The organism is Leifsonia sp. NPDC080035, assembly GCF_040050925.1.
Classification (GTDB): domain Bacteria; phylum Actinomycetota; class Actinomycetes; order Actinomycetales; family Microbacteriaceae; genus Leifsonia.
The window spans coordinates 2,974,793-3,032,463 of the sequence record NZ_CP157390.1 but is presented as its reverse complement, the minus strand read 5'-3'; the positions used below and the strand labels follow the sequence as shown (position 1 = coordinate 3,032,463).

Annotated in this window: 48 protein-coding genes and 1 tRNA gene (2 of these 49 running past the window's edge); 18 read left to right on the top strand and 31 right to left on the bottom strand. The window is 72.3% G+C overall.

All coding sequences use genetic code 11. The features are described from left to right. On the bottom strand, positions 1–882 hold the 5' portion of the coding sequence (locus AAME72_RS14650) for a glycosyltransferase (protein ID WP_348787287.1). Its footprint begins 162 nt before the window's first position; only the first 882 of its 1,044 coding nucleotides appear in the window; it begins with the start codon at positions 880–882; its stop codon lies beyond the left edge, outside the window. 119 nt (positions 883–1,001) lie between these two features. Next, complete coding sequence (locus AAME72_RS14645) at positions 1,002–2,756, bottom strand: trypsin-like peptidase domain-containing protein (protein WP_348787286.1); 1,755 nt, start codon at positions 2,754–2,756, stop codon at positions 1,002–1,004. A 169-nt stretch (positions 2,757–2,925) separates the two neighbouring features. Between AAME72_RS14645 and AAME72_RS14640 the strand changes: the two genes are divergently transcribed. Then, a complete protein-coding gene (locus AAME72_RS14640; RefSeq protein WP_348787285.1) occupies positions 2,926–4,122 on the top strand; it encodes a pyridoxal phosphate-dependent aminotransferase in 1,197 nt (398 codons plus the stop codon). 22 nt (positions 4,123–4,144) lie between these two features. On the opposite strand, the gene AAME72_RS14635 is transcribed toward AAME72_RS14640, so the two are convergent. The 7 genes from AAME72_RS14635 to AAME72_RS14605 are packed head-to-tail and all read right to left on the bottom strand — an operon-like array spanning position 4,145 to position 10,096. After that, entirely contained in the window at positions 4,145–4,948 is an 804-nt protein-coding gene (locus AAME72_RS14635; protein WP_348787284.1) for a carbon-nitrogen hydrolase family protein, read from the bottom strand. Continuing rightward, a complete protein-coding gene (locus AAME72_RS14630) occupies positions 4,945–6,723 on the bottom strand; it encodes an ATP-binding protein (protein WP_348787283.1) in 1,779 nt (592 codons plus the stop codon). The genes AAME72_RS14635 and AAME72_RS14630 overlap by 4 nt, the downstream gene beginning before the upstream one ends. Then, a complete protein-coding gene (locus AAME72_RS14625; RefSeq protein ID WP_348787282.1) occupies positions 6,720–7,112 on the bottom strand; it encodes a response regulator in 393 nt (130 codons plus the stop codon). The genes AAME72_RS14630 and AAME72_RS14625 overlap by 4 nt, the downstream gene beginning before the upstream one ends. Continuing rightward, positions 7,109–7,264, bottom strand: a complete 156-nt coding sequence (locus AAME72_RS14620; protein WP_348787281.1) for a hypothetical protein — start codon at positions 7,262–7,264, stop codon at positions 7,109–7,111. Before AAME72_RS14620 ends, AAME72_RS14625 begins: the two co-directional genes overlap by 4 nt. Further along, positions 7,261–8,007, bottom strand: coding sequence for a PHP domain-containing protein (locus tag AAME72_RS14615; protein ID WP_348790143.1), 747 nt, complete (start codon positions 8,005–8,007; stop codon positions 7,261–7,263). Before AAME72_RS14615 ends, AAME72_RS14620 begins: the two co-directional genes overlap by 4 nt. 14 nt (positions 8,008–8,021) lie before the next feature. After that, positions 8,022–9,032, bottom strand: coding sequence for an ATP-grasp domain-containing protein (locus tag AAME72_RS14610; protein WP_348787280.1), 1,011 nt, complete (start codon positions 9,030–9,032; stop codon positions 8,022–8,024). Then, the gene (locus AAME72_RS14605; protein WP_348787279.1) at positions 9,029–10,096 is read right to left on the bottom strand and encodes a response regulator; all 1,068 of its coding nucleotides are present in this window, start codon (positions 10,094–10,096) and stop codon (positions 9,029–9,031) included. Before AAME72_RS14605 ends, AAME72_RS14610 begins: the two co-directional genes overlap by 4 nt. Before the next feature lie 133 nt (positions 10,097–10,229). On the opposite strand from AAME72_RS14605, the gene AAME72_RS14600 reads away from it, so the two are divergent. The 4 genes from AAME72_RS14600 (at position 10,230) to AAME72_RS14585 (ending at position 15,952) form a co-directional block, all read left to right on the top strand. Continuing rightward, positions 10,230–10,306, top strand: a tRNA-Met gene (locus AAME72_RS14600). A 62-nt stretch (positions 10,307–10,368) separates the two neighbouring features. Next, the gene (locus AAME72_RS14595; RefSeq protein ID WP_348787278.1) at positions 10,369–11,871 is read left to right on the top strand and encodes a DUF3375 family protein; all 1,503 of its coding nucleotides are present in this window, start codon (positions 10,369–10,371) and stop codon (positions 11,869–11,871) included. Continuing rightward, the gene (locus tag AAME72_RS14590) at positions 11,868–12,548 is read left to right on the top strand and encodes a DUF4194 domain-containing protein (RefSeq protein ID WP_348787277.1); all 681 of its coding nucleotides are present in this window, start codon (positions 11,868–11,870) and stop codon (positions 12,546–12,548) included. Before AAME72_RS14595 ends, AAME72_RS14590 begins: the two co-directional genes overlap by 4 nt. Beyond that, positions 12,545–15,952, top strand: a complete 3,408-nt coding sequence (locus AAME72_RS14585; protein WP_348787276.1) for an SbcC/MukB-like Walker B domain-containing protein — start codon at positions 12,545–12,547, stop codon at positions 15,950–15,952. Before AAME72_RS14590 ends, AAME72_RS14585 begins: the two co-directional genes overlap by 4 nt. Positions 15,953–15,973: 21 nt before the next feature. Here the strand turns inward: AAME72_RS14585 and AAME72_RS14580 are convergent, their stop codons facing one another. Next, entirely contained in the window at positions 15,974–16,504 is a 531-nt protein-coding gene (locus AAME72_RS14580; RefSeq protein ID WP_348787275.1) for an isochorismatase family protein, read from the bottom strand. Between the two features lie 41 nt (positions 16,505–16,545). Between AAME72_RS14580 and AAME72_RS14575 the strand changes: the two genes are divergently transcribed. Then, positions 16,546–17,685, top strand: coding sequence for an ROK family transcriptional regulator (locus AAME72_RS14575; protein ID WP_348787274.1), 1,140 nt, complete (start codon positions 16,546–16,548; stop codon positions 17,683–17,685). Here AAME72_RS14575 and AAME72_RS14570 read toward each other — a convergent pair. The 5 genes from AAME72_RS14570 to AAME72_RS14550 all read right to left on the bottom strand — a co-directional run bounded on the left by AAME72_RS14570 (position 17,669) and on the right by AAME72_RS14550 (position 24,609). After that, entirely contained in the window at positions 17,669–18,154 is a 486-nt protein-coding gene (locus AAME72_RS14570; protein ID WP_348787273.1) for a hypothetical protein, read from the bottom strand. The genes AAME72_RS14575 and AAME72_RS14570 overlap by 17 nt on opposite strands. Continuing rightward, positions 18,154–19,350 (bottom strand): ROK family transcriptional regulator, encoded by a 1,197-nt coding sequence (locus AAME72_RS14565; RefSeq protein WP_348787272.1) that lies wholly within the window; start codon positions 19,348–19,350, stop codon positions 18,154–18,156. Before AAME72_RS14565 ends, AAME72_RS14570 begins: the two co-directional genes overlap by 1 nt. Positions 19,351–19,510: 160 nt before the next feature. Beyond that, on the bottom strand, positions 19,511–22,468 hold the full coding sequence (locus AAME72_RS14560; RefSeq protein ID WP_348787271.1) for a UPF0182 family protein: 2,958 nt from the start codon (positions 22,466–22,468) through the stop codon (positions 19,511–19,513). 28 nt (positions 22,469–22,496) lie between these two features. Then, positions 22,497–23,450: a glycerophosphodiester phosphodiesterase family protein gene (locus tag AAME72_RS14555; protein WP_348787270.1), complete on the bottom strand. Its 954-nt coding sequence runs from the start codon at positions 23,448–23,450 to the stop codon at positions 22,497–22,499. A 16-nt stretch (positions 23,451–23,466) separates the two neighbouring features. Then, positions 23,467–24,609: a PDZ domain-containing protein gene (locus AAME72_RS14550; RefSeq protein WP_348787269.1), complete on the bottom strand. Its 1,143-nt coding sequence runs from the start codon at positions 24,607–24,609 to the stop codon at positions 23,467–23,469. A gap of 168 nt (positions 24,610–24,777) precedes the next feature. On the opposite strand from AAME72_RS14550, the gene AAME72_RS14545 reads away from it, so the two are divergent. Both AAME72_RS14545 and AAME72_RS14540 read left to right on the top strand, forming a co-directional pair. Next, positions 24,778–26,121 (top strand): zinc-dependent metalloprotease, encoded by a 1,344-nt coding sequence (locus tag AAME72_RS14545; protein WP_348787268.1) that lies wholly within the window; start codon positions 24,778–24,780, stop codon positions 26,119–26,121. Between the two features lie 77 nt (positions 26,122–26,198). Then, on the top strand, positions 26,199–27,083 hold the full coding sequence (locus AAME72_RS14540) for a hypothetical protein (RefSeq protein WP_348787267.1): 885 nt from the start codon (positions 26,199–26,201) through the stop codon (positions 27,081–27,083). Here the strand turns inward: AAME72_RS14540 and AAME72_RS14535 are convergent. Together AAME72_RS14535 and nudC are read right to left on the bottom strand one after the other, a co-directional pair. Then, positions 26,977–28,689, bottom strand: coding sequence for an ATP-dependent helicase (locus AAME72_RS14535; protein WP_348787266.1), 1,713 nt, complete (start codon positions 28,687–28,689; stop codon positions 26,977–26,979). The two genes, AAME72_RS14540 and AAME72_RS14535, sit on opposite strands and share 107 nt — an antisense overlap. After that, on the bottom strand, positions 28,686–29,708 hold the full coding sequence (nudC, locus tag AAME72_RS14530; protein ID WP_348787265.1) for an NAD(+) diphosphatase: 1,023 nt from the start codon (positions 29,706–29,708) through the stop codon (positions 28,686–28,688). The genes AAME72_RS14535 and nudC overlap by 4 nt, the downstream gene beginning before the upstream one ends. A gap of 62 nt (positions 29,709–29,770) precedes the next feature. Between nudC and AAME72_RS14525 the strand changes: the two genes are divergently transcribed. Beyond that, positions 29,771–30,826: a phosphotransferase gene (locus AAME72_RS14525; RefSeq protein ID WP_348787264.1), complete on the top strand. Its 1,056-nt coding sequence runs from the start codon at positions 29,771–29,773 to the stop codon at positions 30,824–30,826. Positions 30,827–30,926: 100 nt separating this feature from the next. Here the strand turns inward: AAME72_RS14525 and AAME72_RS14520 are convergent, their stop codons facing one another. Further along, positions 30,927–34,250 (bottom strand): ATP-dependent DNA helicase, encoded by a 3,324-nt coding sequence (locus tag AAME72_RS14520; RefSeq protein WP_348787263.1) that lies wholly within the window; start codon positions 34,248–34,250, stop codon positions 30,927–30,929. 31 nt (positions 34,251–34,281) lie between these two features. Further along, positions 34,282–37,416, bottom strand: a complete 3,135-nt coding sequence (locus tag AAME72_RS14515; RefSeq protein WP_348787262.1) for an ATP-dependent DNA helicase — start codon at positions 37,414–37,416, stop codon at positions 34,282–34,284. Positions 37,417–37,522: 106 nt separating this feature from the next. On the opposite strand from AAME72_RS14515, the gene AAME72_RS14510 reads away from it, so the two are divergent. Beyond that, positions 37,523–37,747: a DUF3107 domain-containing protein gene (locus AAME72_RS14510; protein ID WP_348787261.1), complete on the top strand. Its 225-nt coding sequence runs from the start codon at positions 37,523–37,525 to the stop codon at positions 37,745–37,747. Positions 37,748–37,758: 11 nt separating this feature from the next. Next, a complete protein-coding gene (locus AAME72_RS14505) occupies positions 37,759–38,061 on the top strand; it encodes a hypothetical protein (RefSeq protein WP_348787260.1) in 303 nt (100 codons plus the stop codon). 101 nt (positions 38,062–38,162) lie between these two features. On the opposite strand, the gene AAME72_RS14500 is transcribed toward AAME72_RS14505, so the two are convergent. Beyond that, positions 38,163–38,879, bottom strand: coding sequence for a ferritin-like fold-containing protein (locus AAME72_RS14500; protein ID WP_348787259.1), 717 nt, complete (start codon positions 38,877–38,879; stop codon positions 38,163–38,165). 123 nt (positions 38,880–39,002) lie between these two features. On the opposite strand from AAME72_RS14500, the gene AAME72_RS14495 reads away from it, so the two are divergent. Then, positions 39,003–40,487 (top strand): DEAD/DEAH box helicase, encoded by a 1,485-nt coding sequence (locus AAME72_RS14495; RefSeq protein ID WP_348787258.1) that lies wholly within the window; start codon positions 39,003–39,005, stop codon positions 40,485–40,487. Positions 40,488–40,566: 79 nt separating this feature from the next. Here the strand turns inward: AAME72_RS14495 and AAME72_RS14490 are convergent, their stop codons facing one another. Together AAME72_RS14490 and AAME72_RS14485 are read right to left on the bottom strand one after the other, a co-directional pair. Then, positions 40,567–41,694, bottom strand: coding sequence for a hypothetical protein (locus tag AAME72_RS14490; protein WP_348787257.1), 1,128 nt, complete (start codon positions 41,692–41,694; stop codon positions 40,567–40,569). Between the two features lie 66 nt (positions 41,695–41,760). After that, positions 41,761–42,630, bottom strand: coding sequence for a PHP domain-containing protein (locus AAME72_RS14485; protein WP_348787256.1), 870 nt, complete (start codon positions 42,628–42,630; stop codon positions 41,761–41,763). A gap of 33 nt (positions 42,631–42,663) precedes the next feature. Between AAME72_RS14485 and AAME72_RS14480 the strand changes: the two genes are divergently transcribed. Further along, the gene (locus tag AAME72_RS14480; protein WP_348787255.1) at positions 42,664–44,190 is read left to right on the top strand and encodes an aminopeptidase P family protein; all 1,527 of its coding nucleotides are present in this window, start codon (positions 42,664–42,666) and stop codon (positions 44,188–44,190) included. Between the two features lie 34 nt (positions 44,191–44,224). Here the strand turns inward: AAME72_RS14480 and AAME72_RS14475 are convergent, their stop codons facing one another. Then, on the bottom strand, positions 44,225–44,833 hold the full coding sequence (locus tag AAME72_RS14475; RefSeq protein WP_348787254.1) for a general stress protein: 609 nt from the start codon (positions 44,831–44,833) through the stop codon (positions 44,225–44,227). A 57-nt stretch (positions 44,834–44,890) separates the two neighbouring features. On the opposite strand from AAME72_RS14475, the gene AAME72_RS14470 reads away from it, so the two are divergent. From AAME72_RS14470 to AAME72_RS14460, 3 genes are read left to right on the top strand one after another with little or no spacing between them, the layout of a single operon-like run. After that, the gene (locus AAME72_RS14470; protein ID WP_348787253.1) at positions 44,891–46,213 is read left to right on the top strand and encodes a CBS domain-containing protein; all 1,323 of its coding nucleotides are present in this window, start codon (positions 44,891–44,893) and stop codon (positions 46,211–46,213) included. Then, a complete protein-coding gene (locus AAME72_RS14465; RefSeq protein ID WP_348787252.1) occupies positions 46,200–46,718 on the top strand; it encodes a DUF1003 domain-containing protein in 519 nt (172 codons plus the stop codon). The genes AAME72_RS14470 and AAME72_RS14465 overlap by 14 nt, the downstream gene beginning before the upstream one ends. Then, a complete protein-coding gene (locus AAME72_RS14460) occupies positions 46,711–47,853 on the top strand; it encodes an Mrp/NBP35 family ATP-binding protein (protein WP_348787251.1) in 1,143 nt (380 codons plus the stop codon). Before AAME72_RS14465 ends, AAME72_RS14460 begins: the two co-directional genes overlap by 8 nt. A gap of 91 nt (positions 47,854–47,944) precedes the next feature. Here the strand turns inward: AAME72_RS14460 and AAME72_RS14455 are convergent, their stop codons facing one another. Genes AAME72_RS14455 through AAME72_RS14445 form a run of 3 tightly spaced genes read right to left on the bottom strand, consistent with a single transcriptional unit; the run spans position 47,945 to position 51,187 of the window. Beyond that, positions 47,945–49,411 carry an aspartate aminotransferase family protein gene (locus AAME72_RS14455; RefSeq protein WP_348787250.1) on the bottom strand — a complete coding sequence of 489 codons (1,467 nt, stop codon included), beginning with the start codon at positions 49,409–49,411 and terminating at the stop codon, positions 47,945–47,947. Beyond that, on the bottom strand, positions 49,398–50,777 hold the full coding sequence (locus AAME72_RS14450; protein WP_348787249.1) for an MFS transporter: 1,380 nt from the start codon (positions 50,775–50,777) through the stop codon (positions 49,398–49,400). The genes AAME72_RS14455 and AAME72_RS14450 overlap by 14 nt, the downstream gene beginning before the upstream one ends. Positions 50,778–50,824: 47 nt before the next feature. Next, the gene (locus AAME72_RS14445) at positions 50,825–51,187 is read right to left on the bottom strand and encodes a Sec-independent protein translocase TatB (protein ID WP_348787248.1); all 363 of its coding nucleotides are present in this window, start codon (positions 51,185–51,187) and stop codon (positions 50,825–50,827) included. An 80-nt stretch (positions 51,188–51,267) separates the two neighbouring features. On the opposite strand from AAME72_RS14445, the gene AAME72_RS14440 reads away from it, so the two are divergent. Next, entirely contained in the window at positions 51,268–51,900 is a 633-nt protein-coding gene (locus tag AAME72_RS14440; protein WP_348787247.1) for a class I SAM-dependent methyltransferase, read from the top strand. 58 nt (positions 51,901–51,958) lie between these two features. Here the strand turns inward: AAME72_RS14440 and AAME72_RS14435 are convergent, their stop codons facing one another. The 3 genes from AAME72_RS14435 to dapE form a co-directional block, all read right to left on the bottom strand. Beyond that, complete coding sequence (locus AAME72_RS14435) at positions 51,959–52,132, bottom strand: DUF3117 domain-containing protein (RefSeq protein WP_021764147.1); 174 nt, start codon at positions 52,130–52,132, stop codon at positions 51,959–51,961. 68 nt (positions 52,133–52,200) lie between these two features. Further along, positions 52,201–53,448 carry a hypothetical protein gene (locus AAME72_RS14430; protein WP_348787246.1) on the bottom strand — a complete coding sequence of 416 codons (1,248 nt, stop codon included), beginning with the start codon at positions 53,446–53,448 and terminating at the stop codon, positions 52,201–52,203. Continuing rightward, a complete protein-coding gene (gene dapE, locus AAME72_RS14425; RefSeq protein ID WP_348787245.1) occupies positions 53,417–54,499 on the bottom strand; it encodes a succinyl-diaminopimelate desuccinylase in 1,083 nt (360 codons plus the stop codon). The genes AAME72_RS14430 and dapE overlap by 32 nt, the downstream gene beginning before the upstream one ends. Before the next feature lie 17 nt (positions 54,500–54,516). On the opposite strand from dapE, the gene dapD reads away from it, so the two are divergent. After that, positions 54,517–55,518 (top strand): 2,3,4,5-tetrahydropyridine-2,6-dicarboxylate N-succinyltransferase, encoded by a 1,002-nt coding sequence (dapD, locus tag AAME72_RS14420; protein WP_348787244.1) that lies wholly within the window; start codon positions 54,517–54,519, stop codon positions 55,516–55,518. Between the two features lie 48 nt (positions 55,519–55,566). On the opposite strand, the gene AAME72_RS14415 is transcribed toward dapD, so the two are convergent. Then, the gene (locus AAME72_RS14415) at positions 55,567–56,871 is read right to left on the bottom strand and encodes a dihydrolipoamide acetyltransferase family protein (protein ID WP_348787243.1); all 1,305 of its coding nucleotides are present in this window, start codon (positions 56,869–56,871) and stop codon (positions 55,567–55,569) included. After that, on the bottom strand, positions 56,871–57,671 hold the 3' portion of the coding sequence (locus AAME72_RS14410) for an alpha-ketoacid dehydrogenase subunit beta (protein WP_348787242.1). It continues 210 nt past the right edge of the window; only the last 801 of its 1,011 coding nucleotides appear in the window; its start codon lies beyond the right edge, outside the window; it ends in the stop codon at positions 56,871–56,873. Before AAME72_RS14410 ends, AAME72_RS14415 begins: the two co-directional genes overlap by 1 nt.

The following is a 57,671-nucleotide window of genomic DNA, read 5'->3' as shown; positions in this document are numbered from 1 at the left end:
CAGCAGGTACGCCACCGGGATCGCGAAGCCCCACAGCAGCCAGGGCGCGGCGCCCAGCACCGCCTGGACGATGCCGCCGATGCCGAGCAGGATGCCCACCGCGACCCCGACCACCATCACCGGGGGTGCGAAGTAGCGCAGGCCGTTGGAGGCGGGGAAGCGCCGCGCGAGCTCGCCACGCCACACTCCGGTCGAGACGAACTGCCTGGCCAGGCGATAGAGGTTGGGGCGCGGGCGGTAGGTCACCTTGAGACGCGGAGTGAACCAGACGGTCCCGCCGGTGTGGCGCAGGCGGCGGTTCAGCTCCCAGTCCTGGCCGCGCTTGATCTCCTCGTCGAACAGCCCCACCTCGAGCAGGCGGTCACGACGGAACACCCCGAGGTAGACGGTCTCCGCGGGGCCCGCCTCGCCTCCGACGTGCAGCTTGGTGCCGCCGAGCCCGACGCGGCTGCCGTAGGCGCGCGCGACGGCCTTCTCGAACGGGGTCGTGCCCTGCGCATCCATCAGACCGCCGACATTGTCCGCGCCGGTCTCGAGGATGGTCTCCACGGCGATGCGCGCGTAGTCCGGCGGCAGGACGCTGTGCGCATCCACCCGGATCACGATGGGGAACCGGGACTGGCGGATCGCGAGGTTCAGCCCGGCCGGCGTCGACCCGATCTCGTTGTCGACGACGCGGATGCGCGCGTCGACCGCCGCGAGCTCCTCGACCAGCTCCGTCGTGCCGTCGATGCTCGGGCCGAGCGCGATCGTCACCTCGAACGGACCGGTGTAGTCCTGCCCGAGGAGGCTGTCGACGGCCGCCCTGACATGGGTCGCCTCGTTGAGGACGGGCATCACGTAGGAGACACCAGGGAGGGTGTCTGCACTGTGGTCCGGCATCTGATCCATTCGTCGTCTCGGGTCGCCCCGAGCTTACCAGTCGCCCTCTCACGCCCGCCGTGAGAACGGCGGAAGGCCGCCCCGCGCGCTGCGCGGGACGGCCTTCGGCGGGGCGGAGATCAGTTCGTGGTGAGCGAGCCGAGGGTCACCGTCGCGGTCTTCGTCTGACCGTCGTGGATGTAGGTGATGTCGGCCTTCGCACCGGCGGCCAGCGCCCGCACCTGGGCGGTGAGGTCGGTGGCGTCGGTGATCGGCAGGTCGTTGAAGTTCACGACGACGTCACCGGCCTTCAGCCCGGCGCCGGCGGCGGCCCCGCCGCTCGTGACGCTCTTGATCAGGGCGCCGACAGTGGTGGCCTTGCTGTCCGAGCTGGCGTCGGCGACGGAGGCGCCGAGCAGGCCGTGAGTGGCGGAGCCATTCTTGATGATCTCGTCCGAGACGCGCTTGGCGAGGTCCGACGGGATGGCGAAGCCGACGCCGATGCTCCCGGACTGGCCGCTCGAGGAGCTGCTGCCACCCGCGCTCGCGATCGCGACGTTCACGCCGATCAGCTCGCCCTTGCTGTTCAGCAGAGCGCCGCCCGAGTTCCCGGGGTTGATCGACGCGTCGGTCTGGATGACAGGGAGCGAGATCGTGCCGGACGAGCTCTGCTGCTGGGTGGATCCGTTGCCCTGACCGGGGAAGTCGAAGTTGAACGGGTTCTGCTGGCCGTTGTTGCCGTTGCCGTTGCCGTCGGTCCCGTCGCTCGACTTCGGCGCCGCGGAGGACGCGATGCTGATGGACCGGTTGAGCGCGCTGACGATGCCGTCGGTGACGGTGCCGGACAGGCCGAGCGGCGCGCCGATCGCGACGGTGGTGTCGCCGACGTTGAGCTTGCTGGAATCGGCCCACGCCATCGGCGTCATGCCGGACGCTCCGTCGAGCTTGATCACCGCGAGGTCGGTGGTCGGGTCGGTGCCGACGATCTTCGCCGAGTAGATCTTGCCGTCGTTGTCGGTGACGGAGACGTTGACGTCGGAGGCCTGGCCGTCGAGGGTGACGACGTGGGTGTTGGTGAGGACGTAGCCGTCCGAGGTGAGCACGATGCCGGAGCCGGTGCCGCCCTCGCTCGAGGCGCTCACGTTGATCGTAACGACGCTCGGCGACGCCTTCGCCGCCACGGCGGTGATGGTGGTCGCGTTGTTGGTGTCGTTCACCGTGATGTTCTGCGGGCCGGAGACGGTCTTGATCGTGGCGTTGTTCGACGTGGCCGAGTACAGGCCGATGCCCGCCCCGGCGCCGGCGACGCCGCCGACGAGTGCGCCGATGGCCAGGGTCGCGATGATCAGACCGGTGTTCGTGCGCTTCTTGGGCTTCGCGGGAGCGGCACCGGGCGCTGTGGCGTAGCCGTGCTGCTGCGCGTAGGGCGCCTGGGCGTAGGGGCCGGGCTGACCGGCCGGCTGGCCGAAGGAGCCGTTGCCGTAGTCGGGAGCGCCCGCGTGGCCGGTGGGAGCGCCGTACGGCTGCGGGTGGACAGGCTGGGTCGGCTGCGTGTGGTGGGCAGCGGGCTGCTGCGCCGTCGGCTGGGGCACCGTCGGCTGCTGCGCGGCGGGCTGGGGCACCGTCGGCTGCTGCGCCGTCGGCTGCTCCGCCGCGGGCTGCTGCGCCGGGACGGTCCAGCCGCCGTCGGCGGCGACGGGCTGCTGCGGGGCCGCGGCGGGAGCCGGGGCTGCCGGGGCGGCATCCGCGGCGGGTGCGGGCGCGGCCGGGGCGGCCTCGGCGGCGCGCTCCTCGGCGGGGGTCTGCGCGGGAGCGGCCGCAGCGTCCACGACCGAGTCGGTGTCGGCGTCGTGCTGGGGCTTCGCGGGCTCCGGAGAGATCGGGGTGTCGGTCATGGTGTGGTGCTCCTTCCAAGCACTGACAGCTTGGGATCCAAACCTGGGTGTTCTATTTGCACGTCCTGTGGGCGACCTTCCGCCTCCCGATGACTCTCCATAACGTACCGAATGCATGAGGTGAGAACGAGGGCCTAGGTTGGATCCAGGCGTGCAGGAAGGAGTCGGCATGGCGGTCGGCGGAGCGTGGCGCAGAGCCGCGGCAGGAGCCGGGCTGCTCGGCGCGGACGGTTCGGTGCGGCCGACGATCTTCGCGGAGATGAGCGCCCTCGCCGTCCGGACCGGCGCCATCAACCTCGGGCAGGGCTTCCCCGACGAGGATGGACCCGCCGCGGTGCTCGACGCCGCAGTCGCCGCGATCAGGGGCGGTGACAACCAGTACCCGCCTGGGCCCGGTATCCCGGCCCTTCGCGTCGCCGTCGCCGAGCATCAGCGCCGCTTCTACGGTCTCGAGCTCGACCCCGACCGGGAGGTGCTGATCACCGCGGGCGCGACCGAGGCGATCGCCGCGACGCTGCTCGCCCTGCTCGAACCGGGCGACGAGGTGGTGACCTTCGAGCCGTACTACGACGAATACGGCGCCGTGATCGCGCTCGCGGGCGGCGTGCACCGCACCGTCCCGCTCCAGCTGCCGGACTTCCGTCCGGACCTTCAGCGGCTGCGGGAGACCGTCTCCGACCGGACCCGGGTCATCCTCGTCAACACCCCGCACAATCCGACCGGCGCGGTGCTGGACCGGGAGATCCTGACCGAGATCGTCGCGCTGGCGGACCGTCACGGCGCGATCATCGTCACCGACGAGGTTTACGAGCACCTCACCTTCGGCCCGGCGCACATCCCGATCGCGACCCTGCCGGGAGCCGCCGAGCGGACGGTCACCATCTCCTCCGGCGGCAAGACGTTCAACACGACCGGGTGGAAGGTCGGCTGGCTGACGGCTCGTCCGGAGCTGGTGACGGCGATCCTCGCCGTCAAGCAGTTCCTCACCTACGTGAACGGGGCGCCGTTCCAGCCGGCGATGGCGGCCGGCCTCGCGCTTCCCGACGACTTCTTCACCGGCATCGCGGCGGCGCTCCAGCACAAGCGGGACGTGCTCTCGGCCAGTCTCCGGGCCGCGGGCTTCGCGGTCGCGCCGTCGGAGGGCACCTACTTCGTCGTCGCCGACGCGGCGCCCCTTGGCCACCCGGACGCGGTCGAATTCTGCCGGAGGCTGCCGGAGCTCGCCGGGGTGGTGGCGGTGCCGCTGGCGGCGTTCTGCCGTGACGACTACGCCCGCCGCACGGCGTCCCTCGTCCGGTTCGCGTTCTGCAAGCGCGTCGAGGTGCTCGACGAGGCCGCCCGCCGGCTCGCGGCTCTCGGCGCCTGAGGCGGCCGGTGCCGGAGTCCGCTCACTCGGCGAGGGGCTCGACGCGGTAGCGGCGCAGGGCGAGGGCGGGATTGCGCTCGCGGACCTGGCGCACCCGCTCCGGTGACGCATCCGCCATCGCGACGCCCGTCGTCTCGGCGAGCCCGGCAATGGCGACGCCCATCGGATCGAGGATGCTGCTCGCTCCGATGCCGATCGGCGGCGTGTGATCGGCCGCGGCGACGTACAGCGTGTTCTCGATGGCGCGCGCGGCGAGCAGCGTCGCCCAGTGGTGCTCCTTGAGCGGTCCGCGCACCCACTCGGCGGGGATCGCGACCAGGTCGGCGCCCGCGTCGGCGATGCGCCGCGTCACCTCCGGGAAGCGCAGGTCGTAGCAGGTCTGCATCCCGACACGGAGGCCGTCGACCTCGAACACCTGCGGCATCGCGGTGTCGCCGGGCACCACCCACTCCGACTCGCGGGCGCCGAACGCGTCGTACAGGTGCTGCTTGCGATACGTCGCGACCGTCTCCCCGGTGTCCGACACCGCGACCAGCGTGTTCGCGAAGCGGTGCCGCTCCCCCGTCTGCTCCACGAGCCCGGCGATCGCATACAGCCCGTGCTCGCGGGCGGCGGCGGCGAGGGCGCCGACGAACTCGCCGTCGAGGGGTTCGGCGTTGCGCGCGAAGGACGGCCCCAGCGGGTCCGTGAAGTACGACGCGTACTCCGGAAACACGACGAGGCGCGCACCGCGCTCCGCCGCCACCGCGACGAGCCCGGCGACGATGTCGCGGTTGTGCACCCGGTCGTCGGTGGGCGTGAACTGGGCGACGGCGACGAGGGTCATGACGAACGCTCCGCTCCCGGGACGGCCTCGGCGACCGGGCGGGGCGTCTCGATCGGAAGCCGGAGGCTGATCGACGTGCCGACGCCTTCCTCGCTCGCGATGTCGAGCCGGCCGCCGTGCGCCGTCACGATCGCCTTGGTGATGGTGAGCCCCAGGCCCACGCCCGGCACCGCGTTGCGGGTCGCGGTGGAGGCGCGGAAGAAGCGCTGCGACAGCTGGCTGACCTCGACCGCGGGGATCCCGATGCCGGTGTCCGTGACCGCGATGACGGCCTCGTCGCCCTGGCGGGAGAGGGACACGGTCACCGTGCCGCCGGACGGCGTGAACTTGAGCGCGTTCGAGACGAGGTTGTCGACCGCCTGGCCCAGCCGGACCTGGTCGCCGCGCACCTCCACCGGCTCGTCGGGAACGTCCGAGACGAGAGTCACCCCGGCGCTCGACGCGACCGGCGTCGCAGACTCGACGGAGGCCGCGACGACCCCGCGCAACTCGGCGTCCGTGATGTCGATCGGGAAGCGTCCGGACTCCACCTGGGCCGTGAACAGCAGATCGCCGACCAGCCGAAGCAGCCGGTGCGCGTTCCGCTCCGCGACGCCGAGGTACTGCAGTTGCTCCTCCGAGAGCGGCGCCTCCTCGTCGTCGCGCATCAGCTCGAGGTAGCCGAGGATCGAGCTGAGCGGCGTGCGCAGCTCGTGCGAGATCAGCCCGACGAACTCGTCCTTCAGCCGGGCGAACTCGCGCGCCTGCGTCATGTCGGTCGCCACGAAGATGAAGCCGACCCGGTGGCCGTTCTCGTCGAGCCGCGGCGTCGCCGCCACCTGCACGGCGACGTGCTTGCCGTCGGCGCGCACGTACGTCCAGTCGCGCACGTCCGCCGAGCCCGCGCGCACGGTGTCCACCAGCGCGGAGAAGTCGTCGGCGCTGGCGACCGTCGTGAAGCGCGCGTCCATCTCCCGGAGCCGGTCCTCGAGCTCCGACTCCAGATGGAAGTCGATGACGTGCCTGCCGCCATCGACCACCTGCTTCTCGGTGAGGCCGAGCATCTTCTCGGCGCCCGGGTTCCACACGTCGATGAGGCCGTCGAGGTCCGTGCCGATCACGGACTGCTCGGTGACGGCGTTCCAGATGCTCTGGATGAGGCGGTTCGCGGTCCGCAGCCGCGCCTCATTGAGCACCAGCTCGTCCTGCGCCCGCACGGCCTGCGCGAGCAGCTGTTCGCGCTGCTCCGCCTCCGCCTTCGACGCGGCGAGCTGTTTGCGCAGCCGGTGGGCGATCTCGTTGATCACGCCCGCGAGCACGAGGTAGATCACCGGGGAGAACAGGGCGCGCACGAGGTCCACCGGTGAGGTCGCCACATTGGAGACGACGACGGGCGCGAGCAGCACGAGGAACATCCCGGCCGCGGCGACCAGGATGTTGTACCGGCCCTCCTCCGTCGCGATCCAGATGAACGGGAGCAGCAGCACGACCGCGATCGGCGAGGAGCCGCTACCGGTCCCCAGCCGCAGGAACCCGATCGCGATCAGCGCCAGCACCGGCACCACGAGCGGCCAGGCCGCCGCGGTGCGCCGCCACGGGACGGCGAGCGCGAGGACGACGGCGAGCGCCATCAGCACGAGGGAGGTCACCAGGTAGACCGGCGTGATCACCAGGGCGACCCCGGGCACCAGCTCGACGCCCAGCGCCAGAACGTAGCCGATCAGCGTCGGGATCAGCTTCATGAAGACGGACGGCGAGTCGATCGGCAGGCGGCCGAACCAGCGGTCGAGGGTCATACCGGCTCCCCCACGGCGAGCATGTCGCGGATGCGCTGCGCGAGCACCCGCGGGCTGAACGGCTTGATGATGAAGCTGTCCGACCGGTCGGCGACAACCCCGTGATCGGTGAGCAGCTGCACGGATGCGGACACCATAAGGATGAGCGTTCCGCTGGTGGCCGCGTCCTCGCGGATCGCGTCCGCCACCTCCACTCCGTTCATGCCCGGCATCGAGATGTCGAGCACGACGAGGTCGACGTCTCCCGAGCGGACCGCGTCGAGCGCGGCCCTGCCGTTGTCGACGGCGGCAGCGATCTCGACTCCGGCGCGGCCGGCGGCGATCACCATCAGACCGCGGATGTCGTCGTCGTCATCGGCGATCACGACGCGTTTCGCGCGGTCGGTCACGAGAAGAACACCACACGCACCACGACGATCGCCGCGATCACCACGAGGGCGATGCCGGCGTAACCGACCAGCCGGAACTCCCAGCGCCGGTTGTCCTCGATCTCGCGCTGCAGCTCCTCGCGCTCAGCACGGTTCAGCTCGACGGGGCTCATCCCTCTCCCTCCCGCTCGGGGTGCGCCGCGACGGCGTCCCTGAGCACCGTGGCGACGCGGTCGTACCGCCCGACGTCACCGGCGACGTGGCTGTCCGTTGACGCAACGATACGCGCCCCCGCGGTGAGCAGGGCGCCGACGGCGGCGGGGCCGGGGCATCCCCACTTCTCGTTCACCTCGACGATGGTCCCCGTCGCGGCCGCGGCTCCCGCCCAGGCGGCGAGCCGTTCTGCACCGAGCTGCTCCTCGGCGAGGCCGACCTTGGGCAGGATCGAGAACCAGTGCGCGAGCTGCGCGCTCGGGGTCCGCTCCATCGCCCGGATGCTCGCGGTCACCAGCAGGTCCAGGGCGTCGTCCGCCGAGAGGCCGGCGGCAAGCTCGTCGCGCGTGCGCTCGGGCGACCACGGGCCGTCCGGGCCGGGGAACTGGTGGTCCCCAATGACGACGGCGTCCACTCCGCCCTCACCGATCGCGAGCAATCGCGGCGTGTCCACCGCCCCCGAGGCGTCGAGGAGCTTCGCCTCCACTCCCGTGAGCACCGTGAGGCCGTCCGGCACCGGCTCCAGCGCCACCGCGGCCAGGAACTCGGGCACCCACGTCGTCGAGGCACGGACGTGGTCCGTCAGCCGGATGCGGCGGAGACCCGCCGCCGTCGCGGCCGCGATGTTCTCGCCGATCGTGCTGCGCGCGTCGTCCGAGAACGTGGAGTGCACGTGGAAGTCGCCGAGCAGCAGATCGTCCATGTCGACGGCCGCGGTCACTCCTCGAGGCCCTCGGAGTGCGCCGCGTTCTCGGACACCAGCACGTCGCCGGGATCGAGGAAGACGTCCTCGAGGAAGCGCACGTTCGCGAGCTCGGCGAAGTCGACCGACGACGGAACCGGGCGGCCAAGCACGAGGTCGAGGAGCAGGGAGGGCATGTCGACACCCGCGGCGATGGTCAGCGGCATCGCGCCGGGGAACCGCGGGTTCACCTCCAGCAGCGCGGGGACGCCGTCGACGCTGTAGCGCAGCTGCACGTTGGCGACGCCGGTCAGCCCGATCGCCCGGGCGACCGCTGCAGCGGTGTCGGAGAGCTCCGCCCTGCGCACCGTGCGACCGGCGATCGAGACGCCGGAGTCGACGCGCTCGCGCGAGCGCGGAACCGCCGCGATCACCGTGCCGTCGAGCCCAGCCAGCACATCCACCGAGAACTCCTCCCCCGGCAGGTTCTCCTGGATCAGGATGCTCTCGTCCTCGCCGAGCGCCTCCAGGGCTGCCCGGTCGGCGATGAGGCGGACGCCGCGGGAACCGGCCCCGCTGCGCGGCTTCACGATCACCGGGAAGGTCCAGTCCTCGCCGACGCCGGCACGGTTCAGCAGGCGGGTGCGCGGGATGCGCGCCGCGCCCTCCACGCGCTCGGCGAGCCGGAACTTGTCCAGGCAGGTCACGAGCGTCTCGTGGCTGGGGGCGGCGAGGGCGGTGCCGACGGCGGACAGCTCGTCGCGGCGGGCGGCGAGGCCGGGCAGCTCGACATCGACCGTGGAGTACAGCACGTCGATGCGGTCGTCGCCGCACATCCCGATCAGCTCGTCGACGAACGTCTCGGAGCGGCCGGCCGGCACGATCCGCCTGCGCGACTCCGGCACCAGGTAGAGCCCGCTCGCCCAGCCGTCCATGTCGGCGGCGAACACGTCGACGTCGGCGCGGGCGAGCAGCGAGCGGATGACGGCGATGCCCGCCGGTCCTCCCGCCCCGGTCACGAGTACGCGGGTGAGGGTGTCGGTCATTCCTGGGTCCTCCGGAGTCGGGCCTCGGTCTGGATGGCCGAGGCGGGGACGGAGATGTCGGCGGTGTCCCGCATCACCTCCAGCGGTTCGCAGTTGGTGCCGCCGCCGAACCGCGACCAGTAGCGCGCGGTCGCCAGCACGAAGTCGTGCTCGAGGTAGCCGCGCAGCTCGGTCTGCGAGCGGAAGCAGTCGATCAGGCGCAGCTTGGCCTCGGTGAAGCCGTCGATCGGGACGAACCGGGTGGGCCGGAAGTCGATCGTCGCCGACGGGCTCTGGAAGCAGCACACCGTCCGCACGCCCCGGGTGGCGACGTTGACGGCGGCGTGGACTGCCCGGTGGTCCTGGTGCCGGTCGTGAGCGGAGTGGGTGTAGACGATGTCCGGCTTCACCTCTGCCACCACCCGCTCGATGATGCCGACGGTCGGGTCGGCGGCGGAGATCCTGGTGTCCTCGAGGTCCTCCAGGAACAGCCGGGCGCCGAGCAGCTCGGCGGCCGCGAGCGACTCGTGCTGGCGGTCGTCGGCGTCGCCGCCTCGCGCTCCGCGGGAGAGGGTGAGGATGACGACCTGGTTTCCGGCGTCCCTGTGCGCGGCGAGGATGCCGCCGACCCCGATCTCCACGTCGTCCGGGTGGGCGCCGATGGCCAGAACCACCTGCTGCCGCTGCGAGGCGCGCTTCGTCCTGCTCTCCTCGGCGAGCCGGGTGACGATCGAGACGAGCTCGGCCGACGCGATCGGCTTGGTGAGGAACTCGTCGGCCTGGGCGCGCAGCGCCGACACGGCGTAGTCCACCGAGACGTGCGCGGTCATCACCACGACGGGCATCCCGGGGTGGCTGCTGCGGAGTTCGCGAAGCAGGTCCAGGCCGGAGATGCCCGGCATCTCGATGTCGGTGATCACCACGTCCGGCCCGAACTCCGCGATGGCGTTCAGCGCGATCGACGGATCGGTGACCGCGACGACCTGGGCGTCCGCGCGCTTCTCCAGGACGGTCTTCATGTAGAACGCGACGTCCGGATCGTCCTCGATCACGCACACGCGGTACTTCTGAGCGGAACTGGCCATACGCTTCCCCTACGTCTCTTCGACGACTCTACTGGGACGCCCGGTTCACACGCCCGGACGCGCCATGACGCGCCCGGGCTCCGGCCTCGATTTCCACCGCCCCCGGAACCCGTGCTAGAGTCATTTCTTGTGCCGCGGGGTGGAGCAGCTCGGTAGCTCGCTGGGCTCATAACCCAGAGGTCGTAGGTTCAAATCCTGCCCCCGCAACCAACAGGCCCGGACTCCGGGGAGAAATCCCCGGGGTCCGGGCCGATTTTTGTCCCCGGAGGAAGATGGGCGAGAGCCTCGACGGCGGCCGCGTCGCAGCCGTGTGGGAGGAGCATCCCACCTGGGCGCTGCTGCGCAGCTACAACGGTCGCTGGGTCCTCCCCCTGTTCTCACAGCACCTGGAGCACGCCGACGGGCCGGTGTCGGCGGACTGGTTCCACCAGAAGGTGGCGGACGCGCTCGACGCGGTGGATGCGGACGCGGCCGACGCGGCCGACGACGCCGACGTTGCGGAGGCCGGGCGCACGACGCCCGCCGAGTACTGCCGCAGCTGGGTGGACAGCCGCTGGCTGATCCGCTCGCGCCCCGGCAATCGTGACGACCGCGCCCAGTACCGGCTGTCGCAGTACGCGCTGCAGGCGCTGCGCATCGTCCGCGAGCTCGCCGAGCCGGACACCGCCGTGTCGGAGGCGCGGTTCGCGAGCATCGCCCACGCCGTCCACCAGCTCGCCGGGCTCACCGACCCGACCGCCGAGTCCCAGCTCTCGCGCATCGACGACGAGATCGCCGCGCTGCAGCGGCGTCGCGCGGAGATCGTCGAGCACGGGGTGTCCGACGTCTCGCCGGAGGCCGTGAAGCGGCAGGTGCGCGAGGTGCTGCGGCTGACCGCATCGCTGCCGGAGGACTTCCGCCGGCTGGGGGCGATGGTGGAGCAGCGCCACCGGGAGGTGGCGCGCATCGCCTCCACACAGCAGGTGGGCAAGGGCGCCATCGTCGACCAGTTCCTGCGAGACAACGACCTGCTGGAGCAGACGCCGGAGGGACGCGCCTACCGCGGGTTCGCCGCCATGCTGTCCTCGCGCGAGCTTGAGGGGATGCGCGCCGACATCGAGCGCGTGCTCGCCCGGCCGAGCGCGGCCGAGCAGCTCAGCGAGCGGCAGCGCGGGGCGCTCGAGACGCTCATCACCTCCCTGCTCGCCGAGGAGCAGGCGGTGCAGGAGACGTACGTGCGCTGGACATCGTCGCTGCGCCGGTTCCTCAGCCGCAACGGATCGGAGAAGCACGCGCGGCTGCTCTCGCTCGCCGAGCGGGCGCTGGCCGCCGGCGCGCTCTGGGCCGAGCGGCGCCCCGGTCCGGTGCTGACCGACGAGGACGTGCTCGGGATCGGCGGCTGGGGCCTGGTGGACGTGACCCAGGCGCAGCTCTGGCGCGACCGCGGGCGACCGGAGGTCGGCATCGCGATCACCGAGAACGACGACCCGCTGCCCGAGACGGACCGGGAGGCGCTGCGGCTCGCCGTCGAGACCAGCGCGGCCGCGGTGCGCGAGCGCGTCGGCGAGCTGCTGCGCGACCGCGAGACCGTGACCGGGGCGGAGGTCTACGCGGCGACGCCGGACGAGTTCCGCCGGCTCGGGCTCGCGGTGAGCCTCATCGAGCTCGGAGCGGAGCTCGGCGCCGTCTCGGAGGGCGTGCAGACCGTGCCGCTCGCGGTCGGCGACGAGACGCGCGAAGTGACCATGCCGCTGCTCGTCTTCGGACGGGATGCGATCGAACAGGAGGAACGGTGACGGACACGCTGGAGGCTGAAGCGGAGCGGGAGCGGCGCGAGGCCGACTCCGACGCGTTCGGTGACGCGGTGCGCGACGAACTGCCCAGGGAGGCGCGGACCGCTCTGGTCACCCTGCTGACGAGCCGCTTCGTCACGCGCACCAAGCAGCCCGACGTCTGGCGCGCCCTGCTCGACCACGAGGACGAGATCCGCGCCCGGCTCGACGAGCTGTTCCTGACGCTCGAGATCGACGCCGACCACGAGGTCGCGTTCAAGCGGCAGAACGGCGACGACGACGCGCCGATCCTGCTGCGCAGGGAGAAGCCGCTGTCCCGCGACGCCTCCCTGCTGCTCGTCCTGCTCCGCCAGGAGCACGCGTACACGGACGCGAGGGATACGGCCGTGACCGTCACCCGCGATCACATCGCCGAATTCCTCGGCCGGTTCCAGGGCGACTCCGCGCACGACGAGGTGCGGGTCGACCGCCGCATCAAGGCGGCCATCGCCGCGCTCGAACGACTGGAGCTGCTGACGCCCGGCACCGACGACCCCGACGTCTACACCGTCTCCCCCGCCGTCGTGCCGCTGATCGGGACCGACGAGCTCGCCCGGCTCGAGCGGATGTTCCTGGCCGCCGCCGGCGAGGATGCGCCCGCCGACGAATCCGCCGACGTCGAGCAGGAGGAGGAGCGGTGACCGACCTTCCCGTGGACGACGGCCTGATCCGTCGCGGCCAGTTCCGCATCGAGCTGGTTCAGTTGCTCAACTGGGGCAGCTACCAGGACATCCACCGGATGCCCGTCGGACGCGGCGGCATCGCCATCCTCGGCCCCACCGGCCGCGGCAAGTCGACCGTGCTCGACGCCATGTCGGCGGTCATCATGCCGAACCCGCAGGAGTTCAACCGCGCGGCGCGCGACGACTCCCGGCAGCGCAGCGAGCGCACCGTCTACAGCTACGCCCGCGGCAAGACCGACGAGGTGAAGGACGCGGGCTCCGACACCACGACCACGCACTTCCTCCGGCCGCTCGGAACCGCCTTCCCGAGCGGAGCGGCCATCACCTGGCGCACGGAGCTCGGCGAGACCATCACCGCGGCCAGGCTCGCCTGGATCGGCCCGGACACCGCGACGCAGGACGAGGTGACGACGGCGACCGTCTACGTGCTCGTCCACGGCGAGTTCCCGCTTGCCCGGCTGAACGAGCTGGTGCCGGAGCCGGGCAGCTCCTCCCCGCTCACCCGGGCCTCGCTCGCCCGTCTCGTCCACCCGGAGCGCGACCTGGTCACCGGGTCGCAGCCGGAACTGCGGGTCCGGCTCTGCGAGGAGCTCGGCATCGGCGGCAGCGACGAGTCGCAGCTGAAGGCGCTCACCCTGCTCCGCCGGGCGCAGGCGTCCAAGGGCGTGTTCTCGATCGACGAGCTGTTCAAGAGCTTCGTGCTGACCGAGCCGCGCGCCCTCTCCCGGTGGGAGACGACGCTGAGCAGCTACCGGGAGGCCTCCGCGCTGTACGACGTGTTCGAGACGACGCGCCGCAAGCTCGACGTGCTGGCCGACGTCCCGTCCCGCGCCGAGCAGTATGCCGCTGCAGCGGAGGACGCGAGCGGCAAGCGCCGCCTGCTGGTCCCCGCCGACGGCGAGCACGACCCGCGTCTGCGCGTCTGGCTGGCGGAGCGCATCCGCGACTGGGTGTCCGGGCAGGTGGACGCGGTGCGCGACGAGAAGCGCGAGCACGAGGCGCAGCGCCGCGTGGCGGAGACCGAGGAGCAGGCGGCGCACCGCGCCCAGCAGGACGCGCTCTCCCGGCTTGCCGAGCGCGGCGGGGACCCTGCGGTCGGCCTGCGCCGCGAGCAGGAGCTGGCGGAGCGCTACCTCGCGACCCAGTCGCGCGAGCGCGCCGCCGCGGACGCGCTGTTCGCGCGCGCCGGCCTGCCCGCTCCCGAGACCGAGTCCCAGCTCGCCGAGCTCGCGAGCCGCGCAGAGCAGCTTCTGGCGTCCGCCGCGACGGACGAGGACGACAAGGCGCGGCGCTACGAGCTCGCCGGCCGGGTGGACGCGGCGAAGCGGGCGATCGCGGCGAAGACCGCGGAGAAGCGCTCCTACGAGCAGCGCCGCAGCAACGTCCCCGCCGACGCCGACGAGCGCCGCAGGCGCATCGCGGCGGGCACCGGAATCGCGCCGGAGGACCTGCCGTACGCGGGCGAGCTGTTCGAGGTCGCGCCTGGTCGCCGGGACTGGACGCGAGCGATCGAGAGCGTGCTCGGCGAGGTGGCGACCCACCTGGTGGTCGACGAGCGCCGTTTCGCGGCCGTCCGCCGGTTCGTGAACGACAACGACATGCGCGGACGCATCGTGCTGGCCGCCGCCGCATCCGGCCGCGCACCGGAACTCGACCCGGTCGAGCGCACCGTCCCCGCGCTGCTGCAGTTCGACACCGGCAGCCCGTACTGGGGCTGGCTGCACGACGAGCTGGTCGCCGACCGCAGCATCCTCTGCGTCGAGTCGCCGGAGGAGCTGGATGCCCCGCGCCCGGCGGGCACGAAGGGCGCGGTCACGCGCTCCGGCATGCGGTCGGCGTCGCGCGACCGGGTGATCAAGGACGACCGGCGCACCGACTCCTGGATCGGCCTCGACAACGCCCCGCGCATCCAGGCGCTCGCCGCCGAGCTCGAGGACCTGGAACGCGAACTCGCCGCCGCGCGGGCGGAGTCGGACGCGGCCGAGTCCGAGCACAGCGCGGCGCGCAGCCGCAGCGAGGCTCTCGCGGCCATCCGGACGGTCGAGTGGGAGTCGATCGATGTGACCGGCGCCCGGCAGCGCGTCGACGAGCTCGCCGCCCAGCTCGAGCGCGTCGCGGTCGAGCATCCCGAGGTCGGCGAGCTCCAGCAGGAGGCGGACCGTCACGACCGGGCGCGCATCGACGCCGCCCGGCGCGGAGCGGCGCTGCAGGCGCGCATCGACGAGCTCGAAGCGCGGCACGGCGACCTGATCGACATCGAGGACAGCATCGCGGACGCCCTCGAACGCAACAGCCCGCTCACCCCCGAGGAGCGCGTGCTGCTCGGGACGCTGCCCTTCGCCGCACCGCGCGAGGCGGCGGACGTCGATCGCCGGTACGCCGAGGCGCAGGCCATCGTGCGCGACCAGGTCGACGGCCACCAGCAGGCGATGGAGCAGCACGAGCGGCTGCTGCTGCTCACCTTCGAGCGCTACCGCGACCTGGACCGCTCCGCCGAGATCGACGCCACCATCGACAGCCTGCCCACCGTGCTCGCCATCCACCGCACCCTGGTGGACGACGACCTGCCGCGGGCGAAATCGGACTGGCTGGCCAAGGCCGGGGCGAGCATGGGCGACAGCCTGCGCGCCCTGCTGACCCAGATCGAGGAGGACGGCCACGCCATCCGGCGCGGGGTCCGGCCGATCTCATCCGCGCTCGCCGGCATCGAGTTCCGCGAGGGCTCGACGCTCGACATCGACCCGCGCCCGGTGTCCAACAGCGACCTGCACGACTTCAAGCGCACGCTGCGCAAACACACCGCAGGTACCCTCGGCACCGACCGCAGGGACGCCGCGGCGATCGAGCGGGACTTCCTGGAGCTGCGCCACGACCTCTCCCGGCTGGAGGAGCGGTCGCGCGCGGGCGAGGCCTGGCGCCGCCGGGTGCTCGACGCCAGAGAGCACTACCAGTTCCGCGCCATCGAGACCCGCACCGACGGCACCCAGGTGGTGCACGAGGGCGTCGCCGGCAAGTCGGGGGGCGAGGGACAGGAGCTGATCGCGTTCGTGCTCGGCGCCGCCCTGCGCTACCGGCTCGGCGACGGCACCGACAGCGTTCCGACCTACGCGCCGATCGTGCTCGACGAGGGTTTCGTGAAGGCGGACAACGAGTACACGGGCCGCGCCCTCGCTGCCCTGCGCGGGCTCGGCTTCCAGCTGATCGTCGGCGCGCCCCGCGACAAGGTGAACGCGTTCGAGGAGCACGTGGAGTCGGTGGCCTACGTCACCGGGGACCCGGCGCGTCCCGGCCTCTCCCGCATCTACTCGCTCAGCATCCGCGAGGCACTGGAGGGCGACCGGCTCGGGGTGCTGACGGCGTAGACCGGAGCGCGGGCGCCCGCGCTAGCGGAAGCGCACTTCGTCGAGCTCCACGATCTCGACGCCGGCGGCGGCCAGGTCGAGCTCGACGCGCTCGACGATCGCGGCCGCAGGCGCGTCGTCGTCGTAGGTGGCGTGCGCGCCGGCCGGCACGACGACGTCGAAGCCGCGCTCCAGCGCGCCGACCGCTGTCGCCTGCACACAGTGCTCGCTCTGGAACCCGGCGACCACCAGAGCGTCGACGCCCATCGCCCGCAGCACGTCCGCCAGTGCCGGGTTCGACTCGAACGTGTTCGGAGCGTCCTTCCGCACGATCGGCTCTCCGGGCAGCGGCCGGAACACGAGCTCCCAGCCCGGGGTCCCGGGCTCGTCGGGGTCGCCGGGCCTGCCGTCGTTCTTGACGTGCACGATCGGCGCGCCGGCATCCCGCGCCGCCTCGAGCAGCGACCGCAGCGTTTCCTGCAGCTCCGCCGCGCCGGCGACAGCGTCCTCCCCCTCCAGCATGTCGCGCTGGACGTCCACCAGGATGAGCCCGTATCCCATGCGCTCCATCATGCGCTCCATTCGCTAGGGTCGTAAGACGTGAGGAGGACCGCGTGGCTGAGGATCACGGCAAGGCGACGCAGGCCGCCGTCCGCGAGCGCAACCTGACGACGGCGCTGCAGCTCGTCCTCTCCGGCGACGGATCGGCCACGCGTGCGGCGATCGCCCGGCGCACCGGCCTCACCTCCGCGACCGTCTCCTCGCTGCTCGCCGGCCTCATCGCCGACGGGCTCGTCGTGGAGGGCAGCCTCGCCGAGAGCACCGGCGGCAAGCGCGCGACCACTCTGCGCGTCGACGCCGACCGTAACGTCCTGCTCTCGGTGATCGTGCAGCCGGGCCTCGTCCGCGGGGCGGTGCTCAACCTCCTGGGCGACGTCGTGGCCACCGTCTCGCAGCGCACGGAGACGCCCGGCGCGCTCGACGACGTCCGCTCGGTCGTCCGCCGGCTCTCCGCAGCGACGACCGCCAGGGTGGCCGCGGTCGGCGTGCAGGTCCCCGGCATCGCCGACGGCGGCCTGATCCGCGAGAGCGTGCAGCTCGGCTGGGTGGATGTCGACCTCGGCAGGGAGCTGTCCGGCATCGTCTCCGCGCCCGTGCACCTCGTCAACGACGCGGACGCCGAGGCCATCGCCGACTACGCCGTCTCGGACGAGTTCGGCGCGAACCAGCTCTTCGTCTCCCTCTCCACCGGGGTCGGCGCCGCGGTCATCGTCGACGGCGACGTGCTCGCGGGGGCCGCGCACCGCGCCGGCGAGATCGGCCACGTCCCCGTGCTGTTCGGCGACGACGCCCCGGTCTGCGCGTGCGGGAACCGCGGCTGCCTGGAGGAGCTGGTCTCGGTGACGAGCCTGCTCGGCCTCCCGCACGGGACGGACCTGGAGTCGGTGGACGTCGCGGCGCTCGCGGTGCAGCCCGAGTCGCGGCAGCGGATCGCGGAGGGCGCGCGCATCCTGGCCAGGGCGCTGCTCATGCTCGGCGCGGCACTGGACGTCCCGAACGTCGTCCTCGGCGGCGCCGCCCCCAAGCTCGGGCCGGAGTTCATCGCGCACCTGCGCTCGGAGGCGGCACGGCATCCCGTGCGCGCGGCCATGCCGCTCAGCTTCCGCTACGCGAAGACGGCGCTGGAGCAGCCGTTCCGCGGGGCGGCGCAGTACGCGCTGCAGTCGACGCTCGGCGTCAGCTGGGCTCGCTGAGCAGGCGCAGCAGCGCCGCGCCGCGCTCACGGTCGAGTCCGAAGGTCGAGACGTCCGCGTAGCGCGGGTCCGGGTCGTCGCCGAGATCGACGACCAGTACGCGCGGGCAGGACGCCCTGACCGCGTCGACGACCGCCCGCGACCAGCCCTCGGAGCCGATGTCGGCGCCGAGCACGACGACGGGGGTGCCGGTCGCGAGCACGAGGTGCGGGTCGTCCCCGGGACCGGCGACCACCTCGGGATTCCGCGACCAGCTCGCCGCCGACGCCGACCCCGGCTCCGCCCACGCCTCCGCGAGCGTGTACCAGCGAGGCACGCCGAGCCGCTCGTTGCCGATGCTCTCCAGGCGCACGACCGTGCACCGGACGCGCACGTCCGGCAGCACGTCCCGCACGCCGGACGCGAACAGGAACCCGGCCGCCTCCTCGGCGATCGGATCGGTGCGCGGCCGGTCCGCGAGCAGCGTCATCAGGACACCCCCAGCTGGGCGGAGAGCACCATCACCACACAACCGCGCAGCACGATGTCCCGCCCCTGGCTCGTCATCCGGATCGTCGCGTCGGAGTGGAAGCCGGCCATCGTCCGGTTCAGCAGCGTCTCGCGGAGGGCGTCGATCACGGTGCCCGCCAGCAGGCCCTCCGGGCCGCTCAGCACCACCTCCGACAGGTTGAGCGCTCCGACGATCGGCGCGAGGGCGACGCCGAGCCGCTGCCCCGCCTCGCGCAGCACCGGCTCGGCGGGACGGCCGGCCGCCAGAGCGTCCGCGACCCGCGCCTCCAGCCGTGGGACCGCCAGCCACGCCTCCAGCACCTTCTCGCGGTCGTACGGCGCCTCGGCGCCGTCGTCGGTGCCGACCATCACCTGGCCGATCTCGCCCGCCGCGAACCGGCTGCCGAAGACGAGGGCTCCGGCGACCAGAAGGCCGGAGCCGACACCGTGTCCCACCTTCACCAGCATCATGTCGCCCTGAGCGTCGGCGAAGCCGTGCTCGGCGAGCACCGCGACGTTGGCGTCGTTCGCGACGAACACCGCGAGGCCGGTGCGCTCGGCGATGCGACGCTGCAGCGGGACATCGCTCCAGCCGAGGTTCGGGGCCGCGGCGACCGTCCCGCTCGCGTCCACGATGCCCGGTGAACCGATGCCGATACCGAGGATGGGAGCGCTCGCCTTCTCGATCAGCGTGTCGACGAGCGCGAGCACCTTGGCGGTCGCCTCCTCTCCCCTGCTGCCGGCGAGGGCGACCTCCGCCGTCTCCAGCAGCCGGCCGTCGATGTCGAGGACCGCTCCGCGGAACACGCTGTGCTCGCTCAGGTCGACGCCGATGATCTGGGCCGCCGCACGGTTGACGTCGAGCAGGACCGCCGGCTTTCCCGGCCGGGCGTCGTCACGCTGACCGAGCTCGATCACCAGCCCCTCGGCGATCAGCTCGCCGACGAGGTCGGAGATCGTGACGCGCGTGAGACCCGTCTCCCTGGCGAGGTCGGCACGGGATGCGCGGCCCTCACGGTACAGCGACTGCAGCACCAGAGAACGGTTGTGGTGGCGCGCGTGCTCGGGCAGGACCTTGCTGCGCGGACGGAGCGCGCGGCCGGGAACCATCGCGCCGTCCCCCGGCGCCGGACGGGGCTCGGTGGCGATCTGGCGCCGCGCTTCGTCGATGAGCATGTTTGTTAGTAAAGTAGACAATCAAAGTCTGCGCAAGACGTTCGGGCTTCTTTTTCGCACTGGAACGCTCTCCGCGGTCTTCGTGCCGGCACTTCGCACGGCCGCCGAGCATACGAAACGGCCCGCACCGAGCGGTGCGGGCCGTTTCGTCTGACGAGAGCTACTTCTTGGGGGCCGTCGAACCGCTCCCCTCGGCGGCGAGTGCGGCCGCCAGCGCCTGCTGGAGCTTCTGGTCCGCGACGCCGTACGCCGCCCAGTCACCGGCCTTCAGCGCCGCCTGGCGGTCGGCGAGCGCCTGCTTGGCCTGCTGCAGCGCCTGCTGCAGGGCCGCGTTGTTCTGCTCGCCGCCCGTGGAGCCGGAACCGCCGCCGGTCGAGCCTGAGCCGCCCGAGCCGCCCGTGCCTCCCGAACCGCCGGAGCCGCCGGAGCCGCCGGTGGACGGGACGTTGTTGTCGCCGGCCGTCGCTCCCGAGTCGCCGCCGAACAGCTGGTCCAGCGCCTGGTCGAGGGTGTCCTCGAAGGCGATCTGGTCGCCGAAGGAGACCAGCACCTTCTGCAGCAGCGGATAGCTCGTCTCACCCGTCGACTTGACGTACACCGGCTGCACGTAGAGCAGGCCGCCGCCGACCGGCAGCGTGAGCAGGTTGCCGTTGATGATCTCGGTCTTGCCCTGTCTCAGCAGGTTGAGCGCCTGAGAGACCGCCGGGTCGGAGTCGAAGTTGTTCTGCACCTGACCGGGCCCTGGCACCGTGTCGCTCGATGGAAGCGACAGGAGCCTGAGCTTGCCGTACCCCGAGGCGACCTTCCCCTTCGACGCCCCGGCGTCCGCGTCCACCGCCAGATAGCCCTTCAGCACCGATCTCGACGAGTCGCCCGCCGCCTGCGGGATGAACGTGGAGTACAGCGAGAACGTCGGCGACTCCTGGCCGGGCATCTGCATCGTCAGGTAGTACGGCGGCTGCAGCGTCGGATCGCTCGGCGACGACGTGGGGTCGTTCGGGGTGGTCCAGGCGTCCTCACGCGAGTAGAACGAACCGGCATCCGTCACGTGGTACTGGCCGAGCACCGAGCGCTGCACCTTGAACAGGTCCTGGGGGTAGCGGACGTGGCTGAGCAGCTGGGCGCTCATGTCGCTGACCGGCTTGACCGTGGTCGGGAAGATCTTCTGCCAGGTCTTCAGGATCGGGTCCTTCGCGTCCCACGCGTACAGCGTGACCGAGCCGTCGTAGGCGTCGACCGTCGCCTTCACCGAGTTGCGGATGTAGTTGATGTCGTCGAAGGCGTACGCCGGCTTCGGCGTCTCGGTGTCCGCGATGGCGTCGGTGAGGCTTCCCACGTGCGAGTACGGGTACTGGTCGCTGGTCGTGTAGCCGTCGATGATCCACTTGATGCGGCCGTCCACGACCGCCGGGTAGGCCTGCGAGTCGAGCGTGAGGTACGGCGCCACCTTCTGAACGCGCTTGATCGGGTCGCGGTCGTAGAGGATCTGCGAGTCGCTGTTCACCGCGTCGGAGAGCAGGATCTGCTCGTCCTGGAACTTGAGCGCGTAGACGAGCCGGCTGAACACGTTGTCCAGCTTCGGACCGCCGTTGCCGCTGAAGGTGGTGTACGTCTGCTGGGCGTCGTTCTCGCCGCCCGGGTAGTCGAGCTCGACGGACTTGCTGCCCTTCGGCGCGCCGACGATCGAATAGGTCGGCGACTTCTGGCCGAAGTACACGCGCGGCTCGTACTCGCCGAGGTTGCCCTGCACCGGGATGCCCGACTCCATGAACACGGGCTGGCCGTCGCTGGAGCGCTGGTTGCCGTACGCGGCCACCAGTCCGTAGCCGTGCGTGTACACGACGGTGTCGTTGAACCAGCTGCGGCTGGTGAGGCCGTCCTGGTTGAGCTCGCGGACGGCGACCACCGCATCCTGCTCGTTGCCCTTGACCTCGTAGCGGTCGACGTTGAGGTTGCGCGGGAACGAGTAGTACTGCCGGAACTGCTGCAGCTGCTGGAACGACGGGCTGACGACGGCGGGGTCGATGATGCGGATCTGCGCGGTGGTCTGGGCGTCCTTGCGGAGCGCGCCCGGCTGCGCGTCCGTCGTGGCGTTGTACGGGATCACCTGGATGTCGCTCAGATCGTACGCATCCCGGGTCGCGTTGATCGAGTCCTGGATGTACGGCGTCTCGAGCGTCTTCTGGCTCGGGTCGACCTGGAACTTCTGGATGACCCACGGGTACACCGCGCCGACGACGATCGCCGCGACGATCAGCAGCGCGGTGCCGACGATCGGGAAGCGCCAGCGGCCGACGAACGCGGTGACGATGAAGAGGATCGCGACGAAGACGGCGGCGCCGGCGAGCACGGCCCGCGCGGGGATCGTCGCGTTGACGTCCGTGTACGCGGCGCCGTTCACCAGGTCGTTGACGTTGGAGTCGGTGACGGTCGCGTAGCGGTCCAGCCAGATGCTGATGCCCTGCAGGAGCAGGTAGAGCGCCGCAACGATCGAGATCTGCACGCGGGCGGACTTGGAGATGCGCACCTCGCGCCCGCTGATCCGGATGGAGCCGTAGAGGTAGCAGGTGGCGAGCGTCGCGATCAGCGAGATCAGCACGACGGCCGAGGCGAACCCGACGGCGCTGCGGTAGAAGGGCAGCGCGAACAGGTAGAAGCCGATGTCGAGGTGGAACAGCGGGTCGGTCTTGCCGTAGGACGTGCCGTTCAGCCAGAGCGCCGCGGTCTGCCAGCGGCTGGCGGTGGAGACGCCGGCGAAGATGCCGAACACGATCGGGATGCCGTACATGGCGAGCCGGCGCAGCGGCTCGATGACCTGCTGGTAGCGGTCGAGCTGCGTGTTCAGCTTGGCGTAGACCGGACGCAGCCGGTACGCGAGCTGGATGGACAGCCAGAGCGGCAGCGCCATGCCGAGGAATCCGATGAAGAACATCGCGATGCCCGCGAACCACTGCGTGGTCAGCACGTTCAGGAAGCCGAGCTGCTGATACCAGAGGATGTCCGCATACAGGCCGGCGAAAACGAAGAACAGGATGATGAGAGCGACGATCACCCCCAGGGTGATCCAGACGGCCGCACGACGGCGTCCTGCTGGTCGAACTGCAGCTGTTGAAGTCACGGGTGGCCCTCTTGCTCTCGCGTGGCGGTCAGAGAACCATCCTAGGGTGGCCTCGCTTGGAGAAAGCTGCGCTCCCGCCGCGGGGCCCTTGTGGGTTCGCCGAATGGCCCAGCACCTCCCTGACGCCGGAGATGACCAGCCCCGCCGCGCCCCGCTTCCGCGCCGTCTCCGCTGCACTCTCCGACGGCACGACGTGGGCGAGCACCGGCTTGGACGTCGCCTCGAACGTACGCCAGACCTCGGCGGCGCCGCCGTAGTCCAGCCCGAGCCAGTCCCACAGCTCCTCGGTGCGGCCCAGCAGGTCGGGGTCCGCCTGCACCTCACTCGCGTAGTAGTAGCCCCAGGTCCGGTAGCCGTGCGCGGTGGCGGCCTGCGCCCACTCGGCGGACGTGCAGTATCCCTTCGCGACGAACGTGCGCTTCGGGGTCGGCGACGCGGCCATCATGGCGAACAGCTCGTCGAAGTGCGAGCCGGGCACGACCTTCGGGTCGACGAAGATCGCGTGCGTCGCCGCATACGCCGTCACGAGCTCCTCGAAACGGAGGTACGGCTGCGCCGGCTGCGACGGGTCGGTCGTCCCCTTGGCACCGATCCGGTGCCGCCGGATCTCGTCCCAGGTGTGCTCGGATGCCACGAACCCGCTGGTCCCGGACGTGCGGTCGAGGGTGGCGTCGTGCAGCCCGAACCACACGCCGTCGGAAGAGCGGGCGAGCGAGATCTCCAGCGCGTCCACCCCGAGCCCGACCGAATTCCGATAACCGAGCATGGACATCTCCGGCCAGTCGAGGGAGCCGCCGCGGTGCGCGACCGTGAACACGCCGGAGGCGACGAGCCGATCGGCGAGGACGCCGCTCGCCGGCCCCTCGAAGAGTCTCGGCAGCACCAGCGCGCCGCCGCCGGCGATCGCGACGGCCCCGACGCCGACGGCGCCGCCGATCAGGGCGCGACGGGAGAGCGTGCGACGCGGCTGCTGCTCATCCATCTCGCGCGACCCCGTGTCACGACGCCGGGCAGGTGGGAAGGGACGCCGTGCTTCCGCCGCTGCTCACGGCCTTCAGCGCCTTCAGGGAGTCGCTCAGCGTCTTGACGGCGAAGACGTGCAGGCCGGCCGGGATGTGACCGGTGACCTCGTCGCAGTTGGACGCGGGAGCGAGGAAGTACGACGCGCCGCCGGTGTCGCGCGCCGCGTACATCTTCTGCCGGATGCCGCCGATCGCGCCGATCGTGCCGGCGTTGTCGATCGTGCCGGTCCCCGCGACCCGCTTGCCGCCGTTCAGCTCGCCCGGGGTCAGCTTGTCGATGATGCCGAGCGCGAACATCTGGCCGGCGCTCGGACCGCCGACGTTGTCCAGCTGGATCTTCACGTCGAACGGGAAGGTGTAGTCCATGCCGGCGCCGATGCCGAGCACGGGCTGCCCGTTCGCCTCGGTCGGCGTGAGCGAGACGGTGGATGCGGCGCCGTCGCGGACGATCCCGATCTCCGCCGGCTTGTCCGTTCCGTTCTTCGCGACCAGGGACCGCAGACCCTGGATGCTCTTCACCGAGTCGCCGTTGACGCTGGTGATCTCGTCCCCCTCCTTGAGCACGGCGGCGGCAGGGGTCTTCTCGATCACCTGCTTGACGGCGACCGACTGCGGGAACTCGTAGCCGAGCTGGTTGAGCGCAGCCGCCACCGCGTCCTGCTGCGAGTCGACCATCAGCGCCGCGTTCTGGGCGTTCGACTGCTCGGTCGTCGTGCCCGGAGGGAAGACGGCGTCGATCGGCTGGACGGCCCTGCTCGGGTCGAACCAGGCGCGCACGATCTCGAACCAGCTCGGCCGGGACTCCGGGTTGCCGACGACGGAGACCGTGAGCAGGTCGAGGGAGCCGGAGGTCGGGTAGGTCGTCTTGTCCGGGATCGAGATGAGCGGTTTCGCATCCTTCGACGGGTCGCTGCCGACGCTCTGGTCGGTTCCGAGGGTGTTGAACACCGGTCCCGGCTGTTCGATGACGAACGGAGCGGGTGCGAGTGCCAGCACCAGCGACAGCACGAGGGCGACCGCGACGGCCGCCCAGCCGATGACCACGCGGCGGGGCGGGGCGACCCGTTCGCCGCGTCCTGACGGGCTCGATGGCGTCTCGTCTCCGGTGAAGAGGGTCACGTCTGGTGGGGTCCTTCGCGTCGTGTTCGCCAAGGGCGCACTGCCCGTGAGGCTGCCGGGATGCGATTCCCACCCGGCTCGTGGTTGTCAGCAGCTAGCGTAGATGGCAAGCCTGGAAAGCCGTAATGAAACCGCGGCGCAGACACTTCGAGACGAGGGGCGCTCACGATGGCCGACGATCCGAACAAGGACCCGGACGACGAGTTCCGGGACATGCTGCGCGAGTTCCTGTCCGGGAACTCGTCCATCGACCCGTCGCAGCTCGCCGGTGCGGCCGGTCTGCCCAACGACCCTGCCAGCATCCAGCAGCTGCTCGGCCAGCTGCAGAACGCCCTGATGAACCCGGGCGGCGGCATCAACTGGGATCTCGCCCAGCAGCAGGCGCGCGCCCTCGCCTCCGACGGCGCGCACGCCGTCACGCCCGCCGAGCGGGCGGCGATGGAACAGTCCTTCCACGTCGCCGCGCTCTGGCTGGATCAGGCGACGACGGTCGCCGAGCTCCCCGGCAGCCCAGAGCTCATCGGCCGCGCCGAGTGGGCGAGGCAGACGATGCCGATCTGGACCCAGCTGGCCGAACCGGTGGCGCTCAGCATCTCCGATGCGCTCACCCGCGTGCTCACGGAGCAAGCGCCGGAGGAGATGCAGGGCATGATCCAGAACGCCGGCCAGGTGATGCGCTCGATCGGCGGCGCCCTGTTCGCGATGCAGCTCGGCCAGGTGGTCGGCCAGCTCGCCAAGGAGGTCGTCTCCGGCGGCGACATCGGCATCCCGCTGCTGCCGGAGGGCACGGCCGCGCTCCTCCCCCAGAACGTGGACGAGTTCGGCTCCGGCCTCGACATCCCGGCCGATCAGGTGCAGCTGTATCTCGCCGTCCGCGAGCTCGCGCACGCCCGGCTCTTCCGGCACGCGAAGTGGCTGCGGCTCCAGCTGATCACCCAGATCACGGCGTTCGCGCGCGGCATCACGATCGACACTGACCGTCTGGAGTCGCTCGCCGAGGGCTTCGACCCGTCCAACCCGGAGGAGCTGCGCCAGGCGATGGTCTCCGGCGCGCTCATCCCGCCGAAGACCGAGGAGCAGCAGGAGGCGCTGGAGCGGCTGGAGACGGTGCTCGCGCTCGTCGAGGGCTGGGTCGACGTCGTCACCGCCGGCGCGACGCGGTTGCTGCCGAAGGCCGACGCGATCGCGGAGACGGTCCGCCGGCGCCGCGCGTCCGGCGGTCCCGCCGAGTCCGCGTTCGCCACGCTGGTCGGGCTGGAGCTGCGGCCGCGCCGGCTGCGCGAGGCCGCCGCGATGTGGCAGGCGGTGACCGACGCCGTCGGCCCGGAGGCGCGCGACCGGCTGTGGTCGCATCCCGACCTGCTGCCGCAGGCCGCCGACCTCGACGACCCGTCCGCGCTCGTCTCACGGCTCACCGCCGCGGCGTCCGGGCAGGAGCCGGAGCGCGACGAGCTCGACCAGGCCATCGAGGACCTGCTGCGCGATGACAGGGAGCGCCCCACCGAGGACTGAGCGCCCGCGTCTCCGGTCTCCACCGTCGCGGCTGTGGATAACCGGCTGGGCGCGGCCGGAGGCGGCAGGATGCTGGAGTGGTCTACGCGCTCGATCCGTCCCGTCCTCCCGTGTGGAGATCGCCGCGCGCCCTGCAGTTCGGGGTCGAGGCACCGGACATCGTCCTGGAGGACCCGAGCATCGCGGAAGAGCGGATGGTCGCCGCCCTCGCCGGCGGCGCGAGCCGTGACACTCTGCGCACCATCGCCGCCGCGGGCGGAGCCGCGCCGGAGGCGGCGGACGCACTTCTCGCCAGGCTGAGCCCCGTGCTCGCCGCCGGGCCTCGAACGGGGCCCGCCGGCCTCGTCGTGCTGGACGGAGCGGGGCCGACGGCTGCGCGCATCCTCGCGCTGCTCCACGATGCGGGCGTCGACGCGCGGGCAGGGCTCGACGACGACGATCCCGCGCTCGACGGTGCCGAGGCCGCCGTACTGGTCGCCCCGTACGCGGTCGCACCGCGCCGCCACCAGCGCTGGCTGCGCCGGGATGTGCCGCACCTGCCCGTGGTGTTCGGGGACCGCGCCGTGCACGTCGGGCCGTTCGTCACGCCGGGCGACGGCCCGTGCCTGCGCTGCGGGGACCTGCACCGCCGCGACGCCGACCCGGCCTGGCCGGCGATCGCCGCTCAGCTGCACGCGCGTCCCCTGCCCGGCGAGAGCGAGCTGGCCTGCGGGGCGGTGTCGTCCGTGGCCGCCGGGGCGGTGCTCGCGCGCCGAGACGGCCGTCCGCTGCCGACCGGTGTCGCGATGCGGTTCGACCGCCGGACGCTGCGCTGGTCGGAGCAGCGGCGGGAGGCGCATCCCGAGTGCGGCTGCCTCAGCCCCGCCGCTGCGCCCGCGCCGCTGGTGCGAGCTCGGCCAGGAACCGCGACGGCTGACGGCCCGTGGGCCGGCCCGGCTGATTCCCGCGCTGCGACCAGCTGAGGCGCAGCCGCTTGCGAGCCCGGGTGATGCCGACGTAGAGCAGCCGGCGCTCCTCGTCGATCTGCTCGAACCCGGTCGCGTAGCTGATCGGGACCAGCCCCTCGCTGAGCCCGATCAGGTGCACCGAGTCCCACTCCAGGCCCTTCGCGGCGTGCAGGGTCGCGAGCGTCACCGCGGACAGCGTCGGCTCGTGCTGGCCGGCCTGCCGCGCGAGCAGCTCGTCCGTGAACTGCCGGAACGTCGCGCCCTCCGGCATCTCGTCGACGAGCCCCATGATCGCGTTCAGCGACTCCCAGCGCGCACGCACCGAGCCGCGGCCCTCCGGCGGCTGGACGGCCCAGCCGAGCGTGCGGAGCACATCGCTGACCGACTTGAACAGCGGCTCATCGGTGGCCGCGACGCTCGCTGCGCGGAGGGTCATGATCGCCTGGCGCACCTCCGGCAGGTCGAAGAACCGCTTCGAGCCGCGGACGGAGTAGCTGATCCCACGGTCCCCGAGCGCCTGCTCGAGCGCGGCCGCCTGCACGTTCACGCGGTACAGCACCGCGATGCTCTCCGGCTTCGTGCCCTCGGCGATCTCCGTGGCGATCCGCTCCGCGACGGCGCGCGCCTCCGCCCGGTCGTCCTCGAACACCTCCGCCTCCGGCACCTCGTCGCCCGGCCGCGGCGTGGCGACCGCGTGCAGCGTGAGCGCGCCGGGGCGTCCGCGCATCAGCCGGTTCGCCGTTTCGATCACGGCCGGCGTCGATCGGTAGTTCTGCTCCAGCCGGACGACGGTCGCCCCGCGGTGCTCGCGCTCGAAGCCGAGCAGGTACTCGCTGCGCGCGCCCGCGAACGAATAGATGGTCTGGCTGGCGTCGCCCACGACGCACAGGTCGCGCCGCGTCCCCAGCCAGAGCTGGAGCAGCTGGTGCTGCAGCGGCGACACGTCCTGATACTCGTCGACGACGAAGAACCGGTACTGCTCGCGCACCTGCATGGCGACCGACGGCTCCGTCTCGATCATCCCCGCGCAGACCAGCAGCACGTCCTCGAAGTCGATCTGCTTGCGCTCGTCCTTCAGCTCCTCGTAGGCGCGCTGCATGTCGACCGCCTGCTCGGGCTTCATCGTGCCGGGCAGCGAGCGGCTTTCCACGACGGCGGCGTACTCGTCGATGCTGAGCCCCGACACCTTGCGCCACTCGATCTCGGCGGCCACGTCGCGCAGCGCCGCGGTGTCGACCCGGAGCGACAGCTTCTCCGCTGCGTGGCCGAGGATGCGACCCTTGCCGTCGAGCACGGACGGCAGCTGACCGCCGACGACCTGCGGCCAGAAGTAGTTCAGCTGCGCGAGCGCGGCGGCGTGGAAGGTCCGCGCGGACACCCCGCCTGCACCCAGCTGACGCAGCCGGCCGCGAAGCTCGGCGGCGGCGCGGTTGGTGAAGGTGAGCGCCATCACCCGGTTGGGTGTGAACGCTCCCGAGGCCACCCCGTACGCGATCCGGTGAGTGATCGCCCTCGTCTTGCCCGTCCCCGCTCCCGCCAGGATGCACACCGGCCCGAACAGCGCCTCCGCGGCGACACGCTGCTGAGCGTCGAGGCCGGCGAGCAGGGACTCGGCGTTCACGCCGCGGCCGGCGGCATCTCGAGCGAGCCGCCGTACCAGTCCTCGATCAGCGCGCGGGCGATGGAGGAACGGCCGGGCAGGATGATCTGCTCACGTGCCTCCCACAGCTCGTCACGGCTGAACCAGCGCAGGTCAAGGATCTCCTCGCCGTCGGGGTCGAGCGCCGTGGGCGACTGGTCGTCCGCCAGCCGCGCAGTCATTCCGACCATCACCGACGCCGGGAACGGCCACGGCTGCGAGCCCTTGTAGCGCGCATCCACGACGCGGATACCCGCCTCCTCGAAGATCTCGCGCTCGACGGCGGACTCGAACGACTCCCCCGGCTCCACGAACCCGGCAAGCAGCGAGTAGCGCGAGTGCTCCCACATCGCGTTGGAGCCGAGCAGCAGCCGGTCATCCGCGTCCAGCACGGTCACGATCACGGCGGGGTCGGTGCGGGGGAAGACCTCGGAGCCGTCCTCGAAGCAGCGCCGCACCCAGCCTGCCTGCTCGACGACGGTCGGCGTTCCGCAGCGCGGGCAGTGTGTGTGCGAGGCGTGCCAGTTCGCGATCGCGAGCGCCTCGGTGAAGAGGCCGGCGTCGCGGTCGCTCAGCGCCGTCGCGACGGTGCGGAGGTTTCCCCAGCGCGCCTCGTCCGGCTCCAGCTCCTGCGCGGCGGCGTCGGTGAGCACCTCGAGGACGACAGCGGTCCCGGCCGGCTCGCCCGGCGCATCCACGAGGGTGCGGCCGAGGTACACCCGGATCAGGGCGGCCGTCACGCGCTCGACGGGCAGCAGGTCGAGGGCGGCGGGTCCGGCGTCGGGGGCGCTCCAGCCGTCGCCGGCGGGGGTCGCCGCCTCGACGCTCTCCGGCGTGAGCAGCGCTCGTCCCTTCCACAGCGCGAGCACGCGCGTGCCCGGCTCCTCCCACAGCTCGTCGAACAGCGCCGGCCGAGAACGCGCGGCGTGGTCCCGGTCGACGGCGTGACGCGACAGCGGGAGGGCCGCCAACGGCAGGGCGGAGGACGGAGCGGACGACATGGAGATCCTTTCAAGGCGTGGCGGACCAGCCCGCGCGCGGAAGGCCGTTTAGCCTAGGGGACATGGCCAGATCCCCTCTCACTCTAGCCGCGCTGGCCGCCTCGGCCGTGCCCGACCTCGCGGTCTCCGGGACGCGCGGCCACAGCGCCGACGGGGCCGGCGAGTACGACTCCGCACTGCTCTCCACCCGCGACGGGAACACGGTGATCGTGCGCGTCCCCGTCTCCCAGGTGGCCGAGACCGAGCAGAGCTCCGACCTGGTCGCGCTGCGTGCGCTGACCACCGGCATCCGCAGCAGGCTCCCCTTCGACGTGCCGCAGTTCCTCGGCCAGGCGCCGGTCGGCGGCACCCGTGCCATCGTCTACGGCTTCCTGCCCGGCGAGCACATCGCCGTGGAGGACGTCCCTCCGGGCGACGGTCTCGCCGGCTCGATCGGCCACGCCATCGCGGCCATCCATGCGCTGCCGACCAGCTTCGTCGGCGAGGCGGGGCTGCCCGTCCTCTCCGCCGCCGAGTGCCTCAGCTCCACCACGGCGCTGATCGAGTCGGCCGCGTCGACCGGGCTGCTGCCGGTCGCGCTCCGCGACCGCTGGCGGGATGCCGTCGCCGACCACTCGATCTGGCAGTTCCAGCCGACCGTGATCAACGGGGCCCTGACCGCCGACTCGTTCCTCGTCGAGGACGAGACCGTGACCGCCGTGCTCGGCTGGTCGGCGCTGCGCGTCGGCGACCCGGCGCGGGACCTGCACTGGCTACTCGCGATGAACCCGGAGGCCGCGGACGGCGCGCTCGGCGCCTACGCCTCCACCCGCCAGGTGGCGACCGACCGGCAGTTCACGCAGCGCGCGATGCTGTACGCGGAGCTGGAGGTGGCGCGCTGGCTCCTGCACGGCCGCGAGGTGCGCGACCAGCACATCGTCGACGACGCCGTGCAGATGCTGGACGGCCTGGTCGACCGGGTGCACAGCAACACCGTGAACCCGCTCTCGACGGCGACCGGCCCGATCCTCGCGATCGACGATGTCGAGGCCATGCTCGACCGCACCCCCGGCGACCGCTCCTCCGCCCGCCCGGCCGGGATGCGCCCGGTCACCGAGGACGACTCCGCCACCGCCTGACCGAGGCCGCCGGCCGGCCGCCGGCCGCCAAGGCCGCCGAGCACAGGAAAAAGGTCGCGTTCCACCCGGAATCGCGACCTTTTTCCTGTGCTCGGCGGCCTCAGGGGCGAGGGGTGAGGACGCGGGACCAGAGGTCCACGAGCTCCTGTTCGGTGTAGAGGCGCTCCGGGCGGACGACCACGTCGTCGGCGACGAAGTAGAACACCGCGTCGATGCGCTCCGGGTCGATCCCCGTGTGCTTCGCGTAGGCGAGCCGGTACAGCGCGAGCTGCAGCTGCTTGCGCTCCAGGTCCTCCGCGTCGCGCGGCGCCTTTCCCGTCTTCCAGTCAACGATCTGCCGGTCGTGCGCCCCGTCGTCCACGGCGTAGACCGCATCCAGCTTGCAGACGACGACCTGGCCGGCGAGCGTCACGTGGATCTCGAGCTCCACGTCCTCCGGCGCCCTGCCCGCCCACTCGCTCGCCGCGAAGGTGGCCTGCAGCTCGGCCAGCCGCTCGGCCCCGAGCACCTCGCCGGCCGGGTCGTCCAGCTCGGTGCCGTGCGCGTCAAGCACGTCGGACGCGCCGGCCGGCGTCCCGTAGCGCTCCTCCACCCAGCGGTGGAACAGCGTGCCGAGCCGCGTCTGCCGGTAGGGCCGCTCCGGCATCGGCCGGCGCAGCTGGGCGGCGACGGCCGCGGGGTCGCTGACGAAGTCCTTGAACCGGGACGCCGGGATGCGCGCGGGCAGCGCAACGAGGCCCGCCTCCGCCGCGCGCCGCGCCCGTTCCGCCAGCAGGAGGTCCAGGTCGCGCGCGTAGACGCCTCCCGTCCCCGAGCCCGCCTCCTGGGCGGCCCGAACGGCCTCGGCTGCGGCGACCACGCGGTCCCGCCGGCCACCGAGCGGATCCAGCGGCCAGGTCACCCGCTGGGAGGCGGGCGCGAGCGGGTTCTCGTCCGGCTCGTCGCACGCGGGGAACGCGTCCTCCGGGAGGAGGCCCGCGGCCTGCAGCTCCAGCAGGTACGCCCCCGGCCCGCGCGGGCGCGTCTGCGTCGACCAGTACGACCCGGCGAGCAGCAGGCTGTCGCGGGCGCGCGTCACCGCCACGTAGATGAGGCGGCGCTGCTCGTCCAGGTGCCGCGCCAGGTTCTCGGCCTCGAAGTCCGCGATGGATGCGTCGAGCTCGCGCTGATCGGCGGCGGTCCGCCACGCGAGCACCGGCAGCTCGGCGGAGTCCCCGCGGAACTCGTTCGGCAGCTGCCCGAACGCCAGCCAGCCCTTTCGGCTCTGCGGCGGCCCCGGCAGCTCGCCGTCGACCATGCGCGGCACCGCCACGACGTCCCACTCCAGGCCCTTGGCGCCGTGGATGGTGAGGATCTGCACGGTGCCGGGCTCCGCGTCCTCGCTGCGCGGCGCAAGGTTGTCGCGCTGCTCCGCCTCGGCGAGCCAGGCGAGGAACGACCCGAGCGTCGCGCGGTCGTCGCTCGCCAGGTACGACGCCACCTGCTCGGCGAACGCGTCGAGGCTCGCCTGCCCGAGCTGGGCGGTCTCGTTGGCCGCCACCTCGATGTCGAGCCGCAGCTCCTGCTGGACGAGCGTCACCAGGTCGAGCAGGTCGAGGCCGACGCGCGAGCGCAGCCGATCGAGCTGACCGCCCGCCTCGCGCATCCTCCGCAGCCCCTCGGCGCTGAAGGCGGCGAGCTGGGTGTGGCCGTCCGGCGCCTCCACCACGAAGTCGAGCGCGTCGACCAGGGAGGCGGACTCCTCGCCGGCGACGGACCTCCGCAGCCGGTCCCGCACCGCGGAGTCGAGCTCCTGGAAGCGGTGGTCGCGCCCGGCGAGCCACGAGGCGACCCGGCGCAGCGCCGCGATGTCCTTCGGCCCGACCCGCCAGCGCGCGCCGGTCAGCAACCGGATCAGCTCGGAGCCCGCCGTCGGGTCGTGCATCACCCGGAGCGCGCTCACGAGGTCGGCGATCACGGGCTGCTCCAGCAGACCGCCCAGCCCGAGGACGTGGTACGGGATGCCGCGACGCGCGAGTGCCGCCGTGAAGACGTCGATCTTCTTCAGCGACCGGCAGAGCATCGCGGCGGACGGCGAGGCGCCGTCCGCGTCCCGCCGCTTCAGCCGGTTGCCCAGCCAGGCGGCGACGGACTCGGCCTCATCCGCGACGGTCTGCTCGAAGACCGCATCCAGCTCGCCGGTCGAGGCGCCAGGGCGGGGCTGAAGCAGCTCGACGTGCACGGGCGATCCTGCGGACAGCGGAGCGACCAGCGTGTTGGCGGCGTCGAGCACGCGGGCCGGGTTCCGCCAGCTGGTGCTCAGCGCGTACTCGTCCGCGCCGCGCGGGACGCCGGTGAAGTCGGTCGCGAACCGGCCGAGGTTGGCCGCGCTCGCGCCGCGCCAGCCGTAGATCGACTGGTGCGGGTCGCCGACGGCCATCACCGCCTCCCCCGCGAACAGAGTGGAGAGGAGGCGCGTCTGGACGACCGAGGTGTCCTGGTACTCGTCGAGCAGCACCACCCGGTAGCGTCGGCGGTAGTCGGCAACGACGGCGGGCAGCCGCTCGCAGACCGCGAGGGCGAGCGCCACCTGGTCGGAGTACTCGACGAACCCGCGGCGGCGCTTCTCCTCGGCGAACTCCTGCGCGAGCTCGAGCAGCGGCGGCAGGGAGCCGACCGCCTCCACCGCCCGCAGCACCGAGGCGTACGGCTCCTTCTTGCCCGTCTTGCCGACGGGCAGCTCCACGATGCGGGAGAACGACTCGACCATCCGGGCGACGTCGGCGGCCTCGGCGACGTTCTCGCTCAACGCCCTGCTGAGGCTCAGGACGGCGCTGGTGACGCTGTCGACGTTGCGGTCGAGGTCGACGAGTCGGTCGTCGGTGGATGCGACGACGATGCGGCGCGCCAGCTGCCACGCGGACGCCTCGCTCAGCACAGCGGACTCCGGCTCGCGGCCGATCAGCAACGCGTTCTCGCGGAAGATGGCGTTCGCGAAGGAGTTGTAGGTGGCCACCTCCGGCGCCTCGAACGGATCGAACTCCACGTCGGTGAGGCCGGAGGCGACGAGCTGCTCGATCCGCGTGCGGATGCGGGCCGCCAGCTCGCCCGCCGCCTTGCGGGTGAAGGTGAGACCGAGGATCTCCGGCACCCGGACGTGCCCGTTCGCGAGCAGCCAGACCACGCGGTTCGCCATGGTCTCGGTCTTGCCGCTGCCCGCGCCGGCGACGACGATCGCCGGAGAGAGGGGCGCCTCGATCACGGCCTGCTGCTGCGCCGTCGGCAGCGGGAGGCCGAGGGTCTCCGCGATCTCCGCCGCGCCGATCGCCCGACGCGGCCGGGCGGGCGGAGCCGGTTCCGGCTCGGAGAGCGAGAGGGCGCGCTCGACCAGGTCGAGGTCGGCGTACTCCGCCGCCAGCTCCAGGATGTCGTCCTCGTTCGTCATGCCCGCCCTCCTCTCGTGTGCCGCCCGTTCCTCATGCGCTGACCGCCGGAACCAGATGGATGCGGTACTCGTACTTCGCGTGCGGGTCCCTGTCGCCCAGGTCGACGACCGCCGCGAACTCGGCCCCGGCCATCCCGGCCGCAGCCGCCGCGACCCGCGCCTTCAGCCGCTCCAGGCCCTCGGCGTCGACCCGCTCCTGCGCGACCTCGCGATACGCCTTGCCGCGCACGCCCTTCGCGACGAAGAGCAGCTTGGCTCCTCCGGGCGGCAGGTCGCCCGCGCTCGCGATCGCGCCGTGCTCGAGCGCCAGCTGGTACGCGCCGAGCTGCGCGTGCTCCGCGGCCTCGGCGGCGCTGGGCACGCTCCTGCCGGTCTTCAAGTCGACGATGACGACCGTGCCGTCCGGAGTCCGCTCGACCCTGTCGATCTTGCCGCTGATGCGCGCACGCCCGAGCTCCAGCACGAACTCGCCCTCCGAGCCGAGCAGTTCCCCGCCCGCGCGGCCGAAGTCGCGCAGGTACTCCGAGACCCCGGCCACGAGCGAGCGCGTGCGCCGGCGCTCGCGCTCCTCGATCCACGGCGACTCGAACGCGAGCTCGGCCCAGCGCTTCTCGATCCCCGTCCACAGGCTCTCGACGCTGATGTCCTCGGCTTCGTCCGCCTCTTCCATGACGGCGTGGACGACCGTGCCGATGCCCGCGGCGAGCCCGCTCGGCGAGGCGGCCATCTCGTCCACGAACCAAGCCAGCGGCGACTTCTCGTAGGTCGCGAGACGCGACGGCGAGACCCTCACCATCGCCTCCTCGTCGTCGAGGTCGACCAGCGGCTCGGTGGTCGACGGCTCGGCGAGGCCGTACCACTCCGCGGGGTCCGCCCCCTCGACACCCGCGCCGGCCAGGCGGGCGAGCGCCTCCGCGGCGTCCGGCGCACCCGTCGTCACCAGCCGGCGACGCAGCCGTCCGGTCATCCCGCGCAGGGACAGCGGGTGGATGCCGTCGTCGACGTCCTCCACGGCGACATCGCCGGGCAGGCGCAGGAACGGAGAGGGCTGCTCGTCGTCGTTCGCGGTGGCCGTGAGGATGACCTGACCGCGCGCCCGTGACACCGCGAGCGCGAACATCCGCAGCTCGTCCCCGAGCACCTCCGCGCGCTCGTCCGCCGTCTCGGTCTCCCGGCCCTCCAGCGCGTCCTCGAGATCCTGCGGGTGCAGCAGGGAGCCCCGCAGCCGCAGGTTCGGCCAGACGCTCTCCTGCAGGCCGGCGACCGCCACGACCTCGAATTCCCGCCCGACCGTCGCGCTCGGGGTGCAGACGAGCACGGCGTCGCCCGCGGTCTGCGCGGCGAGCGTGTCTTCCGGAACCTCGGCGCCGAGCAGCTCGACGACGAAGTCGGATGCGGGACGCTCCGGGTAGCGCTCCACGAAGCGCCGGGCGGCGGTGAACAGCGCCACGACACCGTCAAGGTGCCGGTTCGCCTCGTCCGCGACGATGCCGCTGCGCTCGGACTGCTCCAGCCAGCGCCCCGCGAGCCCGCTGCGCTCCCAGGCGTGCCAGAGCAGCTCCTCGATGGTGGCGCCTGCGCCTGCCTTCTCGGCCCCCGAGCGCAGCGTCTCCGCCAGCCGAGCCGCCAGTCGGGCCGGAGAGGAGTCGATCGTCGCCAGGTGCGCAGGCGTCGCCAGCGCGTCGACGAGGAGGTCGTCCCCCGACCGGTTGCCGTCGCCCGCGAGCTCCTCCTGGCGCAGCGCCAGTCGCAGCCGGCGCAGGCTCACGCCGTCGAGGCCGCCGAACGGCCCGAGGAGCAGCTCGGTGGCCGTCTCCGGGGTCAATTCGACCGCGCCGAGCTGGACACCGGCGATCTGGATGAGCTGGCGCGCCGCGTAATCATCGCGCAGCGCCCTGCCTGCGATGCTCGTCGTGGTCGGCACCTCGGCGACAGCGAGCGCCCGGGCGAGGCCGGGGATGTGCGCGCCGCTGCGGACCACGACGGCCATCTCGCTCCACGGCACGCCGTCGAGCAGCCGCCGCTCGCGCAGCTTGCGGGCGAGCCGCGCCGCCTCGGCCGGCGCGGAGGACGCGCTGATCACCAGCACCTCCGGCCGCTCGCCGTCGGCCTCGCGCCCGGCGGAGGCCACCCGCTGCACGCCGGCCGCCGCCGTCCCGATGCGCTCGGTGACGCGGGCGGTGAGCTCGCGCAGCGCTGGCGTCTGCCGGTGAGCGGTCGACAGGACGAAGCGGGTCACCGGGACGCCGAGCCTGCCCTCGAGCTGGCCGAGCGCCGTCGCCTCCGCGCCGCGGAACGTCGTCGCTGCCACGTCGGGGTCGCCGAACGCGACCACGGCGACACCGCGGGCCGCGAGCGCGCGCAGCAGCGCGACCGTCGCCACGGTGGCCTCCTGCAGGTCGTCGACGAAGACGACCCGCAGCTCGTCCAGCGCGCTGCCGCCGGCGACGACGGCGACCGCCGACGCGATGAGCTCCGCCGCGTCCACGAACCCGCCGCGATAGCTGTCGAGCACGCCCTGGTACTCCGCGATGAAACGCGCGGCAGCCCGCCACTCGTCCCGTCCGGCGATCGCTCCCAGCTCCGAGAGCCGCGACGGCGAGATCCCGCGCTCAGCACAGCGCCCGATGAGCTCGCGGAGCTCCGTTCGGAAGCCGCGCAGCGTGCGCACCTCGGGACCGAGCGGCTCCGGCCAGACCGGTCCCGTGCCGTCCTCCAGGTGCCCTGCGAGCAGCTCGGCGACGATCTGGTCCTGTTCGCCGCCGGTGAGCAACCGTGGCGGCTCCTCCCCCGTCCGTCGCGCCCGCTCGCCGACGAGCTGGAACGCGAGCGAGGTCGCCGTCCTGGCGAGCGGGCCGCGCGTCGGCACGCCGAGCCGGAGGGCGATGCGGTCGCGGAGCGCGGTCGCCGCGGCCCTGGATGCGCTGAGCGCCAGCACCTCGCCCGTCGCGTAGCCGCGCACCAGCACCCGCTCGGCCAGCGCCTCCACCAGGGTCGTCGTCTTCCCCGTGCCGGGCGCGCCGAGCACGGCGGCGGACGTGCCGTCCGGCAGGGCGAGCACCTCCGCCTGCGACGGGTCGAGCGATGCGTCGCCGCCCGCCGCTGCGGCGCCGTCGAGGCCGCCCGCCGTGCGCTCGGAGCGCGGGAGGAAGCCTCTGGTGGTCATGTCATCCACGCTAAGGGCGTCCGCCGACAGAGAACGCGACCGGACCCGGAGAGCCGTGTGCCGTAGTCTGAACTCACACCAGCCGGAGACGTCGAAAGGTACGTACGTGGAGATCCGCATCGGAATCGTCAACGCTCCCCGCGAGCTCAGCTTCGAGTCGGCGCAGTCCGCCGACGAGCTCGCAGAGCAGGTGCAGTCCGGCCTGTCCGACGGCACCGGCATCCTGCGCCTCACGGACGACAAGGGCCGGCACTACATCGTGCCGACCGCGGGCATCGCCTACGTGGAGCTCGGCACGGAGGAGTCGCGCCGCATCGGCTTCGTCGGCTAGATTCCCGTCTCGTGGAACTGCTCTTCGTCGCGCTCGCCGGCGCCATCATCGGCCTCGCCGCGCGCTACCTGCTCCCCAACCGCCACACCCACGGCTCCGTTCTCATCCCGGCCCTCGGAGTGAGCGTCGCGTGCATCCTCTGGGTCGCCCTCACCTGGGCGGGCCTGAAGTGGGACGGCGGCTGGATCTGGTGGATCACCTTGCTCGGGACCATCGCGATCACAGCCGTCGCCGACCTGGTGATCGGACGCGTCCGCAACGCCCACGACGACAAGCTGCTGCACACGCTCGCCCGCGGCGCCGTCGTCCGCTGAGCTGGGGCGCGTTCTCGCCTCCCGCCGCCATCGCCTCCTGAGTTGAGCACGCCCGCGCACGGCGTGTTGCGTGAAGAACTCCGGAGCGGATGGCGCCCGCGTCAGGCGGTGAGGCCGAGCGCGTCCATCCGCCGGGTGTGCGCAGCGATCAGCTCGGTGAAGATCGGCTCGATCCGCTCCTCGTCCGTCGCGGCATTCCCCGAGAGGTGCAGCGCCGAGCGCGCGACCAGCAGGGTGTCGCCGACGAGCCTGCGCCCCCACATCGCCAGGCGCGACGCCAGGCGCGGGTCCGCGCCGATCTCCTCGCGCAGGATGTCGAGCAGCGCGTCCTGACCGGAGTCGGAGCCGAGAAGCTGGGAGACGCGCGGCCCGACGTCGCCCGGCAGCCCGCCGGCCAGCCGGATGAAGAAGTCGTCGAGCAGTCCGCCCGTCATGAGGGCGGCGAGCAGCGTCTCCCTCCAGTCCGCGCCGACGAGCGTCGACCGGAAGCCCTCGATCTCGACCGCGAACGGGCGCATCGCCTCTGTCGGGTCGTCGCCCCTGCGGCGGATCTCCGCCACGATCCCCTGGTGCTTCGAGAGCGCGAGGCCCGCGGCCGCCGCGACGGCCTCTGTCGCCTTCAGCCCCTCCGCCGCCGCCGCGACCGTCGACAGCGTCTGGAACTGCTCCAGCTGCAGGTACGCCGCCTGGCCGAGGTACGGCAGCAGGTCGGGCATCACCTCGTGCAGGTCGACCCGGACGGCGGGCGCCTTCGGCGCGCGCGCAGCGAGGCGGGGAAGCTCGACAGGGGGGCGCCGACGGGTGAACCAGGTTGTCACGTACAGCAGTGTAACGGGGAGGTCCAGTAGGCTTGTGGTGCCGTCGGCGAAGGATCGACGGCCCTGCGCCTGCGACAAGAACAGGGCGTAGACCTCCGAACGAACCGACAGGCAATTTCACACGTGACTTTCTCCGAACTGAACATCGACCAGGACATGGTGGACGCTCTCGCGTCCAAGGGGATCATCGAACCGTTCCCCATCCAGGCCCAGACCATCCCGCTCGCGCTCACCGGCCAGGACATCATCGGCCAGGCGAAGACCGGCACCGGCAAGACCTTCGGCTTCGGCCTCCCGATCATCCAGCGCCTCGGCCTCGAACCCGCGCCCGGCGTGCAGGCGCTCGTCGTCGTGCCGACCCGCGAGCTCGCCGTCCAGGTCCACGAGGACCTCGAGCAGGCCGCCTCCAACCGCAGCACCGCCATCGCCGCCATCTACGGCGGCAAGGCGTACGAGGGCCAGATCGCCCAGCTCAAGGCCGGCGCGCAGATCGTGGTCGGCACGCCCGGCCGCCTGCTCGACCTGGCCGGCCAGCGCCTCCTGAACCTCGCCAACGTGCGCGAGATGGTGCTGGACGAGGCGGACAAGATGCTCGACCTCGGCTTCCTCGCCGACATCGAGAAGCTGTTCGCGCAGACCCCGGCCACCCGGCACACCATGCTGTTCTCGGCCACGATGCCCGGCCCGATCGTCGCGCTCGCGCGCCGCTTCATGACCCGGCCCATCCACATCCGCGCCACCGACCCCGACGAGGGCCAGGTGCAGGCGAACATCAAGCACCTCATCTACCGCGCCCACTCGCTCGACAAGGACGAGGTCGTCGCGCGCATCCTGCAGGCGGAGGGCCGCGGCAAGACCGTCATCTTCACGCGCACCAAGCGCGCCGCAGCCAAGCTGGTGGAGGAGCTCAACGACCGCGGCTTCAATGCGGCGGCCGTGCACGGCGACCTCAATCAGGAGCAGCGCGAGCGCGCGATGGCCGCGTTCAAGGCGGGCAAGAAGGACATCCTGATCGCCACCGACGTCGCCGCCCGCGGCATCGACGTCGACGACGTGACGCACGTCATCAACCACACCATCCCGGACGACGAGAAGACCTACCTGCACCGCGCCGGCCGCACCGGCCGCGCGGGCAAGACCGGTATCGCCGTGACGTTCGTGGACTGGGAGGACCTGCACAAGTGGGCCCTCATCAACCGCGCCCTCGAGTTCGGCCAGCCGGAGCCGGTGGAGACCTACTCGTCCTCACCGCACCTCTACAGCGACCTGGACATCCCGGAGGGCGCCAAGGGCCGCCTGAAGTCGACTCCGGCGGTCAAGGCCCCCGAGAACCAGCAGGGTGGCCGGCGCGACTCGACCGGTCCGGCCCGCCAGGGCGGCGAGGGTGCTTCGAGCAGCCGTCGCCGCAACCGCACGCGCGGCGGCCAGGGCCACACCGAGGGCGCAGCGGTCGCACCCTCGGCCTCCGGCTCGGCGACCGGGGACGACCAGCAGGCCGCGACCGGCACGCACGACGGCGGCGGCTCCCAGCACCGCGACGGCAACAGCGCCCCGCGCCGCCGTCGCCGCCGCTCGCGCGGCACGGCGCCGCAGACCCCGGCCAGCTGACCCGGCCCCGCACCCACACGATGCGGAACGCGCCGTCTCCCTCGGGAGGCGGCGCGTTCCGCGTCACGGGCAGCGACCGTCAGTACCAGTTCGGGTCGTGGCTCATCTCGAACGTCCACGCCGCGCACGGCGACCCGTACGCGCGGTTGATGTAGTCGAGTCCCCAGTTGATCTGAGTGTTCGCGTTGGTCATCCAGTCGGCGCCGGCGCTCGCCATCTTGCTGCCCGGCCAGGCCTGTGGGATGCCGTATGCGCCGCTCGAGGTGTTGTAGGCGTCCGCGCGCCAGCCGGACTCGTGGTTCCAGAGCTTGATGAGGCAGTCCATCTGGTCGCCTCCCCAGCCGAACGCCCCCAGCCGGCTCGCGGCGTACGCCTGCGCGGCAGCGGGGTCCACGACGATGCCGGGAGGCGGCGCGGAGCCGTCGGCGCCTCCGCCCGGGTTCGCCGCGGCCTCGGCGGCCTGACGTGCCGCCTCGCCCTCCGCATAGCTCTTCTCGGTGGCCGCCTGCGTGTTCTTCAGGGTCGCCAGCTGGGCGTACAGGGTGTTGGCGTGGGACTGCTCGTCGGCCACCTTCGCGTCGGCGGCGGCTTTCGCCTCCTGCGCCGCCTCGAGCGCCTTCTCGGCGTCCGCGGCGAGTTTGTCGCGCACCTTCTTCGCCGCGGCCGCCTGCTCGCTGAGCGCGGCCGCGACGTTCTTCTGCTCCGTCGCCTGGGCGAACAGGCTGGACGCCGTGTCGGCGAGACGGGACACCGTGCCCAGCTGGTAGAGCAGGGAGGTCGATCCGCCCGTCGTCCGCTCGTGACCGTCAAGGAACAGCCGGAGGGACACGTCGGACGATCCCGACCGCGCCATCTGCGCCGCGAACTTCCCGCTCTGCGACCGGAGGTCGGCCGCCTTCGCGTCGGCCGCCGACGCCTGCTGGGCGAGGCTCTCCGACTTCTGGGTCGCCTTCTGGAGGTTCGCCTCGGCGATGCCGTACTCCCCCGCCCGCTTGACGGCGAGATCGCCCGCGGCCGCCGCGGCGCTGCGCAGCCCGGCGAGGAGCCCGTTGATGCGGTCGACCTCGGCCGCGGCCGCCGCCGTGTTCGCCTTCGCCTTCTGCACGTCGTCCCAGGAGGGATAGGACGTGTCGGCGCTCGCGGGCGCGGTCGCCCCGCCGAGGACGATCGCGGCGACGAGGCCCGTGGCCGCGATCGTGGACGTCAAGAACCGCCGTCTCACCAGTGACCTCTCTTCCCGATCCCCGCCGACCAGGCTACGGGCACATCGGGCTCAGGCGTAGAAAGGCGCCGCGCCTGTCGCTTCTTCGATCATCCGGTCGACGACGGCGGGATCGGTCGTGTTCTCCCCCAGCCGGTTCGGCTTGCCGGCCCCGTGGTAGTCGCTGGAACCGGTGATCGCGAGGCCGTAGCGCGCGGCGTACGCGCGCAGCTGGGCCACTCCCTCCTGGCGGTTCTCGCGGTGGTCGAGCTCGAGCCCGAACAGGCCGGCGTCCACGAGGCGGCGCAGCCGGTTCTCGGGGATGACGCTGCCGCGGCTCCCCGTCGCGGGGTGCGCGAGCACGGGGACACCGCCCGCCTCCCGGATCAGCCGGACACCCGTCAGCGGCTCCGGCGCGTAGTGCGGCTGGAAGTAGCCGCTGCGCCAGTGCAGGATGCCGGCGAAGGCGGCGCTGCGGTCCTCGGCGAGGCCGCGTGCGACCAGGGCGTCCGCGATGTGCGGGCGGCCGACGGTCGCGCCCTCCGTCGCCTGGGCGAGCACATCGTCCCAGGTGATGTCGTAGTCCTGCGCGATGCGGCGAACCATGTCCTCCGCGCGGCGCATCCGGCCGTCGCGGATGCGCGTGGTCTCCGCCACGAGCGCCTCGTTCGCCGGGTCGAACAGGTAGCCCAGCATGTGCACGCTGGCGAACTCGACCCGCGTTGAGAGCTCCATGCCCGGGATCACGGTCACGCCGACCTGGGCGCCCGTCGCCGCGGCGTCCAGCCAGCCCGCGGTGGAGTCGTGGTCGGTGATCGCGACGGTGCCGAGGCCGGCGGCCGCGGCGGCGCGCACCAGCTCGGCGGGGGTCTCGGTGCCGTCGGACACGCTCGAGTGCGTGTGCAGGTCGACGGGGCCCCGGAACCGTCTCTCGTCAGCCATGGACTCCATCCTAGGAGTGGAAGAATGGTCGGCATGTCGTCCGAGAACACCACAGCGCCCGCGCCCGCGGAGCAGGAGGCGCCGCGCGCCACGGCCAACCGCTCCACCACCCCCGGGTCGGAGGCCTTCAAGCAGTACATCGGCAGCGGCTGGGCGGACCGTCCCGCCGTGCTGCCCGAGGCCAGGGAGCAGGCCGCGTTCGCCGCCGCCCGGCGCGCCCGCGTCTCCGAGCTGTTCCCCGGCAAACGGCTGATCATCCCCGCCGGGCGGCTGAAGCAGCGCTCGAACGACACCGACTACGCGTTCCGCGCCCACTCGGCGTTCACACACCTGACCGGGTGGGGCTCCGACTCGGAGCCCGGCAGCGTTCTCGTGCTCGAGCCGACGGCAGCCGGGCACGAGGCGACCCTCTACTTCCGCGAGCGCGCGGGACGCGACTCCGACGAGTTCTACGCCAACCCCGAGATCGGCGAGTTCTGGATCGGCCCTCGGCCCTCGCTCGCCCAGGTGTCGAGCGACCTCGGTCTGCCGACCCGCGGGATCGCGGAGGTCGCCGCAGTGCTCGACGCCGTCGACGCGGACACCATCGTGCTGCGCGAGGCCGACCCGGCCCTCACCGACCGGGTGGACGCCGCCCGGCTGGTGCTCGCCGCGGACGCGGGCGCCGAGGCGGACGCCGAGGAGCACGCGGACGACGACCGCCTCGCCCGCGACCTCTCCGAGCTGCGGCTGGTGAAGGACGCGTACGAGATCGCCGAGCTGCGCGCCGCGATCGCGGCGACCGCCCGCGGTTTCGACGACGTCATCGCCGACCTGCCCCGCATCGTCGCCCACCCGCGCGGCGAGCGCCTGGTGGAGGGCGTCTTCAACGGCCGCGCGCGCGCCGACGGCAACGCGGTCGGCTACGACACGATCGCCGCCTCCGGACCGCACGCCTGCATCCTGCACTGGACCCGCAACGACGGGCCGGTCGTGCCGGGCGATCTCATCCTGTTGGATGCCGGTGTCGAGGTGGACAGCTACTACACCGCCGACATCACCCGCACGTTCCCGATCGACGGGACCTTCACCGAGACCCAGCGGCTGGTCTACGAGGCGGTCCGCGAGGCCGCGGACGCGGCGTTCGCGATCGTGCGGCCGGGCATCCGCTTCCGCGAGATCCATGCCACGGCGATGGCCGTCATCGCCGAGCGCACCGCCGAGTGGGGCCTCCTGCCGGTGAGCGCGGAGGAGGCGCTGCAGGCGGACAACCAGCACCACCGCCGCTACATGGTGCACGGCACAAGCCACCACCTGGGGCTGGATGTGCACGACTGCGCCCAGGCCCGCCGAGAACTCTACATGGACGGCGTGTTGCAGCCCGGCATGACCTTCACGATCGAGCCGGGCCTCTACTTCCAGCCGGACGACCTGACGGTCCCCGAGGAGTTCCGCGGCATCGGCGTGCGCATCGAGGACGACATCCTGGTCACCGAGGACGGGGCCGAGAACCTGTCGATCGCCATCCCGCGCACCGCCGACGACGTGGAGGCGTGGGTGCAGCGGCTCAACGCACGCTGACCCGCTCCCGCGACGTGCCGAGGGTCTGACGCGGTCAGGCGGGCGGCGCGGGAGGCGCGGGCGGAGCCGGCGGGCGCTCGTCGTCCGCCGGCGGCGCGGGCGGCGGGTCGGACGGGTGCGCCGGCTGGGCCCAGGAGGTCGGCTCGGGCGCGGCGGCCTGGCCGCCGTCCAGCAGGTTGCGCGCCCGGTTTCCGAGCTCCGGGTCGACCAGCACCGAGTAGCTGGAGGCGATCACCTGCATGACGGAGGTGTAGTCGCGCGTGCGCCGGTTGATCGCGTACGAGACGATGCCGAACAGCATCCCGAAGCCCGCGCCGATGAGCACCGCGGCGATCACGAACGCGTAGCTCACCGTCGGCGAGAAGATCAGCAGCAGGAGTCCGAAGAAGATGCCGAGCCAGGCCCCGGACGCGGCGCCCGCGAGGGCGACACGACCCCAGGTGAGCTTGCCGGTGACGCGCTCGACGCTCTTCAGGTCGCTTCCGACGATCGACACCTTGTCCACCGGGAAGTCGGCCCTGGCGAGCAGGTCGACGGCCTGCTGCGCGTCCGGATAGGTCTCGAACACCGCGACCACCTCGCCTCGCGGCAGGGTCGGGAACGGTGTCCGGTTGCGTCCGCCCAGAGGGCTCGGAGTGGTCATCGCCCCATTGTCCCATTCTCACGGCCCGCCGGGGCGGGAGGGCATAGGTTAATACATGTGAGCAGCACCCGGATCTTCGTCGCCCGCCTGGCAGGCACCAGCGTGTTCGACCCGGTCGGCGACCGTGTCGGCCGGGTGCGCGATGTGCTCGTGGTGTACCGCAAGGACGATCCGCCGAGCGTCGTCGGGCTGATCGTGGAGATCCCCGGCAAGCGCAGGGTGTTCGTCTCCATCGGCCGGGTCACCAGCATCTCCAGTGGCCAGATCATCACGACCGGCCTGATCAACGTTCGCCGGTTCGAGCAGCGCGGCGGCGAGGTCCGCGTCATCGCCGAACTGCTCGGCCGCAAGGTGGTCTTCGCCGACGGCGGCGGCGAGGCGACGATCGAGGATGTCGCGATCGAGGAGTCCGCCACCGGCGAGTGGGCGGTGAGCCAGCTGTTCGTGCGGCGACCGAAGACCGGTCCGTCGCCGTTCGGCAAGGGACCGACCACGTTCGTGGCCTGGAACGAGGTGCGCGAGAAGCAGCAGCGCGGCGAGGCCCAGTCCGCCGAGCAGCTGATCGCGACGTACTCCGAGCTCAAGCCGGCCGACCTCGCCAACACCCTCCTCGACCTTCCGCAGCAGCGGATGCTCGAGGTGGCGGAGGAGCTCCCCGACGACCGGCTCGCCGATGTGCTCGAGGAGATGCCGGAGAGCGAGCAGGTGCAGATCCTGTCCCAGCTCGACGACGACCGCGCGGCCGACGTGCTCGACCAGATGGAGCCGGACGACGCCGCAGACCTGATCGCGCAGCTCTCCGACGAGCGCGGCGAGCACCTCCTCGAGCTCATGGAGCCGGAGGAGGCGGAGGACGTGCGCATGCTCCTCAGCTACGCGCCGGACACCGCAGGCGGCCTGATGACGACCGAGCCGATCATCGTCTCGGCCGACGCGACGGTGGCGGAGGGCCTGGCGCTGATCCGCCGGCACGAGCTGGCCCCGGCGCTCGGCGCCGCCGTGTGCGTCACCCTGCCGCCGTACGAGGCGCCGACCGGCCGCTTCCTCGGCGTCGTGCACTTCCAGCGGATGCTGCGCTACCCGCCGCACGTGCGGCTCGGCACCCTGCTCGACCCGAGCCTGGAGCCGGTGACGGCGGACACGTCCGCCGCCGAGGTGTCCCGCATCCTCGCCAGCTACAACCTCGTCTCCGTCCCGGTCGTCGACGAGAAGCACCGACTCGTCGGGGTGGTGACCATCGACGACATCCTCGACTATCTGCTCCCCGACGACTGGCGAAGTCAAGACGAGGACGAGCCCGTCAGACCGACGGAGCCGTCCGACACGACAGGAAGCATCCGCGTTGTGAACGGAAGGAGGGGCGGAAGTGGCACGAGGTAAGCAGGACACCAGGCTGGACGCCCCCAAGGGGCTGCGCACCAGCGTGATCCCGCGGCGCGACCCGGTGGAGCAGAGCGACCGGTTCGGGCGGTTCACCGAGTGGATCGCGCGCGCGATGGGCACGCCGTGGTTCGTGCTCGGGCTCACCGTCTTCGTCATCGCGTGGATGGCGTGGAACACGCTGCTGCCCAAGGAGTGGCGGTTCGACTCCGCCGACCTGGGCTTCATCACCCTCACGCTCGTGCTGTCGCTGCAGGCCTCCTACGCCGCGCCGCTCATCCTGCTCGCGCAGAACCGGCAGGACGACCGCGACCGCGTGCAGATCGAGCAGGACCGGCAGCGCGCGGAGCGCAACCTCGCCGACACCGAGTACCTGGCGCGCGAGGTCGTCGCCCTGCGCCTCGCGGTCAAGGACATGGCGACGAAGGACTTCATCCGCGCCGAGCTGCGTGCCCTCCTGGAGGACCTGGACAAGCGCGACGAGGGCGAGCAGGCGCGTGCCTGACCTCGCCGCCTCGGTGGCGAGCGCGCTCTCCGGCGTGCTCGACCCCGAGATCAGGAAGCCGATCACCGAGCTCGACATGGTCGGAGCGGTCGCCGTCGCGGACGACGGCCACGCCACCGTCGGCATCAAGCTGACCATCGTCGGCTGCCCGGCCGCGGACGCGATCGAGCGGGATGTGCGCACCGCGACCGCGAGCGTCCCCGGGGTCACCGGGGTGACCGTCGACGTCTCGGTCATGACACCCGCAGAACGCAAGGCGCTCACCGAGCGGCTGCGCGGCGGCCGGGCCGCGCGTGCGCAGCAGTTCGGGCCGGACTCGCTGACGCGGGTCTTCGCGGTGACGAGCGGCAAGGGCGGCGTCGGCAAGTCCACGGTCACCGCCAACCTCGCCGTCGCGCTCGCGGAGCGCGGGCTGCGGGTGGGGATCGTGGATGCGGACGTGCACGGCTTCTCGATCCCCGGCATCCTCGGCCTCACCGACGAGAACGGCGTCGCTCCGCGGCCCACCCGGGTGGACGACATGATCCTGCCGCCCGTCGCGTACGGCGTGAAGGTGGTCTCGATCGGGATGTTCGTCGACTCGCCGTCAGCGGCGGTCGCCTGGCGCGGCCCGATGCTGCACCGGACCATCCAGCAGTTCCTCGGCGATGTGTTCTTCGGCGACCTGGACGTGCTCCTGCTCGACCTGCCCCCCGGCACCGGCGATGTGGCGATCTCGGTCGGCCAGCTGCTGCCGCAGGCGGAGGTCGTCGTCGTGACGACGCCGCAGCCGGCCGCCGCCGACGTCGCGGAGCGCAGCGGCGTCGTCGCGCGCCAGACCGGTCAGAGGGTGGTCGGCGTCATCGAGAACATGGCCGGTCTGGTGCAGCCGGACGGCAGTGTCCTCGACCTCTTCGGTTCCGGCGGCGGCGCCGAGGTGGCCCGCCGGCTGTCCGCGGGTCAGGACGACGCGGTGCCGCTGCTGGCGTCGGTGCCGCTCAGCATCCCGCTGCGCGCGGGCGGTGACGCTGGCGCGCCGATCGTGGTCACCGACCCCGGTGACCCGGCCGCCATCGCGATCCGCGCGGTCGCCGAGCGTCTGGCGACCCGCTCCGACAGCCTCGCCGGCCGCAAGCTCCCCCTCGCCCCGCGCTGACCTCGCGCCGGAATCGACCGCGATTCGTCACGAAGGCGCGCCGTTCGTGACGAATCGCGCGCATTCGTGACGAATCGATGGGCGAGACCGCTCAGGCCGGCTCGACGATGCGGGCGAGCAGCTCCACGAGGAGGCGCTCCACGAGGTCCCGCGGCAGTGCCTCGATGAGGGCGAGCAGCGGCGCCTGATCCTCGGGCAGGCCGTCGCCGCCGATGCCGACCGCAGCGAGCACGGCCGCGGCGGTGTCCGAGTCGAGCGGCCGCTCGCCGAGGCCGGGCGGCAGCGCCGACAGGGCCGCCCGCGGGTCTACCGGCGGCACCCCCCGCGCCTCCTCCGCCGAGGCCCGCAGCGCCGCCTCCAGCTCGTCCAGGCGATCGTGGGTGACCGGTGTGATCGTCAGGTGCGTCGTGTGCGGCAGGTGCGTCCCGTCCTGCTGGGTGAGCCCGGGTTGGAGCTGCAGCAGCCAGCCCCTGCGCCGCGCGCGGTCCGCCCAGTGGTGCGGGTCGACCCTCCGGTCGGCGGCGACCGCGTCGTCCGCTGCGACGGCGATCAGCGGTCCCGTCGGGTCGCCGAGCACCCGCAGCCCCTCGATGTCGGCGACGATGTCCGCGAGGGTGCGGGTCGAGCGCCGGCAGGAGTCGGCGAGCTCGGCGAGTCCCCGCGCACCGAGCGCCTGGATGATCGCCCAGGACGCGGCGAGCGCTCCGGCCGACTTGGAGCCGAGCAGGGTCGGGTTCACGACCGGGTAGCCGGGCCACGCCGTCGTCGCGAAGTACTGCAGGCGCTGCCGGTCGCGGCCGCGCTGCAGCAGGACGCTGGCGCCCTTCGGCGCGTAGCCGAACTTGTGCAGGTCGGCGGAGACGCTGACGACGCCGGGCACCCGGAAATCCCACGCGGGAAGCGCGGATCCGTCGGCGGCGCGCCAGAACGGCAGGATCCAGCCGCCGATACAGGCGTCGACGTGCAGTGCGACCCCGGCCTCCTCGCAGGCGGCGGCGACCTCCTCGACGGGGTCGAGCGTCCCGTACGGGTACGAGGGCGCCGAGACCACGACCAGGGCGACGTCCGGGTCGAGCCGGGACGCGAGCAGGTCGACGTCGACGCGCGCCGTCGCCGGATCCACCGGGACGAGGTCGAGGTCGAGCCCGAAGTACTCCGCAGCCTTGTGGAACGCCGCGTGCACGGTGACGGGGGCGACGATCCGCGGCACGCCGCGGCCGCCGGCCGCCCGCCAGGCGTCCCGCGCGGTCTTCACCGCGAGCAGGCACGACTCGGTGCCACCCGAGGTCACCGTGCCGACCACGTCGTCGCCGCCGTGCAACAGCTCGCGGGCGAACCCGAGCACCTCGCGCTCCATGACGGCGACGGAGGTGAACGTCGTCGGGTCGAGGCCGTTCACCGGCTGGACGAGCCGGACGGCGGCGGCCGCGAGCTCGTCGATCTCGGGCAGGCCGGAGTCGTACACGTAGCTGAGCACCCGGCCGCCGTGCGTCGGCGCGTCCGCCTCGCGCAGGGCCGCGAGCCTGCCGAGGATGGCCGACGAGTCAAAGGACGCCATCGACGTCTCCCTTCCGAAGGCGGTACCGGCCGAGCGGCACCAGGCTGACCGCGATGATCGCCGCGGGGATGACGCTGAAGCTGAGCACGATGCCCACGACCGCGCCGGCCGGCTGGGCCGCCCCGGCGACCACGACAGACGGGTCGGCGGTGCGGGCGACGTAGCCGGTGACCGCGAGCACGACGGTGAGCACGGTGGCGCCGAGTGCCATGCCCGTCGTCTCCCCCGCCGTCCACATCCCGCCGAACGTGCCGGCGCGCCCGGGACCGTTGCGGCGGGCGTCGTGGGAGATCACGTCGGGAAGCATCGCCATCGGCAGCGACTGCATCCCGGCGTATGCCGCTCCCGCGACCGCGACCGGCAGGTACACCCAGGCGCCGGGCGCCCAGACCAGCAGCACCATCGACAGCGCAGCGACGCCGAACAGGATGCTCGCGATGCGGAAGCCGCGCTCCTTGCCGATCCGGCGGGCGACCACTCCCCAGAGCGGAGTGACGATGAGGGCGGGGCCGATCAGGGCGAGGAAGAGCAGCGTGACGGCGTCCTCCGAGTGCAGCACCCAGGTGGCGACGTAGTTCGCGCCCGCCAGCATCATCCCGGTGGCGAGACCCTGCAGCAGGAACGTGAGCAGCAGCGCGCGGAACGGCTGGCTGTCGCGCAGCACCCGCACCCCGGCCGCGTAGTTCGTGCGGAGGGTCATCAGGATGCTCTCCCGCGTCGGCACGACCGGCGCGGGCACGCCGCGCGGGGCGACGAAGCCGGACACCAGCATCCCGCCGCCGATCACTACGCCGGCCACCAGCGCCATCAGGAAGTAGCCGGCGAAGTCGTCCCCTCCGCCGAGCGAGCGCAGCGCGGGACCACCCGCGCCGAACAGCAGGATGGCGAACGTGAGCACGACGACCCGCCAGGTGAGCAGCCGGGTGCGTTCGTCGTAGCCGGAGGCCAGCTCGGCGGGGAGCGCGATGTACGGCACCTGGAACAGGCTGAACGCGGTCGCGGTGAGCAGGAACGCGAGGAACACCCAGAGGGCCGACAGCGCGGCCGGTGTGCCGTGCGGGACGGCGAAGGTCAGCAGGAAGAAGAACGGCAGCGCCGCCCCGCCGAGCAGCATCATCGGCCGGCGCGAGCCGCGCACGGCGAGCATCCGGTCGCTGCGCGCCCCGATGACAGGGTCGATGATGACGTCCCACACCTTGGCGACCGTGACCACCGCGCCCGCCGCGATCGCGGCGACGCCGAGCGAGTCGGTGAGGTAGTAGACGAGGACGAGCCCGGGAAGGGTGGCGAAGCCGCCGGTGCCGAGCGAGCCGACGGCGTACCGCGCGACAGTCGACCGGGTCAGCGACTGTTCCGTTGCGATCATGCCCAGATCGTATTGGATGCGACGCGCCCGACGGCGTTACGGCGTGCTCAGGTCGCCTCGGCGTCGAACGGCGGGACCGACCCCGGCGTCAGCGCGCCGCGGCGCTGCGCGTACGCGGACTGAGTGACCGGCTTGATGGCGGAGGCCGGCGCCGGCGTCTCCTCCAGCAGCGCCTCGCGGATGATCCGGCGCGGGTCGTACTGCCGAGGGTCGAGCTTCTTCCAGTCGACCTCGTCGAACTCCGGGCCCATCTCGTCGCGCATCCTGGTCTTCGCGCCGTTGGCGAAGTCGCGGAGCGAGCGGACCAGCTGACCGAGCTTCGCCGCGTAGGTGGGGAGGCGCTCCGGCCCGATCAGGAAGGCGGCGATCACCGCCACGATCAGGAGCTTGTCGAATGTCAGGCCGAACACTCATGCAGAGTATCGCGCCGCGGCTGCGCGTGTGCTGGATTCCCGGGCCCTATCCTGGATTCGTAACCGACGGGAGCACTGTGTCAGACAAGGACTCGAACTGGAGATTCGCCGACGACGTGATCGTCGAGAGCGAGGTGATCCTCCGCGCACGCCAGCAGTCGCTCGAGCTCGGGGTCGACCCCATCGCTGCGAGCACGGGTGCGCAGGCGGCCGTCGTCGTCGCCGCCACCGCGGCCGAGAACATCATCGAGATCGGGACGGGCGCCGGCGTCTCCGGGCTGTGGCTGCTCAGCGGCGCGGCGGAGGCCCAGCTCACCTCGATCGACGTCGAGGTCGACCACCAGCAGCACGCGCGCGCCTTCTTCACCGAGGCGGGCATCGCATCCAACCGCGTGCGCCTGATCACCGGCCGCGCCCTGGACGTGCTGCCGAGGATGAACGAGAACTCCTACGACATCGTCTTCATCGACGCAGACCCGCAGTCGGTCATCGAGTACGTGGAGCACGGCCTGCGGCTCGTCCGGCCCGGCGGGACGGTTCTGGTGGCGCGCGCGCTGTGGCGCGGCCGCGTCGCCGACCCGGCCGCGCGCGACGACATCGCCACCGGCTTCCGCACGCTCATCACCGAGACCGCGGCCTCCGGCGCCGTCATCAGCGCCCTCTCCCCCGCCGGCGACGGCCTCCTCCAGATCACGAAGGTCACCCCGTAACCGTTCCCGGGAACGACACGAGGCCCCGATCGCTCGGGGCCTCGTGTCGTGGTGCGTCCTAGGAGGCGCTCACGACGCTCGCGAGAGCATCGTGGAGTTCTTTGGCTTCCGCGTCGTTGACGGAGACGACGAGACGTCCCCCACCTTCGAGCGGCACACGCACGATGATGAGCCGTCCCTCCTTCACAGCCTCCATTGGCCCGTCCCCGGTCCTCGGCTTCATGGCCGCCATGCAGCTCCCCTTTCGTGGATGTTCTCCTATTATCCGTCATCCGCGCCAAGCTGGGGAAATCGTGGGCGTCACGGCGGTGACCAATCGGCGCCGTCCACGCCCCAGCAGATCGCGATCCAGCCGACCTGCAGCGCGATGGACAGCACCACGATCCCGGTCCGGTACACCCGGCTCTTCGGCAGCGCGAGCACACCGAGCAGGGGAAACAGCGGCATCAGCAGCCGGAAGGTGCTCGACTGCGGGAAGAAGACAGCGAAGAGGTACAGCGAGTAGGCGATCAGCCAGAACCGCAGGTCCATGCCGAGCCGGCGCACGGCCGGCGAGAACAGCAGGATGCCGAACAGCCCGACCAGCACCACAAGCGCGGTGACCCCCACCCAGCCGGGGATGCCGAGCATCACGCTCGCCCACCAGTCCGCCCCCTGGAACCACGGGGCGAAGGGGACGAGGTGCGTGTAGCCGATGTACGGCGCGCGCCAGGCGAGCTCGGTGTCCGTGTAGGCGGTCCACGAACCGGTCGCGACGGCCGCGATCGCGGGCCAAGCGAGGCCCGCCAGTCCGCTGAAGACGGCCAGGGATGCGGAGAGCACCCGCTCGCGCGCGGGGAACGGGTCCTCGCCGCGCTTCAGCCAGCGGTGGACGACGTGCAGCCCGACCGCCAGGGCGAACGCCAGTCCGCTCGGGCGGGTGAACGCCATCACCAGGACGACGGGGAACAGCCAGCCGTAGCGCCGCTCCACGAGCAGCAGCAGTGCGGTGGCGAGCAGCAGCAGGTAGAGCGACTCGGCGTACGCCAGCTGGAACAGCGGGGTGACGGGCGCGACGCAGAACAGCACGACGGCGAACAGGCTGGTGGATGCGCCGAGCCCCACCCTCAGCATGAGCCGGTAGAAGACGAGCGCGGCCCCGGCGGCGCACGCCACCGAGACGAGCACGGCGGCAGGCGCCCACGGCAGCCGGGTCACGAACATGACGACGTCGACGAGGCCCGGGTACCCGGGCAGGAATGCCCACGCGTTCTCGCTCACGTGCACGCCGTCCGTGCGCGGAAGCGAGTCCGGGTATCCGGACACGGCGACGATGTTGTACCAGAGCCCGTCCCAGATCGTGGCGAACGAGAAGTAGTCGGGCTTGGGCCCCGTCCATGGGTTCCGGCCCTGGTTCGCCGCGAAGATCAGCAGGATGACCGTGGTGACGACGCGGCTCGCGAGGAAGACCGCGAGCACGCGCACCCACCAGCGCCCCCACCACGGGGCGGTCGCGGCCCGGTGCGGGGCCGCCGCCTCAGCGGGCGCCGGTACCGCTGAGCCAGGCACGGAGTCCGGCCTCCACGGCCACGATCTGCTCGACGTCCACCCGCTCGTCGTCGGCGTGCGCCTTCAGCGGGTCGCCCGGCCCGTAGTTGACGGCCGGGATGCCGAGCGCGCTGAACCGGGCGACGTCCGTCCAGCCGTACTTGGGCTTCGCGACCCCGCCCACCGCGGAGAGGAACTCCTGCGCCAGCGGCGCGTCGAGCCCGGGCCGCGCCCCGTCGGCGCGGTCGACGACGGTGATCTCGTAATCGCCGAAGAGCTCGTGCATGTGCGCGATCGCCTCCTCGGAGCTGCGCGACGGCGCGAACCGGTAGTTGATGTGCACCATGCACTCGTCGGGGATGATGTTGCCCGCGACGCCGCCGGTGATCCCGACCGCGTTCAGCCCCTCGCGGTACACCAGGCCCTCGACCTCGACCTCGCGGGCCTGGTACGCGGCGAGGGTGTCCAGGATGCGGGTGGCCTTGTGGATGGCGTTCTCGCCCACCCAACCGCGGGCCGAGTGCGCGCGCAGCCCGTAGGTGCGCACCTCCACGCGGAGGTTGCCGTTGCAGCCGCCCTCCACGACGCCGTTGCTCGGCTCGCCGAGGATGGCGAAGTCGCCGACGAACAGGTCCGGCCGGTTGCGGGCGAGGCGGCCGAGGCCGTTCAGCTCCGCGTTGACCTCCTCGTGGTCGTACCACATCCACGTCACGTCGATGGCGGGATCGGTGAGCTCTGCGGCGAGCTTCAGCTGGACGGCGACGCCGGCCTTCATGTCGACGGTGCCACGCCCCCAGAGGTAGCGGACGCCGCCCTCCTCCTCGAAGCGCGCCGGCAGGTTCCCGTTGAGCGGGACGGTGTCGATGTGCCCGGCGATCAGGGCGCGTCGCTCCCGGCCGAGGTTCGTGCGGGCGACCACGGTGTCCCCGTCGCGGATGACCTCGACGTGGGGCAGCGGGGCGAGCACCTCCTCGATCGCATCGGCCAGCGGCTTCTCGTTCCCGGAGACGGATTCGATGTCGCAGATCTGGCGGGTGAGGTCGATGGCGCTGGCGCTGAGGTCGAGAGGCACCCTACTAATCTAGAGGCATGCCTTCCGACGTTCCTGAAGACTCCGCCGCGCCCGCGACAACCGACGGGGCCGCCCGCACCGCGTGGGGCTACGGCCTCGCCACGGTCGCCGGCGACGGCACCGTGCTCGACACCTGGTTCCCGGAGCCGAAGCTCGGCCGCATCCCCTCGGGCCGCGAGCCGTGGATCGCGCCCGCGGAGCTGGAGGAGCTTGCGGGCGAGGACGCACGCAGGAACGTCCGCATCGACATCGTCACGGTCGAGATCGACCTGGATGCCGCGCCCGCGTCGACGCCCGACGCCTACCTCCGCCTGCACGTGCTCTCGCACCTGCTCGCGCGCCCGAACACCGTGAACCTGGACGGCGTGTTCGGCCACCTGCCGATCGTCGCCTGGACGAACGCGGGACCCGTCCTCCCGGCCGACCTCGACCGGTTGCGTCCGTCGCTGCAGCGCGCCGGCATCCACGTCACGGGCATCGACAAGTTCCCGCGCCTGCTCGACTACGTCACGCCCGACCGCGTGCGCATCGCCGACGCCTCGCGGGTCCGCCTCGGCGCGCACCTCGCGCCGGGCACGACCGTGATGCACGAGGGCTTCGTCAACTTCAACGCCGGGACGCTGGGCTCCTCCATGGTCGAGGGCCGCATCTCCCAGGGCGTGGTCGTCGGCGACGGCTCCGACATCGGCGGCGGCGCCTCCATCATGGGAACGCTCTCCGGCGGCGGGACGCAGCGGGTCGCCATCGGGGAACGCGCACTGCTCGGCGCGAACTCCGGCATCGGCATCTCGATCGGCGACGACACCGTCGTGGAGGCGGGTCTCTACGTGACCGCCGGCACGAAGGTGGTCGTGGTCGACGGCCCGGTCACCGCCGACGGCCGGCCGCAGACGGTGAAGGCCGTCGAGCTCTCGGGCGTCCCCGGTCTGCTGTTCCGCCGCAACTCCCTCACCGGCGCCGTCGAGGTGCTGCGCCGCGCCGGCACCGGCGTCGAGCTGAACGCGGCGCTGCACGCCTGACCCGCGCCGGCCCTCCGCCGCCCGCGCCCCTCGGCGGGTTCTGCGACGCTAGACGAGGGTGAGGACCGACGCGGGGTCGGCGAGGATGCCACCGATGTCCGCGAGGAACCGCGACGCCTGCTCGCCGTCGGCGATCCGGTGGTCGAAGGTCAGCACCAGCGTGAGCACGTCGCGCAGCGCGATCTCCCCGCGATGCTCCCACGGCTGCCTGCGCACCGCACCGACCGCCAGGATCGCCGCCTCCCCCGGCGTCAGGATGGGCGTTCCCGCGTCCACCCCGAACACGCCGACGTTCGTGATCGTGATCGTGCCGCCGGTCAGCTCGGCCGGCGGCGTCTTGCCCGCGCGTGCCGTCTCCGCGAGCGAGCGGATCGCTCCGGCCAGGTCGACGAGCGAACGGGCGTCCGCGTCCCGGATCACCGGGACCATCAGCCCGCGCGGCGTCGCCGCCGCGATCCCGAGGTGCACGGAGGCGGTCTGCACGATCTCCTGCGCCGGCTCGTCCCAGCGCGCGTTGAGCTCGGGGGTGCGCCGGAGCGCGATGCAGAGAGCCTTCGCCACGACGGCGAGCAGGCCCGGCCGGGCCTCGGCGGTGTCGCGGCGTGCCCGCAGGCGTTCGACCAGCTCGGTGGTCGGGGTCACGTCGACGGTGAGGAACACGCTCGCCTGGGGAGCGCCGAACGCGCTGCGGACCATCGCGTCCGCGGTCGCCTTGCGGACGCCGCGGATCGGGATGCGGAGCTCGCGGCCGTCCGCGGCCGGCTGCGTCTGCGCGGGTGCAGAGGCCGTCTCCAGGTCCTGACGCGTGATCAGCCCGCGTTCGCCGGTGCCGGTGACGGTGGCGAGGTCGATGCCTCGCTCGCGCGCGAGCTTCCGCACGGGCGGGGTGGCGCGCGGGCGCTCGGCGAGGCCGACGGGCGCGGCAGCGGGGGCGGGAGCCGCGGCGGCGGCGGGCGCCCCGACCGGCGCCAGCCCCGGACGCGCCCGACGGGCCGGCCGGTTCGTCGAGTCCGGGCGCGCGCCGTAGCCGACCAGCGTCGGCTCCGGCGCGGGGTCGTCCTGCACCGCGGCCTCCGGCGCCGGCGCCTCCTGCTGCGCGGGAGTGCCGGCCACCTCCACCTCGAACGCGAGCAGCGGCTCCCCCACCGCGACCGTCACACCCGGCTCCACGTAGAGCCGCGACACCCGTCCCTCGTAGGGCGCGGGCAGCTCCACGAGCGCCTTCGCCGTCTCCACCTCGGCGACGATCTGGTTCAGCTGCACCGTGTCGCCGACCGCGACCTTCCAGGCCACCAGCTCCGACTCGGTCAGCCCCTCGCCGAGATCGGGCAGGGTGAAGTCCCTGACCGCCATCAGTCCTCCACCCCGCTCAGCGAGTTCGGCCGGTCCATGGCACGGTCGATGCCGTCCAGGATGCGGTCGAGGTCGGGCAGGTGCGCCGCCTCCAGCCGTGCCGGAGGGTACGGGATGTCGTGCCCGGTGATCCGGACCGGCGCGTGCTCGAGATGGTAGAAGCAGCGCTCGGTGATCGACGCCGAGACCTCCGCGCCGAGGCCGCCGGAGAGCGCGGCCTCGTGGGTGACGACGAGCCGTCCGGTCTTCTTCACGGACGCGACGACGGTGTCCATGTCGAGCGGGGATAGCGAGCGCAGGTCGATGACTTCGACCGAGACGCCCTCGTCTCCGGCCGCGAGGGCCGCGTCGCGGGCGAGCTGCACGAGTCCGCCGTAGGTCACCAGGGTCACGTCGGCGCCGGGCGCGACGACGCGCGCCGTCCCCATCGGGCGGGCGTCCGCGAGGGGCGCCTCCTCGTCGACCTCGCCCTTCGCGTGGTACCGGCGCTTCGGCTCGAAGTAGAGCACGGGGTCGTCGGAGGCGATCGCCTGCCGGATCATCGTGTACGCGTCCTGCGGGTCCGACGGGCTCACGACGCGCAGCCCCGCCGCGTGCGCGAACAGCGCCTCCGGGGAGTCGGAGTGGTGCTCGGCCGCGCCGATGCCGCCGGCGAACGGAACCCGGATCGTGATCGGCATCTTCACCGCACCCTGGGTGCGGTAGTGCATCCGCGCCACCTGGTTCACGATCTGGTCGAACGCCGGGTAGATGAAGCCGTCGAACTGGATCTCGACGACGGGACGGAAGCCGCGGTAGGC

Bases quoted from the DNA above. Each gene is read 5' to 3' on its own strand.
- AAME72_RS14645 (WP_348787286.1), bottom strand. From the start codon at position 2,756: ATGACCGACACCCCGATCTCTCCGGAGCCCGCGAAGCCCCAGCACGAC.
- AAME72_RS14640 (WP_348787285.1), top strand. From the start codon at position 2,926: ATGGCGGTCGGCGGAGCGTGGCGCAGAGCCGCGGCAGGAGCCGGGCTG.
- AAME72_RS14635 (WP_348787284.1), bottom strand. From the start codon at position 4,948: ATGACCCTCGTCGCCGTCGCCCAGTTCACGCCCACCGACGACCGGGTG.
- AAME72_RS14630 (WP_348787283.1), bottom strand. From the start codon at position 6,723: ATGACCCTCGACCGCTGGTTCGGCCGCCTGCCGATCGACTCGCCGTCC.
- AAME72_RS14620 (WP_348787281.1), bottom strand. From the start codon at position 7,264: ATGAGCCCCGTCGAGCTGAACCGTGCTGAGCGCGAGGAGCTGCAGCGC.
- AAME72_RS14615 (WP_348790143.1), bottom strand. From the start codon at position 8,007: ATGGACGATCTGCTGCTCGGCGACTTCCACGTGCACTCCACGTTCTCG.
- AAME72_RS14610 (WP_348787280.1), bottom strand. From the start codon at position 9,032: ATGACCGACACCCTCACCCGCGTACTCGTGACCGGGGCGGGAGGACCG.
- AAME72_RS14605 (WP_348787279.1), bottom strand. From the start codon at position 10,096: ATGGCCAGTTCCGCTCAGAAGTACCGCGTGTGCGTGATCGAGGACGAT.
- AAME72_RS14595 (WP_348787278.1), top strand. From the start codon at position 10,369: ATGGGCGAGAGCCTCGACGGCGGCCGCGTCGCAGCCGTGTGGGAGGAG.
- AAME72_RS14580 (WP_348787275.1), bottom strand. From the start codon at position 16,504: ATGATGGAGCGCATGGGATACGGGCTCATCCTGGTGGACGTCCAGCGC.
- AAME72_RS14570 (WP_348787273.1), bottom strand. From the start codon at position 18,154: ATGACGCTGCTCGCGGACCGGCCGCGCACCGATCCGATCGCCGAGGAG.
- AAME72_RS14565 (WP_348787272.1), bottom strand. From the start codon at position 19,350: ATGCTCATCGACGAAGCGCGGCGCCAGATCGCCACCGAGCCCCGTCCG.
- AAME72_RS14555 (WP_348787270.1), bottom strand. From the start codon at position 23,450: ATGGATGAGCAGCAGCCGCGTCGCACGCTCTCCCGTCGCGCCCTGATC.
- AAME72_RS14545 (WP_348787268.1), top strand. From the start codon at position 24,778: ATGGCCGACGATCCGAACAAGGACCCGGACGACGAGTTCCGGGACATG.
- nudC (WP_348787265.1), bottom strand. From the start codon at position 29,708: ATGTCGTCCGCTCCGTCCTCCGCCCTGCCGTTGGCGGCCCTCCCGCTG.
- AAME72_RS14525 (WP_348787264.1), top strand. From the start codon at position 29,771: ATGGCCAGATCCCCTCTCACTCTAGCCGCGCTGGCCGCCTCGGCCGTG.
- AAME72_RS14520 (WP_348787263.1), bottom strand. From the start codon at position 34,250: ATGACGAACGAGGACGACATCCTGGAGCTGGCGGCGGAGTACGCCGAC.
- AAME72_RS14515 (WP_348787262.1), bottom strand. From the start codon at position 37,416: ATGACCACCAGAGGCTTCCTCCCGCGCTCCGAGCGCACGGCGGGCGGC.
- AAME72_RS14485 (WP_348787256.1), bottom strand. From the start codon at position 42,630: ATGGCTGACGAGAGACGGTTCCGGGGCCCCGTCGACCTGCACACGCAC.
- AAME72_RS14480 (WP_348787255.1), top strand. From the start codon at position 42,664: ATGTCGTCCGAGAACACCACAGCGCCCGCGCCCGCGGAGCAGGAGGCG.
- AAME72_RS14475 (WP_348787254.1), bottom strand. From the start codon at position 44,833: ATGACCACTCCGAGCCCTCTGGGCGGACGCAACCGGACACCGTTCCCG.
- AAME72_RS14455 (WP_348787250.1), bottom strand. From the start codon at position 49,411: ATGGCGTCCTTTGACTCGTCGGCCATCCTCGGCAGGCTCGCGGCCCTG.
- AAME72_RS14450 (WP_348787249.1), bottom strand. From the start codon at position 50,777: ATGATCGCAACGGAACAGTCGCTGACCCGGTCGACTGTCGCGCGGTAC.
- AAME72_RS14435 (WP_021764147.1), bottom strand. From the start codon at position 52,132: ATGGCGGCCATGAAGCCGAGGACCGGGGACGGGCCAATGGAGGCTGTG.
- dapD (WP_348787244.1), top strand. From the start codon at position 54,517: ATGCCTTCCGACGTTCCTGAAGACTCCGCCGCGCCCGCGACAACCGAC.
- AAME72_RS14415 (WP_348787243.1), bottom strand. From the start codon at position 56,871: ATGGCGGTCAGGGACTTCACCCTGCCCGATCTCGGCGAGGGGCTGACC.